At 61.9% G+C, this 55,501-nt stretch carries 58 protein-coding genes and 1 tRNA gene (1 of these 59 running past the window's edge); 38 read left to right on the top strand and 21 right to left on the bottom strand.

Features of this window, described 5'->3' with window-relative positions; genetic code table 11:
- Positions 1-155 precede the first annotated feature (155 nt).
- A complete protein-coding gene (locus NKI16_RS04120; protein ID WP_023674842.1) occupies positions 156-422 on the top strand; it encodes a hypothetical protein in 267 nt (88 codons plus the stop codon).
- Positions 423-485: 63 nt separating this feature from the next.
- Here the strand turns inward: NKI16_RS04120 and NKI16_RS04125 are convergent, their stop codons facing one another.
- The 4 genes from NKI16_RS04125 to NKI16_RS04140 form a co-directional block, all read right to left on the bottom strand.
- A complete protein-coding gene (locus NKI16_RS04125) occupies positions 486-1,040 on the bottom strand; it encodes a hypothetical protein (RefSeq protein ID WP_023674843.1) in 555 nt (184 codons plus the stop codon).
- A gap of 87 nt (positions 1,041-1,127) precedes the next feature.
- Positions 1,128-2,222 (bottom strand): YcjF family protein, encoded by a 1,095-nt coding sequence (locus NKI16_RS04130; RefSeq protein ID WP_023674844.1) that lies wholly within the window; start codon positions 2,220-2,222, stop codon positions 1,128-1,130.
- The gene (locus NKI16_RS04135; RefSeq protein WP_023674845.1) at positions 2,219-3,697 is read right to left on the bottom strand and encodes a YcjX family GTP-binding protein; all 1,479 of its coding nucleotides are present in this window, start codon (positions 3,695-3,697) and stop codon (positions 2,219-2,221) included. Before NKI16_RS04135 ends, NKI16_RS04130 begins: the two co-directional genes overlap by 4 nt.
- Positions 3,698-3,760: 63 nt before the next feature.
- A complete protein-coding gene (locus tag NKI16_RS04140; RefSeq protein WP_023674846.1) occupies positions 3,761-4,264 on the bottom strand; it encodes a SixA phosphatase family protein in 504 nt (167 codons plus the stop codon).
- A 260-nt stretch (positions 4,265-4,524) separates the two neighbouring features.
- On the opposite strand from NKI16_RS04140, the gene dksA reads away from it, so the two are divergent.
- Entirely contained in the window at positions 4,525-4,941 is a 417-nt protein-coding gene (dksA, locus tag NKI16_RS04145; RefSeq protein WP_023674847.1) for an RNA polymerase-binding protein DksA, read from the top strand.
- A gap of 83 nt (positions 4,942-5,024) precedes the next feature.
- Here the strand turns inward: dksA and NKI16_RS04150 are convergent, their stop codons facing one another.
- On the bottom strand, positions 5,025-5,777 hold the full coding sequence (locus tag NKI16_RS04150) for a flagellar biosynthetic protein FliO (RefSeq protein ID WP_031211276.1): 753 nt from the start codon (positions 5,775-5,777) through the stop codon (positions 5,025-5,027).
- 203 nt (positions 5,778-5,980) lie between these two features.
- On the opposite strand from NKI16_RS04150, the gene cckA reads away from it, so the two are divergent.
- Positions 5,981-8,554, top strand: coding sequence for a cell cycle histidine kinase CckA (cckA, locus tag NKI16_RS04155; RefSeq protein WP_352782855.1), 2,574 nt, complete (start codon positions 5,981-5,983; stop codon positions 8,552-8,554).
- Positions 8,555-8,636: 82 nt separating this feature from the next.
- Entirely contained in the window at positions 8,637-9,347 is a 711-nt protein-coding gene (locus NKI16_RS04160; protein ID WP_352922275.1) for a purine-nucleoside phosphorylase, read from the top strand.
- A gap of 46 nt (positions 9,348-9,393) precedes the next feature.
- Here NKI16_RS04160 and NKI16_RS04165 read toward each other — a convergent pair whose 3' ends face one another.
- Entirely contained in the window at positions 9,394-9,789 is a 396-nt protein-coding gene (locus NKI16_RS04165) for a hypothetical protein (protein ID WP_023674851.1), read from the bottom strand.
- Positions 9,790-10,090: 301 nt separating this feature from the next.
- Here NKI16_RS04165 and urtA point away from each other — a divergent pair, with 301 nt between their 5' ends.
- The 6 genes from urtA (at position 10,091) to NKI16_RS04195 (ending at position 16,280) form a co-directional block, all read left to right on the top strand.
- Entirely contained in the window at positions 10,091-11,401 is a 1,311-nt protein-coding gene (gene urtA / locus NKI16_RS04170) for an urea ABC transporter substrate-binding protein (protein ID WP_023674852.1), read from the top strand.
- Positions 11,402-11,501: 100 nt separating this feature from the next.
- Entirely contained in the window at positions 11,502-13,118 is a 1,617-nt protein-coding gene (gene urtB / locus NKI16_RS04175) for an urea ABC transporter permease subunit UrtB (protein ID WP_352622616.1), read from the top strand.
- Positions 13,115-14,347, top strand: a complete 1,233-nt coding sequence (gene urtC, locus NKI16_RS04180; protein ID WP_352622614.1) for an urea ABC transporter permease subunit UrtC — start codon at positions 13,115-13,117, stop codon at positions 14,345-14,347. The genes urtB and urtC overlap by 4 nt, the downstream gene beginning before the upstream one ends.
- Before the next feature lie 7 nt (positions 14,348-14,354).
- A complete protein-coding gene (gene urtD / locus NKI16_RS04185; protein WP_023674855.1) occupies positions 14,355-15,101 on the top strand; it encodes an urea ABC transporter ATP-binding protein UrtD in 747 nt (248 codons plus the stop codon).
- A 70-nt stretch (positions 15,102-15,171) separates the two neighbouring features.
- Positions 15,172-15,867 carry an urea ABC transporter ATP-binding subunit UrtE gene (gene urtE / locus NKI16_RS04190; protein WP_126041867.1) on the top strand — a complete coding sequence of 232 codons (696 nt, stop codon included), beginning with the start codon at positions 15,172-15,174 and terminating at the stop codon, positions 15,865-15,867.
- Between the two features lie 212 nt (positions 15,868-16,079).
- Positions 16,080-16,280, top strand: coding sequence for a hypothetical protein (locus NKI16_RS04195; RefSeq protein WP_023674857.1), 201 nt, complete (start codon positions 16,080-16,082; stop codon positions 16,278-16,280).
- A 46-nt stretch (positions 16,281-16,326) separates the two neighbouring features.
- Here the strand turns inward: NKI16_RS04195 and NKI16_RS04200 are convergent, their stop codons facing one another.
- The 9 genes from NKI16_RS04200 to NKI16_RS04240 all read right to left on the bottom strand — a co-directional run bounded on the left by NKI16_RS04200 (position 16,327) and on the right by NKI16_RS04240 (position 23,991).
- Positions 16,327-17,133 (bottom strand): DUF72 domain-containing protein, encoded by an 807-nt coding sequence (locus tag NKI16_RS04200; RefSeq protein WP_352575000.1) that lies wholly within the window; start codon positions 17,131-17,133, stop codon positions 16,327-16,329.
- Positions 17,134-17,161: 28 nt separating this feature from the next.
- The gene (locus NKI16_RS04205) at positions 17,162-17,632 is read right to left on the bottom strand and encodes a GNAT family N-acetyltransferase (RefSeq protein ID WP_352568740.1); all 471 of its coding nucleotides are present in this window, start codon (positions 17,630-17,632) and stop codon (positions 17,162-17,164) included.
- Positions 17,629-18,039 (bottom strand): DUF302 domain-containing protein, encoded by a 411-nt coding sequence (locus NKI16_RS04210; RefSeq protein ID WP_352782848.1) that lies wholly within the window; start codon positions 18,037-18,039, stop codon positions 17,629-17,631. Before NKI16_RS04210 ends, NKI16_RS04205 begins: the two co-directional genes overlap by 4 nt.
- Positions 18,039-20,960 carry an excinuclease ABC subunit UvrA gene (gene uvrA / locus NKI16_RS04215; RefSeq protein WP_352622609.1) on the bottom strand — a complete coding sequence of 974 codons (2,922 nt, stop codon included), beginning with the start codon at positions 20,958-20,960 and terminating at the stop codon, positions 18,039-18,041. The genes NKI16_RS04210 and uvrA overlap by 1 nt, the downstream gene beginning before the upstream one ends.
- Before the next feature lie 696 nt (positions 20,961-21,656).
- A complete protein-coding gene (locus NKI16_RS04220) occupies positions 21,657-22,055 on the bottom strand; it encodes a hypothetical protein (protein ID WP_352622607.1) in 399 nt (132 codons plus the stop codon).
- Entirely contained in the window at positions 22,052-22,657 is a 606-nt protein-coding gene (locus NKI16_RS04225) for an ATP-dependent Clp protease proteolytic subunit (protein WP_023674863.1), read from the bottom strand. The genes NKI16_RS04220 and NKI16_RS04225 overlap by 4 nt, the downstream gene beginning before the upstream one ends.
- A gap of 26 nt (positions 22,658-22,683) precedes the next feature.
- On the bottom strand, positions 22,684-23,208 hold the full coding sequence (locus NKI16_RS04230) for an SRPBCC family protein (protein ID WP_023674864.1): 525 nt from the start codon (positions 23,206-23,208) through the stop codon (positions 22,684-22,686).
- Positions 23,205-23,519: an ArsR/SmtB family transcription factor gene (locus tag NKI16_RS04235; RefSeq protein WP_023674865.1), complete on the bottom strand. Its 315-nt coding sequence runs from the start codon at positions 23,517-23,519 to the stop codon at positions 23,205-23,207. Before NKI16_RS04235 ends, NKI16_RS04230 begins: the two co-directional genes overlap by 4 nt.
- A gap of 82 nt (positions 23,520-23,601) precedes the next feature.
- On the bottom strand, positions 23,602-23,991 hold the full coding sequence (locus NKI16_RS04240) for a cupin domain-containing protein (RefSeq protein ID WP_023674866.1): 390 nt from the start codon (positions 23,989-23,991) through the stop codon (positions 23,602-23,604).
- A gap of 208 nt (positions 23,992-24,199) precedes the next feature.
- Here NKI16_RS04240 and NKI16_RS04245 point away from each other — a divergent pair, with 208 nt between their 5' ends.
- Together NKI16_RS04245 and NKI16_RS04250 are read left to right on the top strand one after the other, a co-directional pair.
- On the top strand, positions 24,200-24,712 hold the full coding sequence (locus NKI16_RS04245) for a single-stranded DNA-binding protein (protein ID WP_023674867.1): 513 nt from the start codon (positions 24,200-24,202) through the stop codon (positions 24,710-24,712).
- A gap of 123 nt (positions 24,713-24,835) precedes the next feature.
- On the top strand, positions 24,836-25,261 hold the full coding sequence (locus tag NKI16_RS04250; RefSeq protein WP_023674868.1) for an OsmC family protein: 426 nt from the start codon (positions 24,836-24,838) through the stop codon (positions 25,259-25,261).
- An 8-nt stretch (positions 25,262-25,269) separates the two neighbouring features.
- On the opposite strand, the gene NKI16_RS04255 is transcribed toward NKI16_RS04250, so the two are convergent.
- Both NKI16_RS04255 and NKI16_RS04260 read right to left on the bottom strand, forming a co-directional pair.
- Positions 25,270-25,899 carry a MarC family protein gene (locus tag NKI16_RS04255; protein WP_023674869.1) on the bottom strand — a complete coding sequence of 210 codons (630 nt, stop codon included), beginning with the start codon at positions 25,897-25,899 and terminating at the stop codon, positions 25,270-25,272.
- A 74-nt stretch (positions 25,900-25,973) separates the two neighbouring features.
- Positions 25,974-26,504, bottom strand: a complete 531-nt coding sequence (locus NKI16_RS04260; protein WP_023674870.1) for a hypothetical protein — start codon at positions 26,502-26,504, stop codon at positions 25,974-25,976.
- An 86-nt stretch (positions 26,505-26,590) separates the two neighbouring features.
- On the opposite strand from NKI16_RS04260, the gene NKI16_RS04265 reads away from it, so the two are divergent.
- Together NKI16_RS04265 and gyrA are read left to right on the top strand one after the other, a co-directional pair.
- The gene (locus NKI16_RS04265; protein WP_023674871.1) at positions 26,591-27,418 is read left to right on the top strand and encodes a helix-turn-helix transcriptional regulator; all 828 of its coding nucleotides are present in this window, start codon (positions 26,591-26,593) and stop codon (positions 27,416-27,418) included.
- Positions 27,419-27,565: 147 nt separating this feature from the next.
- On the top strand, positions 27,566-30,376 hold the full coding sequence (gene gyrA, locus NKI16_RS04270) for a DNA gyrase subunit A (protein WP_023674872.1): 2,811 nt from the start codon (positions 27,566-27,568) through the stop codon (positions 30,374-30,376).
- A 55-nt stretch (positions 30,377-30,431) separates the two neighbouring features.
- On the opposite strand, the gene NKI16_RS04275 is transcribed toward gyrA, so the two are convergent.
- Positions 30,432-30,584, bottom strand: coding sequence for a hypothetical protein (locus NKI16_RS04275; RefSeq protein ID WP_023674873.1), 153 nt, complete (start codon positions 30,582-30,584; stop codon positions 30,432-30,434).
- A gap of 195 nt (positions 30,585-30,779) precedes the next feature.
- Between NKI16_RS04275 and coaD the strand changes: the two genes are divergently transcribed.
- The 8 genes from coaD to NKI16_RS04315 all read left to right on the top strand — a co-directional run bounded on the left by coaD (position 30,780) and on the right by NKI16_RS04315 (position 36,980).
- Entirely contained in the window at positions 30,780-31,280 is a 501-nt protein-coding gene (coaD, locus tag NKI16_RS04280; RefSeq protein WP_023674874.1) for a pantetheine-phosphate adenylyltransferase, read from the top strand.
- Between the two features lie 75 nt (positions 31,281-31,355).
- Positions 31,356-31,946: a peptidylprolyl isomerase gene (locus NKI16_RS04285; protein ID WP_023674875.1), complete on the top strand. Its 591-nt coding sequence runs from the start codon at positions 31,356-31,358 to the stop codon at positions 31,944-31,946.
- Between the two features lie 29 nt (positions 31,947-31,975).
- A complete protein-coding gene (locus tag NKI16_RS04290; RefSeq protein ID WP_023674876.1) occupies positions 31,976-32,488 on the top strand; it encodes a peptidylprolyl isomerase in 513 nt (170 codons plus the stop codon).
- Positions 32,485-32,883 carry a hypothetical protein gene (locus NKI16_RS04295; protein ID WP_023674877.1) on the top strand — a complete coding sequence of 133 codons (399 nt, stop codon included), beginning with the start codon at positions 32,485-32,487 and terminating at the stop codon, positions 32,881-32,883. Before NKI16_RS04290 ends, NKI16_RS04295 begins: the two co-directional genes overlap by 4 nt.
- Before the next feature lie 12 nt (positions 32,884-32,895).
- The gene (gene queA / locus NKI16_RS04300) at positions 32,896-33,981 is read left to right on the top strand and encodes a tRNA preQ1(34) S-adenosylmethionine ribosyltransferase-isomerase QueA (protein WP_023674878.1); all 1,086 of its coding nucleotides are present in this window, start codon (positions 32,896-32,898) and stop codon (positions 33,979-33,981) included.
- Positions 33,971-34,240, top strand: a complete 270-nt coding sequence (locus NKI16_RS04305) for a hypothetical protein (protein WP_023674879.1) — start codon at positions 33,971-33,973, stop codon at positions 34,238-34,240. The genes queA and NKI16_RS04305 overlap by 11 nt, the downstream gene beginning before the upstream one ends.
- An 8-nt stretch (positions 34,241-34,248) precedes the next feature.
- The gene (tgt, locus tag NKI16_RS04310; protein ID WP_352922268.1) at positions 34,249-35,379 is read left to right on the top strand and encodes a tRNA guanosine(34) transglycosylase Tgt; all 1,131 of its coding nucleotides are present in this window, start codon (positions 34,249-34,251) and stop codon (positions 35,377-35,379) included.
- Between the two features lie 221 nt (positions 35,380-35,600).
- Entirely contained in the window at positions 35,601-36,980 is a 1,380-nt protein-coding gene (locus tag NKI16_RS04315) for a glycosyltransferase family protein (RefSeq protein ID WP_156937286.1), read from the top strand.
- A gap of 9 nt (positions 36,981-36,989) precedes the next feature.
- Here the strand turns inward: NKI16_RS04315 and NKI16_RS04320 are convergent, their stop codons facing one another.
- Entirely contained in the window at positions 36,990-37,409 is a 420-nt protein-coding gene (locus NKI16_RS04320; protein ID WP_023674882.1) for a DUF4864 domain-containing protein, read from the bottom strand.
- A gap of 241 nt (positions 37,410-37,650) precedes the next feature.
- Here NKI16_RS04320 and NKI16_RS04325 point away from each other — a divergent pair, with 241 nt between their 5' ends.
- From NKI16_RS04325 to glpK, 15 genes are all read left to right on the top strand, one after another.
- The gene (locus NKI16_RS04325) at positions 37,651-37,887 is read left to right on the top strand and encodes an Lrp/AsnC ligand binding domain-containing protein (RefSeq protein ID WP_023674883.1); all 237 of its coding nucleotides are present in this window, start codon (positions 37,651-37,653) and stop codon (positions 37,885-37,887) included.
- Positions 37,888-38,059: 172 nt separating this feature from the next.
- Entirely contained in the window at positions 38,060-39,472 is a 1,413-nt protein-coding gene (locus tag NKI16_RS04330) for a circularly permuted type 2 ATP-grasp protein (RefSeq protein WP_023674884.1), read from the top strand.
- Positions 39,473-39,650: 178 nt separating this feature from the next.
- Positions 39,651-40,592 carry an alpha-E domain-containing protein gene (locus NKI16_RS04335; RefSeq protein ID WP_023674885.1) on the top strand — a complete coding sequence of 314 codons (942 nt, stop codon included), beginning with the start codon at positions 39,651-39,653 and terminating at the stop codon, positions 40,590-40,592.
- 61 nt (positions 40,593-40,653) lie between these two features.
- Entirely contained in the window at positions 40,654-41,448 is a 795-nt protein-coding gene (locus tag NKI16_RS04340; protein ID WP_023674886.1) for a transglutaminase family protein, read from the top strand.
- 31 nt (positions 41,449-41,479) lie between these two features.
- Positions 41,480-42,211, top strand: coding sequence for a proteasome-type protease (locus NKI16_RS04345; RefSeq protein WP_023674887.1), 732 nt, complete (start codon positions 41,480-41,482; stop codon positions 42,209-42,211).
- A 61-nt stretch (positions 42,212-42,272) separates the two neighbouring features.
- Positions 42,273-43,685, top strand: coding sequence for a pyridoxal phosphate-dependent decarboxylase family protein (locus NKI16_RS04350; RefSeq protein WP_023674888.1), 1,413 nt, complete (start codon positions 42,273-42,275; stop codon positions 43,683-43,685).
- A gap of 129 nt (positions 43,686-43,814) precedes the next feature.
- Positions 43,815-44,582, top strand: coding sequence for a DeoR/GlpR family DNA-binding transcription regulator (locus NKI16_RS04355; protein WP_023674889.1), 768 nt, complete (start codon positions 43,815-43,817; stop codon positions 44,580-44,582).
- A 125-nt stretch (positions 44,583-44,707) separates the two neighbouring features.
- Positions 44,708-46,234, top strand: a complete 1,527-nt coding sequence (glpD, locus tag NKI16_RS04360; RefSeq protein ID WP_023674890.1) for a glycerol-3-phosphate dehydrogenase — start codon at positions 44,708-44,710, stop codon at positions 46,232-46,234.
- Positions 46,235-46,273: 39 nt separating this feature from the next.
- Positions 46,274-47,353, top strand: coding sequence for an ABC transporter ATP-binding protein (locus NKI16_RS04365; protein WP_023674891.1), 1,080 nt, complete (start codon positions 46,274-46,276; stop codon positions 47,351-47,353).
- Between the two features lie 9 nt (positions 47,354-47,362).
- Positions 47,363-48,430, top strand: a complete 1,068-nt coding sequence (locus NKI16_RS04370) for an ABC transporter ATP-binding protein (RefSeq protein ID WP_352782842.1) — start codon at positions 47,363-47,365, stop codon at positions 48,428-48,430.
- 1 nt (position 48,431) lies between these two features.
- A complete protein-coding gene (locus NKI16_RS04375; RefSeq protein WP_023674893.1) occupies positions 48,432-49,298 on the top strand; it encodes a carbohydrate ABC transporter permease in 867 nt (288 codons plus the stop codon).
- Between the two features lies 1 nt (position 49,299).
- Entirely contained in the window at positions 49,300-50,214 is a 915-nt protein-coding gene (locus NKI16_RS04380) for a carbohydrate ABC transporter permease (protein WP_352523506.1), read from the top strand.
- 173 nt (positions 50,215-50,387) lie between these two features.
- Entirely contained in the window at positions 50,388-50,654 is a 267-nt protein-coding gene (locus NKI16_RS04385) for a DUF2160 domain-containing protein (RefSeq protein ID WP_031211283.1), read from the top strand.
- 78 nt (positions 50,655-50,732) lie between these two features.
- A complete protein-coding gene (locus tag NKI16_RS04390; protein ID WP_352471681.1) occupies positions 50,733-52,460 on the top strand; it encodes an ABC transporter substrate-binding protein in 1,728 nt (575 codons plus the stop codon).
- A 146-nt stretch (positions 52,461-52,606) separates the two neighbouring features.
- Positions 52,607-54,100, top strand: coding sequence for a glycerol kinase GlpK (gene glpK, locus NKI16_RS04395; protein ID WP_352622597.1), 1,494 nt, complete (start codon positions 52,607-52,609; stop codon positions 54,098-54,100).
- An 86-nt stretch (positions 54,101-54,186) separates the two neighbouring features.
- Here glpK and NKI16_RS04400 read toward each other — a convergent pair whose 3' ends face one another.
- Positions 54,187-54,663: a BA14K family protein gene (locus NKI16_RS04400; RefSeq protein ID WP_352593562.1), complete on the bottom strand. Its 477-nt coding sequence runs from the start codon at positions 54,661-54,663 to the stop codon at positions 54,187-54,189.
- A 307-nt stretch (positions 54,664-54,970) separates the two neighbouring features.
- Here NKI16_RS04400 and NKI16_RS04405 point away from each other — a divergent pair.
- Positions 54,971-55,046, top strand: a tRNA-Lys gene (locus NKI16_RS04405).
- An 88-nt stretch (positions 55,047-55,134) separates the two neighbouring features.
- Here the strand turns inward: NKI16_RS04405 and NKI16_RS04410 are convergent.
- Positions 55,135-55,501 carry the 3' portion of a hypothetical protein gene (locus NKI16_RS04410; RefSeq protein ID WP_352455726.1) on the bottom strand. 29 nt of this gene lie beyond the right edge of the window, so 367 of the gene's 396 nt are visible here — the last part of the coding sequence; its start codon lies beyond the right edge, outside the window; its stop codon occupies positions 55,135-55,137.

Genomic DNA, 55,501 nt, shown 5'->3' on the forward strand with positions numbered 1-55,501 from the left:
CGCGTTGTGAAGGCGATATTGCAGGCGCACTGAACAGGATAATGGGCTCCCGGGCGTTGCTTGTTCCAGCAATCCGGCGCTAAGGACGCCCGGCTTCGGCTAGTGAAGGGCGAGCGACGATCAAGTCGCGGCCCTTTTTTGAGGAGATGACTGACATGAAGACGTTTTTGCTGCTTGCCGTTGGCATCGCGGCACTTGCCGGTTCTGCCTGTTCGAAGGCGCCGGAGTGCACGACCGAGATGCTGACCAAGAAGGCCCAGGACATGACTGCGGCACTTCAGGCTGCGATTACCAAGGATCCGGCCAAGGCAGCCGACCTCGGGGCCAAGGTCCAGGCGGTCACAACCAAATATCAGGGCGGCACGACAGCGGCTGAGGCCTGCAAGGCCTATGACGAAGTGATTGCCGTGATCAAGGGCTGAGCGCCCATTTGCATGTTAAAGAAGGCGGCGCCGTTTGGTTGCCGCCTTTTCTCACGCTGAAAGTCAGTTCGGCGTTATGGAGCCGACCTCGACTGCATCGATCCGCTTCAACTTCATGCCGATGACCGGGACCAGCTGCTGGTCGACGCGCACGGCAACGGTCACCGTCATTGAATTGTCGTCGGGGACAAGCGCCTGCATAACGCCGCGCAACTGATTGCGATTGATGGTGAAAACCACCTTGTGCGCATCGACGACATTGCCGCCGATAATGTCGAGGCCGGAGCCGGCGGCCCCGCCCATAAAGCTGCCCTTGTAGCCCTGCCGGCCCTTGTGTTCGATCGTTGCCGACATCTGCTGGGTGAACATGCCTACCCGGCAGCCGCCGTCGAGCGACATGCCGACCTTGCCGTCAGGCGTCGAGCCGATGAAGCTGCAGGTGAATTTCGTGCCCTTGTATTTGCCGGCAACGATTTCCCCGGGGCCGACCCATTTGCCTTCGACCGATCGAAAGAACTGCTTGTCCGGTTCCGCCGCCGAGGTCTTTCCGGCAATGCCGACGGTTGCGACAAGCGCGAGCGCCACGGGCAGCCCGCTGGACAGAATAACGCTTTTCATCGACGACACCCGGCAACAAAGAGACTGGTTTGGACGCTTCCGACCATGGACAAGATTGGTTAATGCTTTGTCACCCCAAGGCAATAGTCACGTTCCGGAAGCGGATGTTTCTTTTTCTTTCTTTGCTGCAAAGGAGGTCAGCGCGGAGAGGAAATCGCCCAATCCGGGCCGCCTGACCGCGTAAAAGGGCAGGGGCCTTGCGGTTTCCATCGCTGCAATGCCGATGCGCGCAGTCATCATGCCGTTGACGACGCCTTCGCCGAGCTTGGCCGAGAGCCGGGCGGCAAGGCCGTGGCCGACGATCTGCTGGACGAAACTGTCGCCGACGGCGATCGACCCGGTGACCGCGAGATGGGCCAGAACGCTGCGCGCCAGGCGAAAAAAGCCAAGCGTGCCGGGGCGGCCGCCATAAAGCTCCGACAGCCGGCGAATCAACCGGCCGGCTTCGAACACGACATAGGCAACGTCGACCAGCGCGCGGGGGCTGACCGCGGTCACCAGGGAGACGCGCTTCGCCGCTTCGAGGATCATCACCCTGGCGCGGGCATCGAGCGGGCCGAGTATCTCGGTCTCGGCCAGCCGCACCAGATTGCCGCCGTCAATGATCTCGCCGCGCAATTCGGCCAGCGAGCGCCTGCCAGCCGCGGTTTCAGGCTTGGCCGAGACAAAGACCGACAACTCGTCGACCACGGCGCGGGCGGCCTTCGGATCGTCACGGGCAATCGCATCGAGCGCCCGCTTCTGCAACTTTTCGACCTCGGCAAGGCGGGCAATCGCCATGAATTCGCGCACGAGGATGATCAGAAGCGCCAGGATGGCGATCGCGGCCATAGCGGCAGCCAGCCAGCCCAGCCACTCGGCGCGCTCGAACAGGTCGCGAATCAGCTGGTCGGTCCAGAGGCCGACGGCGAGCGAAACCAGAACGCCCAGCGCGCCGAAGAACAGGCTGCCAAGCGGCGAACGTTTTCGCGGCGCAATCGCCGGCGGCGGTTCGGCAGCGACGATATCAGGCTCGTCGAAGACGTCGATCTCCGCCGGTGTGACCACGGCAAGATCCGCCTTCACGGTACGCGGCTTTCGCGCCGGCGCGGCCTCGGACGCAGCATGGTGAGCCGTCGAATCTTCCTTCTGCTGGGGCTCCGGCTCTATGCGAAAGGCCGCCGGTCTGCGGGGCGCACTCATGCGAGATGATCTCCGATCAGGAACTGCAGCGCGCGGTCGAGCCTGATATGCGGCAGCGACAGCGTCACACCCTCGGCGGTGCGCTCGAGTTTCGGCGGGCGAAAGCGCACGAAGCGGATCGCGGGGTCGTCATTGTTTTGCGGGCGGGTCGATTCGGAAACGTCGAACACCGCATCAACTTTCTCCGGCAAGTCACCGGGAAATATGGCTGTTTCGGTCTTTCCGTCAAAGGTTTCGCCATCGATTTTTTCGCCGCGCAATGGCGTGCCGATAATGACCGGCAAAGTCTCGCGGCCCTGCTTGACCGTGCCTTCCCGGGTCGCGCGCATGGCAGCCATGGCGACGACGTCGACGTCGGCGCCGGTGAAATTCGCCCGCGCCACGGCTCGGTCGGCTAGCCGCCGCACGATCGCCTGCAGCCGGTCGTGGCTTTCGTGGTGCAGATGGTCGGCCTTGGTCGCGGCCACCAATATGCGGTCGATACGCCTCGAAAACACGTCGGTCAGGAAGTTGCCCCGGCCGGGCCGGAAACAGGACAGGATTTCGGTGACCGCGCGCTCCAGATCGGCCATCGCACCGGGGCCGGCATTCAATGCCTGCAATGCGTCGATGAGCACGATCTGGCGGTCGAGACGCGTGATGTGTTCGCGAAAGAACGGTTTGACGACATGCGTCTTGTAAGCCTCGTAGCGCCGCTCCATCATAGCCTGCAGCGATCCCGAGCGGGCGCGCCGGCCGCCCAGATTCGGCAGCGGCGCGAAGGTGAGAGCGGGCGAGCCTTCAAGATCGCCGGGCATCAGGAAGCGGCCGGGCGGCAAGGTCGAAAGCGCCCGCTCGTCGAGTTTGCAGGCCTTGAGATAGGCCGCGAAGCTCTCAGCGAGACGGCGCGCCGTCATCTCGTCGGCCTCGGCGTTGGGGTCGACCGGATTGGAGAGCGCCCGCCATTCCCGCGAAAGGTCGACACGCACCGGCAACACGGCCATCTCGAAGGCCTCACGCGAAAAATCGGCGTAGGACTTGCCGAGCAGCGGCAGGTCGAGCAGCCATTCGCCGGGATAATCGACGATGTCGACCGACAATTTGCCGGCGGAAAACATGCGGCTCCAGCCAGAGGCCGATTCGTATTCGATGGTGAGCCTCAGTTCGGAAATCGCACGCGTCGAATCCGGCCAGATGCGGTCGTCGACAAGAGCTGCGATGTGATCCTCGTACAGGAAGCGTGGTACCGCGTCGTCCGGCTGCTCTTCGAGAAAAGCCCGGGCGATGCGCCCAGATTTTTGTGCCTCAAACAGCGGCAAGCGTCCGCCATGGACCAGATTGTGCACAAGGGCCGAGATGAACACCGTCTTGCCGGCGCGGGACAGCCCGGTCACGCCAAGACGCAGCGACGGAGCGAAAAGCCCGGCAGCGCGGCCTGACAACGTATCCAAGGCAATCTTCGCCTCGTCGGTGAAAGTCGTCAGCGATGATGCCAAAATCTGTTCTCGCGGGCCGGTCAGGATCCGATATAGGCTTTGATGGGCGGCTTTGAAATGGCCTCAGATATCGGCAGGCGTCAGGAAGGCTTCGAGATAGCCGGCGCCCGGCGCAGCCTCGGCAAGACTGCCGTAGAACCGGACCACCGCAAGTGCGGAGGTCGGGAAGCCGTGGTTCAGCATGGCCCGCGCGGTCTCGTCGCCGTCGCCTGAGAGCGCCATGGCGAGATCCTCGATCATCGGATTGTGGCCGATGACGAGCAGGGCCTCCAGCCCGCCATTCTGCCGGATGGCAGTGAGGTACGCGGCGGCATCGTCGCTGTAGAGGGTGTCACAGAACAGCACCCGGCCCGTGTCCGTATGGCCAGCCAAGCTTTCCAGCGTCTGGCGGGCGCGCTTGGCGCTTGAGCAAAGGGTGCGGGCCGGTGCGTATTTGCGGGAACGCATCAGGGCGCCCATCGCTTCGGCATCGGCGAAGCCGGATGGATCGAGCGGGCGGTCGAAGTCAGCCACGCCAGGCAGCGCCCAGCCGGCCTTCGCATGCCTCAGCAGGTAAAGTCTGGTCACCGGATCCCCGTTGTGCCGGGCACCGAACCCGTCAGCACGCCGCAGGATTTGCCATCAGAAGAGCTCCGTGCGCAATGGCAAGCGCCCCTCAAGCATAGCGAATCATGTACGGATTCGGTCGTATTCTTCGCAAAAAGGGCATCGCCGATGGTGGTTTGTCCGAGACTAACAATTGCGTGAAACTGTCGTCGATTGACCTTGTGCAGCTTTCGGTCCGCGAATATATAGGCGCCAAATTTGGGGTTTGTTGGGTGAGTCGAATGAACGACATCGTTACCGCCGATTACGTACCCTCCGAAGACGAGCCGTTCATGAACGAGCGGCAGAAATCCTACTTTCGCATGAAGCTCGTCACCTGGAAGAACGACATCTTGCGCGAAGCGCGCGAAACTCTCGAAATCCTGCAGCAGGAAAACGCCAACCACCCCGACCTCGCCGATCGCGCCTCCTCGGAAACCGACCGCGCCATCGAACTTCGCGCCCGCGATCGCCAGCGAAAACTCATCTCCAAGATCGATTCGGCCCTCCAGCGCCTTGACGAAGGCACTTACGGTTATTGCGAGGAGACGGGCGAGCCGATCGCGCTGAAGCGGCTCGACGCGCGCCCGATCGCCACCTTGTCGATCGAGGCACAGGAGCGCCATGAGCGGCGCGAGAAGGTCTACCGCGACGACTGAGTCGCCGGGAAAAACAGCGGCATCGGTAAAGCGTTCAAAATGGCCGGTTTTCCGGCCATTTTCATTGGCCGTTCGCTATCGGCCTATCTTTTCTGATTGGACAACTCGCCGAGGAGCTTCGTCATCTCGTCGTCGAGAGAGGGCGACGCCTTCGCCACCGGCTTGCTCGGCGTTTGGCTGAAGCGTGGCTCGTCGAGGGAAACCTCCAGCTCCTTCATCAGCGCATCGTCAATCGACTCGTGCTGTGCCGGCGGCTCGTATCTTGCCGGGGAGTCCTGTCTTGCCGGCGGCTGCGCATGCCGCGAGGCATTGGCGTTGACGGATCCATAACTTGGCAACGGCGTGACGTTCGATGCCGGTTTCGGCGCCGGCGCCGGCATTGTTGCCGGCATCGTCGCCGTCTGGCGGGCTCGGACAGGGGTCGCGGTTACGCCTGCCGGCTGCGGTGGCGCTTGCCTCGCCGGCGCGGCTGTGATCGAAGCCGACCTTGCTGCCGGCTGGTGGCCGTTGTCTCCGGTCAATGCCGGGCGCCGCAGCGCCGAGAGCCTGATGTCGCGCTCGACGACGACGTCGGTCGGACCACCGATCAAGAGCAGGTGCTCGATATCGTCGCGGCGCACCAGCACCAGCCGCCGGTGACTGTCGACCGCTGTGGCATCCATGACAGCCAGCCGCGTCTTGCGGTTCCTGCCGCCGGCGACGAATGTCCCGAACGTCAGGCTGCGGACCAGCCTGATGATAAGAAGAATGATGAGCAGAAGGACAAGTACTGCAAACGTCCATAGGATTGCTGCGGCATAACCAGGACCCGCCACGCCATCCAGCCATTGCAGCATTGGTTCCCCCAAAATCAGCTTTCGAAGAGAGGCGACACTAGACTGTTGCGGCAGGCCACCGCAAGTTGCCTTTCACGCTTCGTGAACAGCTTGAAACGCCGGGAGCCGAACGGCGTCATTTTTAACGGACATCTGCAGCCGGGCCTTTTCCCAACCCTGAGAATATGATTCAACCGACACCGGAATTCACGAGCAGGGGGCACATGGCCAAGGAAGCGCGCGGCGATTTCTATCCGGTACCTATCGTCGACCAGAACACGCGGCCGGGAGCGGTCACCCGGCTCATCGTCTTCATCGTCGTCCTGACTGGGGCAGCGATCGTCTTCGGCCTTTTCCGCGAGCGCCTTGGCGATCCATTCCTGCTCGGCATGCTTGGCGTGCTGGCGATGATCGGCGTCGGCTTTCTATTCGCCACTGCGATCGGCTTCGTGCACATCACGCCGCGCTCGACAAGCGACGAACTGTCGAAAGCTTTCGTCGATTCGATGTCGCAAGGTCTCCTGGTCACCGACACCAAAGGCCGTATCATCTACGCCAACCGGACCTATGCCGATATGACGGGTGCCGAGTCGGCCGCCGACCTCAAGACCGTCGAAGGTTTGCTTTCAGACGTTCCCGAGGCCTCGGTGACCATATACCGGCTGGCGTCCGGCCTGCGTGATGGCCAGCCTGGCGACGGCGAGTTTCGGCTCGCGCAGTCCATTCGGCCAGGCGCCGAACCGGGCGCTCGCTGGTACCGCGTTCGGGCCCGCGCCTTCAGCGTTCCCGGCCAGCGGCTGCCCATGCTTGCCTGGCAGCTTGCCGACATCTCGCAGGAACGGGCCGAGCAGGAGCGGTTCTTTCTCGACCTGCAAAAGGCGATCGATCACCTCGACCATGCGCCGGCCGGTTTCTTTTCGGCCGACCAGGAAGGCCGCGTCACCTATATCAACGCGACCCTTGCGGAGTGGCTGGGCATCGACCTGGCCAGCTTCACTCCCGGCGCCATCACGCTGCCGGAGATCGTCGCCGGCGACGGCATGGCGCTGGTCCGTTCGGTCAAGGCCGACGCTGGTACCACGCGCAATGCCGTTATCGACCTCGATCTGACGACGATGACCGGCGAGGCGCTGCCGGTGCGCTTCATGCATCGTGTCTCGGCCAGCCGAGAGGGGCTCAACGGCCCGACTCGCACCATCGTGCTCAACCGGACGCAAGGCGAGGACGCTTCGGCCGACCTCCGCGCATCGGAAATACGCTTCACGCGGTTCTTCAACTCGACGCCGATGGCGATAGCCGGCGTCGACCATGCCGGCCGCATCCTGCGCACCAATGCGCCGTTCCTGTCGCTGTTTTCCTCGGTCGTCGACCGCGATGCGGTCGATCGGCGTGTGCGGCTGGATACGGTGATCCACGAGCGCGACCGGCCGGCTTTCGCCGCGGCCTTTGAAAAGGCACGCCAGCAACAGGCTGACATCGAGCCGATCGATACGGTGCTGCCCGGCAATGAGGAGCGCCACATACGCTTCTACGTCAACGCGGTCGCAGACGGTACCGGTGGCGAGGGCGCCGAGGAATCGGCCATCGTCTATGCCGTGGAGACCACTGAGCAAAAGGCCCTCGAGGGCCAGATGGCGCAGAGCCAGAAGATGCAGGCGGTCGGCCAACTCGCCGGCGGCATCGCGCATGATTTCAACAATGTGCTGACCGCCATCATCATGGCCTCGGACCTGCTTTTGACCAACCACCGGCCGTCCGATCCGTCGTTCCCGGACATCATGAACATCAAGCAGAATGCCAACCGGGCGGCCTCGCTGGTGCGGCAGTTGCTGGCCTTCTCGCGCAAGCAGACGCTGCGGCCGGAGGTGCTCAACCTGACCGACGTGCTCGCAGATCTAAGGATGCTGCTTGCCCGGCTGGTCGGCAACGACATCAAGCTCAAAATCGACCATGGCCGCGACCTGTGGCCGGTCAGGGTCGATATCGGGCAATTCGAGCAAGTGGTGGTCAATCTGGCGGTCAATGCACGCGATGCGATGCCGGCCGGCGGCGAGCTCACCGTACGCACCCGCAACGTCAGCGCCGGAGAGTGCAAGACCTTTTCCTACCGCGAACTTACTCCGGCCGACTATGTCGAGGTCGAGGTCGAGGACAGCGGCAGCGGCATCGCGCCTGATGTGCTGAAAAAGATCTTCGAGCCCTTCTTCACGACAAAGGAGGTTGGCAAGGGAACCGGCCTCGGCCTGTCCATGGTCTATGGCATCATCAAGCAAACAGGCGGCTTCATCTTCTGCGATTCCGAAGTCGGCAAGGGATCCGTGTTCCGCATCTTCCTGCCGCGGCACATTGCGGAGGCAAGGAAGGCGGGCGAGGCTGGAGAAGTGCCGGCCGCCCCTGCCAAGATCGCCGACTCAGCCAAGGATCTGTCGGGCTCGGCCACGGTGCTGCTGGTCGAGGACGAGGACGCCGTGCGCATGGGCGGCATGCGGGCGCTGAAATCGCGCGGCTACACCGTCCACGAGGCGTCGTCGGGCGTCGAGGCGCTTGAAGTCTACGAAGCGCTCGGCGGCAAGGTCGACGTCGTGGTGTCGGACGTGGTGATGCCGGAAATGGATGGCCCGACGCTGCTTGGCGAATTGCGCAAACGGCAGCCCGACATCAAGTTTATCTTCGTGTCCGGCTATGCCGAAGACGCGTTCGCCAAGAACTTGCCGGCCGACGCGCATTTCGGCTTCTTGCCGAAGCCGTTTTCGCTCAAGCAATTGGCCACGATCGTAAAGGACATGCTGGAATCCTGACCCTTCCAACGCTCCGCTTGCGCAATGTCGTGAGACTGCCATGATTGCAGGCGAAACGGGCGACGGGTTTTGGAAGCATGCCGTGACGCCACACAACGAGGCTAGCAAAGGCGACTACGCAAGCACGGTGCTGCTGCCGGGCGACCCGCAGCGCGCTGAATGGATGGCGGAGACCTTTCTGGAAGCGTCGCGCTGCGTCAACCGCCGCCGCGGCGCGCTCGGCTTTACCGGGTTGTTTCGCGGCAAGCCTGTCAGCGTCCAGTCCACCGGCATCGGCGTCCCGTCATTCCTGGTCTACGTGCACGAGCTGCTGGATTTCTACGGTGCGAAAACGTTGATCCGCACCGGCACCTGCGGCGGCCTGACCGCCGAGATGGCGCTGCGCAGCCTGGTGATCGCACAATCGGTGCGCGGCGAAAATGCGGAGAGCGGCCAGGTTTTTGGTCTCTATTGTGCCGATGCCGGCCCCGATCCTGCATTGTTGGCCCAGGCGTTGGCCCGGGCTTCGGAACTCGGGATCGACCATCGGGCCGGGCTGACGATCTGCAGCGACATTTTTTATCATCCGCTGGGGCGCGAACGCTTTGCCGAAGCACAGGCACAGGGGGCGCTCGCCGTGGATATGGAAACCAGCGCACTCTACCGCATTGCGGCCGATTTGGGCGCCCGGGCGCTGTCGATCCTGACCGTCGTCGACAATGTGGCAACCGGCGAGCAGACCGACTATTCCGAACGCCAGGGCCTTTTCACCGATATGACCCGGCTGGCGCTCGACATGGCGGCGGAGAGCTAGGCGGCTTCTACTTCGGAGTACGGAACCTCGCCAGGTTCCGTACTTTTCAACGCTTCGTGCAGGTCGAGGCGGTAAAGGCGCCGTCTGGCTGCTTCATGATGATATCGAAGGACGGGGTGGTTCCGCTTTCCAGCGTCGCCTGCGTAAGCGAGATCGAGTTGCCGCCACTGGTGTAGCCGCCCAGCGGACCCAGCCAGGTGATCACGCCGTCTGCATCCATCTGGTAATTGTAGCTTTGCGGCGCGATGCCGAAGCTCACCGGACCGCTATAGACGTTTCCCTTGATGGTGATGTCGCCGAGGCTGAGGAACATGCCAAGCAGATAGACTTCGCAATGATAGGAGCCGTCCGGCAGCTTGCCGTCGCTGAAGCCGGCGCGCGCTACGGTCGTCGCCGCCAGCAGAAGCATGGCGGTGAAAATGCAAGAAGCTCTGAAGGCCATGGAGTCCCCCGTTAAGGGTTCGAACTTGCCTCATTTCGCTGCGGCGCTGCAATCCTCGCCAGCGCTCATATGATGCTGCTCAAAATTCGGGCATTGGCCTATATGTGAGTAAAACTTAGGCTGATACGAGTGATCTTTTCTCATTTCAAACCTGGCAGGGGAGGTTCATCTCCTGCGGCTAATACATTAACCGACTGACAGGGCTGGGAAATCTCAAACACTCCGATCTTTCGCCGGTGATTGGCACAGCCGTTGCATGGTCCTGTTCCGATGCAGTTAACCAGCTTGGGAGTTTAAAAGTATGAGGGGCAGTTTCTCGACAATAACAAAAATGTTTTCGGCCGGCGTGGTCACCGCCGGCCTGCTGATGAGCATTCCCGCCAGGGCGGCCGACGACACCATCAAGGTCGGCATCCTCCATTCGCTGTCGGGAACCATGGCGATCTCGGAGACGACGCTGAAGGACGCCATGCTGATGCTCATCGAAGAGCAGAATGCCAAGGGCGGCCTGCTCGGCAAGAAGCTCGAGGCGGTGGTCGTCGATCCGGCTTCCAACTGGCCGCTGTTCGCAGAAAAAGCGCGCGAGCTGATCTCGAAGGACAAGGTCGCCGCGGTGTTCGGCTGCTGGACCTCGGTGTCGCGCAAATCGGTGCTGCCGGTGTTCAGCGAGCTCGACAACATCCTGTTCTACCCCGTCCAGTACGAAGGCGAGGAAAGCGAGCGCAACGTGTTCTACACCGGTGCGGCGCCGAACCAGCAGGCCATTCCGGCCGTCGATTATCTGATGAGCGAGGATGGCGGTTCGGTGAAGCGCTGGGTGCTCGAAGGCACCGACTACGTCTACCCGCGCACCACCAACAAGATCCTCGAAGCCTACCTGAAGGCGAAAGGCGTTGCCGCCGAAGACATCATGGTCAACTACACGCCGTTCGGCTTCTCCGACTGGCAGACCGAAGTCTCGGCGATCAAGAAATTCGGTTCGGCCGGCAAGAAGACCGCCGTCGTCTCGACCGTCAACGGTGACGCCAATGTGCCGTTCTACAAGGAACTCGGCAACCAGGGCATCAAGGCCGAGGACATTCCGGTCATGGCCTTCTCGGTTGGTGAGGAAGAGCTTGCCGGTCTCGACACCGCGCCGCTGGTCGGCCATCTCGCCGCCTGGAATTATTTTGAGAGCGTCGACACGCCCGAGAACGCGAAGTTCATCGCCGACTGGCACAAATTCATCAAGAACGACAAGCGCACCACCAACGACCCGATGGAAGCCCATTATATCGGCTTCAACATGTGGGTGAAGGCGGTCGAGAAGGCCGGCACCACCGATCCGGACAAGGTCATCGACGCCATGGTCGGCGTCTCGGTGCCGAACCTGACCGGCGGTTATTCGACGATGATGCCGAACCATCACATCACCAAGCCGGTGCTGATCGGCGAAATCCAGGCCGACGGCCAGTTCGAAACCGTCTCGCAGACGCCGGGCCTGGTGATGGGCGACGAGTGGTCCGACTATCTGCCTGACTCCAAGGACCTGATCTCCGATTGGCGCGCGCCTCTGTCCTGCGGCAACTTCAACGTTGCCACCGGCAAATGCGGCGGCAAGGGAACCAACTGATCCTCCCGGTCTGTCCTCCCAGACCCGCAAGCCTCCGGGCAGGCTCCTCCTCCAGCCTGCCCGGAGGCGACATTCAATCTTCAAGAGCCACCAGAAACCAATGATCCTGATCCGCGCGATTGGCCTGATGCTGCTCCTTCTCCAGGGGACGCTGCTGCCGTCGAACGCCAGCGAAGCAGATCTGCGCGTGGTCATCGCCAAATTCGCCACCGCCGCCAATTTTCCGGCGATAGAAGCCGTGGTGCGGGAGCTTGCGGCTTCCGGCGATCCGGCCGTAGAACGGCCGCTTGCCGCGCTTGCGGAGGGCAGCCTTTACGTGCGCAAGGCCGATTCACTGGTCTTTGTCGGTAAGGAGAGCGGCGACGGCATCGAGCTGCTCGATGCGCTTACCGGCGAAAGATCGGGCGAAGCTGCCAAGGCCGACATCACCAAGATCAAGGTCAACAACACGCTGCGCCGCGTCATTCGCGATGCATTGGGCACGCTGACGCTTGGCTCAAAGGATCCGGCCGTGCGCATTGCCGCCGCCGACACCATGTTCAAAACGCCCGACGCGGCAAACATCGAGCCGCTCGACACCGCCATCGCCAATGAGAGCGTGGCAAGCGTCAAGGCGCTGCTAGAACAGGCCCGCGCCGCGTCGGTTCTCGTTTCCGACAGGCCGGAGGCCGACAAACTGGCGGCAATCGCGCTCATCGGTGCGCGCAGCGACCGCGATGCGGTGTCGCTGCTCACGTCGGTCGAGGCCAGTTCCGAAGGTGCGGTGAAAGACGCGGCGACGGCTGCGATCGCCAACATCAATTCGACGCTGGCGCTGTGGGATGCCGGCCAGAATATCTGGTACGGCATATCGCTTGGATCGGTGCTGCTGCTGGCGGCGATTGGCCTTGCCATCACTTTCGGCGTCATGGGCGTCATCAACATGGCGCATGGCGAGATGGTCATGCTCGGCGCCTACACGACCTTCGTCGTGCAGGAGGTTATCCGTAATTCCTTTCCCGGTCTGTTCGACTGGTCGCTGGTCATCGCCCTGCCGCTAGCCTTCCTGGTGGCGGCGCTCGTCGGCCTTGTCATCGAGCGCGGGCTGATCCGCTTCCTCTATGGACGGCCGCTGGAGACGCTGCTGGCGACATGGGGTGTGTCGCTGATCCTGCAGCAGGCCGTACGCACCATCTTCGGGCCGACCAACCAGGAGGTCGGCAACCCGTCCTGGATGTCCGGCTCGTTCAATATCGGCCAGCTTGCCGTGACCTGGAACCGGCTCTGGATCCTGGTATTCGCGCTCGGCGTGTTCGCGGTGCTGCTCTACGTGATGAAACGCACGCCTTGGGGGCTGCAGATGCGTGCCGTCACCGCCAATCGCCGCATGGCCGCCTCGATGGGCATCAGGACGCCTTGGGTCGATGCGCTAACGTTTGCACTCGGCTCCGGCATTGCCGGCATCGCCGGTGTCGCGCTCAGCCAGATCGACAACGTCTCGCCCAATCTCGGCCGCGGCTACATCATCGACAGCTTCATGGTCGTCGTTTTCGGCGGTGTCGGCAATCTTTGGGGCACGCTGGTCGGCGCTTTCTCGCTCGGCATCGTCAACAAGTTCCTCGAACCTTATGCCGGAGCAGTGCTCGGCAAGATCGTCGTTCTGGTGCTGATCATCCTGTTCATCCAGAAACGCCCGCGCGGCTTGTTTGCGCTCAAGGGCAGGTCGGTGGAAGCATGATCACGGGACGCTTCTTTGCCGCCGGCGCCGACCGCCGTGTCGCCATCACCATCTTCATCCTGCTGGCGGTCGCCATCATTGTGCCGCTGCTCAATCTTGCGGTCTCGCCGACAAGTGCGTTTTACGTGCCGTCCTATATCGTTGCGCTCACCGGCAAATACCTCTGCTACGCGCTGCTCGCCTTGGCGCTCGATCTCGTCTGGGGCTATTGCGGCATCCTCTCGCTCGGCCACGGCGCCTTCTTCGCGCTCGGCGGTTATGCGATGGGCATGTATCTGATGCGCCAGATCGGCTCGCGAGGCGTCTACGGCAATCCGCTGCTGCCGGATTTCATGGTGTTCCTTAACTACAAGGAATTGCCATGGTTCTGGTATGGTTTCGACCATTTCTGGTTTGCCGCGATCATGGTGCTTGCGGTGCCCGGCCTGCTCGCCTTCGTCTTCGGCTGGTTTGCCTTCCGCAGCCGCGTCACCGGCGTCTACCTGTCGATCATCACCCAGGCGATGACCTATGCGCTGCTGCTTGCGTTTTTCCGCAACGACATGGGTTTCGGCGGCAACAACGGCCTGACCGATTTCAAGGACATTCTAGGGTTCAACGTGCAGGCCGACATGACGCGGTCGGCGCTGTTCGCGGCCAGCGCCGTCATGCTGGCGTTTGCCGTCTTCGTCACCTGGGCAATCGTCGGTTCCAAGTACGGCAAGCTTTTGATGGCGGTGCGCGACGCCGAAAGCCGCACACGCTTCCTCGGCTGGCGGGCGGAGAACGTCAAACTGTTCGCATTCACCCTGTCGGCGGTGATGGCCGGCATCGCCGGTGCGCTTTACGTGCCGCAGGTCGGCATCATCAACCCTGGCGAATTCGAGCCGTCCAATTCGATCGAGGTGGTGGTGTGGGCGGCCGTCGGCGGGCGCGGCACCATCGTCGGGCCGATCATCGGCGCGCTTCTGGTCAATGCCGGTAAATCCTGGTTCACCGGCGTGCTGCCTGAATTCTGGCTGTTTGCGCTGGGCGGACTGTTTGTCGCCGTCACGCTGTTCCTGCCCAAGGGCATCATCGGCATGTGGGATTCCTGGCGCGGCAACGCCAAGGCGCTGCGGGCGGCCTCGGTTGCCGAGGAAGTCGGCATCGATCCCGATGCGCCGGTGCCGCCGAAAACCGACCGCTCGGCGGCGAGAAGGCCGGGCGACTGGTCGGCCTCCGGCGCCGAACCGCAGCCGGCGGAGTGATGGCCTGATGTCGAAGAGCAACACCATCCTCTATCTCGACGGCGTGTCGGTTTCCTTCGACGGGTTTCGCGCCATCAACAACCTTTCGCTGGTGCTCGACAAGGGCGAGATGCGGGCGATCATCGGCCCCAACGGCGCCGGAAAGACGACGATGATGGACATCGTCACCGGCAAGACGCGGCCCGACGCGGGTGAAGTTTTCTTCAACGGTGAGGTCGACCTGACCAAACACGACGAGGCCGAAATCGCCATGATGGGCATCGGCCGTAAATTCCAGAAGCCGACCGTCTTCGAAAGCCACACGATCGAGGACAATCTGATGCTGGCGCTGAAAGGCCCGCGCTCGATCTTCCCGGCACTGTTCCATCGTCGCTCGGCCGCGGACGTGCGGCAGATCGACGACATCCTCGGCATCATTCGGCTTGGCGACAAGCGTGACGAACTCGCCGCCAATCTGAGCCACGGCCAAAAGCAATGGCTCGAGATCGGCATGCTTCTGGCGCAGGATCCGAAGCTGCTGCTGGTCGACGAACCGGTTGCCGGCATGACCGACGCCGAGACCGAGGAAACCGCGCGGCTGCTCAGGGACATCGCGCGCGACCATTCTGTCATCGTCGTCGAGCACGACATGCATTTCGTGCGCGAGCTCGGCGTCAAGGTCACCTGCCTGCACGAAGGCTCGGTGCTTTCCGAGGGCAGTCTCGACTTCGTTTCGGCCGACGAGCGCGTCGTCGAAGTCTATCTGGGGAGATGAACATGGTCTGGCGCGTTCCGTTCCATCATTTCGACCTTTCGTTCTTCACGCGTTGGAGAAAACGCTGACCATGCTCGAAGTCTCCAATGCCACGCTGCACTACGGGGCTGCCCAGGCGCTGCGCGGCGTCTCGCTGAAGGCCGGCGCCGGCAAGATCACCTGCGTGCTCGGCCGCAACGGCGTCGGCAAGACCAGTTTGATGAGATCGATCGTCGGCCATCACCGGCTGACGAGCGGAAGCGTTGCCTTCGAGGGGAAGGCGCTCGACCGGAGCGCGGCGTATGATCGCGCCCGGTCGGGCATCGCATTCGTGCCGCAGGGCAGGGAGATATTTCCGCTGCTTACGGTGCGGGAAAACCTCGAATCGGGTTTTGCGCCGTTGAAGCGCGCCGATCGCAACATTCCCGGTCACGTCTTCGAATTGTTTCCGGTGCTGAAGCAGATGCTCGCGCGCCGCGGCGGCGATCTTTCCGGCGGCCAGCAGCAGCAGCTTGCCATCGGCAGGGCGCTGGTGATGCGGCCGAAGCTGCTGGTGCTCGACGAGCCGACCGAAGGCATCCAGCCGTCGATCATCAAGGACATCGGCCGCGCCATCCGCTATCTGCGCGACCAGGCCGGTATCGCCGTGCTTCTGGTCGAACAATATCTCGACTTCTGCCGGGAATTGGCCGACGAGGTCAACATCATGGACCGCGGTCAGATCGTCCATACCGGCCCCGCCGAGGATCTCGACCGGGCGGACGTCCGCAAATTCCTGACTGTCTGAATTCTTATTGATTCCGTTACTTTGCAACTCTGGCGCGCTGCAGATTGCGTGCTAGATTTTGCTTGGCCTTGGTGAGTCGGCCGCTTTCCGTACCAGTTTCAACTTGGCAGATCAGGGGAAGGCGCGGCCCGCGTCGGCACGCTTGCGCGCAAGCCCTTCCAGCGATCTGTTGTCGTCCAACATTTCGGGTGCTTGGGAGCCAGGGCCAGTCAATGGAGCGCTATGTCGAGGACTACCAGAAACGACGGCTCACGGAGCGCGTCGATATCCTGACAGCCATCAACATTCTGAAATCGCAGGGGTATGACCACGACGAACTCATCGCGGAGATCACCAAGGTCTTCTATGTCGATCTCGATGCTTTCAACGAGATTGTCAGGGTTGATCGGCGTCCGGACGAGCGCGCCGCATAGCCGGTAATTGAGGACCCGGCCAGGCAGACCACCGACAGCGGGGGCGTCAGCCTGCGACCCGCTTCATCAGCGCGATGGCGCCGAATGGAGCGCGGACCTTGCCCTCGGTGATGAAGTAGACGAACACGTCGCGTGGCTTGACCGGCGCGTCGGTTGAAGGAGCGACACGCGGCAGGTCGGCCGGCACCTTGCCTTCCGCCCAGGTTTTTGCGCGCGCCGCCCATTCATCGAGCGCCTTTGGCGTGTAGCAATCGGGATTGTCGTCGCTGCCGGTCTGCAGCCGCGCATAGATGAAATCGCCGGTGACGTCGGCAATCCCCGGATATTTGGCGTGGTCGGCATAGACGATGGCGGCCTTGTGCTTTCGCGCCAAGGCGGCGAACTCCGGCACGACGAAGCTGTCGTTGCGCACCTCGACCGCATGGCGCAGCGCAACGCCGTCCTGCTTTTCCGGCAACAGCTTGAGGAAGGCCTCGAAATCGTCCGGGTCGAATTTCTTGGTCGGCGCGAACTGCCACAGGATCGGCCCGAGCTTGTCGCCAAGTGCCGCGACGCCCGACCCGAGGAAGCGCATGATCGATTCCCCGGCCTCGCCGAGCACGCGGCGGTTGGTGACGAAGCGGTTGCCCTTCAGCGAATAGACGAAACCATCCGGCGCCTCGTTGGCCCATTTGACGAAGGTCGGCTCCTTGAAGCTCGAATAATAGGTGCCGTTGACCTCGATAGTGGGCACCTGCCGGCTGGCATAATGCAGTTGCTTGGCCTTCGACAATTTGTCCGGGTAGAAGGACGTGTCCCACGGCTCGAAGGTCCAGCCGCCCATGCCGGCGCGGATTGTTCCTGATTGAGTCATGGTCGTCCTCCCGGTTTGCAGAAAAGGATCACGCGATGGCGGTCGTCTCGACGGCTTTCGCCATGTCGACGATCGTCCATCCTGGCCGATATGGATTGGGCCGGCGACCCGTTTCGCGAAAGCCGTAGGCCTTATACAACGAAACGTTCCGTTCCATTCTGGCATTGGTGTAGAGTCGGATTTCAGGCAAGCTCCACAAGCGCGTCTGTTGCTCGGCCCAGTCGAGCAGCCCGATGCCGAAACCCTTGCCCTGAAAGGCGGGCGCAACGGCGACGCTGAAGATCATTGTATGGTCCGCATGTCGTTCGAGAACGATCAAGCCGGCCGGCTGTCCGTCCTGCTCCGAAAGCCAGACCTCGCCGCGTTCTATGCGCGGCGCATAGTCCTCGGTGACGGGGATCGGCGGCGCTCCGAACAGGGCAGTGTAGGGCGCGTAGGCGTCGGTGGTGAGCGAGATCACCGTGGGGAGATCATCGGCCCGAGCGGCTCTCATGATCAAAACTGGCCCGCGCCGGCAGCGGCCGCAATCACCTTGTCCATGCTGGCCGCTATCGCGGCGACGGCATTGCGACTGGCGTCGCCCAAGCCGTGGCGCTCAGCGAGCCAGTGCGCGTCATTGTAGGAGAGCCAGACCTTGCCTTGCTTATCCTCCCAAGCCAGTGCCTTGACCGGCAGATCGATGCCGGCAAGCTGCCGGTCCTGCATCAGCGGCGTGCCGCCTTTCGGGTTGCCAAAAATCAGAAGCTGGGTCGGACGCAGAGAAGCTTCGACACTGCGCGCACCGGCGGCGTGGTCAATGCGGGCGAAGACCAGCAATCCTGCACGTTCCACAGTCCCGACCAGGCGATCGATCGTCTCGGCCACGCCGAAGCGGCTTTGGACCGTGATGAGACCGTTCTTTGCCATCACTCCGCCGCTTCGCGCTTGCCTCCGGGGCGCCGCTCCAGCAATTCCCTCAGGAACTGCCCGGTATAGCTGCGTTTTTCGCCAACGATGTCCTCAGGCGTGCCGGACGCTACCAGCTCGCCGCCGCCGTCACCACCTTCGGGGCCAAGATCGAGCACCCAGTCAGCGGTCTTGATCACCTCTAGATTGTGCTCGATGACAACGACCGTGTTGCCCTGGTCGACCAGCTCGTGCAGCACTTCAAGCAGCTTGGCGACGTCGTGGAAATGCAGGCCGGTGGTTGGCTCATCGAGAATGTAGAGCGTCTTGCCGGTCGCCTTGCGCGACAGTTCCTTGGCAAGCTTGATGCGCTGCGCCTCGCCGCCTGACAAAGTCGTTGCCTGCTGGCCAACATGGATGTAGCCGAGGCCGACCCGTTTCAGCGTCTCCAGCTTGTCGCGCACACCGGGCACGGCGGCGAAGAAATCGACGCCTTCCTCGACCGTCATGTCGAGAACGTCGGCGATTGATTTGCCCTTGAACAGGACGTCGAGCGTCTCGCGGTTGTAGCGCTTGCCGTGGCAGACGTCGCAGGTGACGTAGACGTCGGGCAGGAAGTGCATCTCGATTTTGATGACGCCGTCGCCCTGGCAGGCCTCGCAGCGGCCGCCCTTGACGTTGAACGAGAAGCGGCCCGGCTGGTAGCCGCGTGCCTTGGCCTCCGGCAGGCCGGCGAACCAGTCGCGGATCGGCGTGAAGGCGCCGGTATAGGTTGCAGGGTTGGAGCGCGGGGTGCGCCCGATCGGCGACTGGTCGATATCTATGACCTTGTCGAGGAATTCCAGCCCCTCGATTCGGTCATGCTCGGCCGGATGCTCGCGCGAGCCCATGATGCGGCGCGACGCCGCCTTGAACAGGGTCTCGATCAGGAAGGTCGACTTGCCGCCGCCGGATACGCCGGTGACGGCGGTAAACGTGCCGAGCGGGATTTCGGCGGTGACGTTCTTCAGGTTGTTGCCGCGCGCGCCGACGACCTTCAGCCGGCGGTTCTTCTTGGCCTCACGCCGCACAGCCGGCGTCGCCACTTCGAGCTCGCCCGACAGATATTTACCGGTGATCGAAGCGGGCGTCGCCATGATCTGCTGCGGCGTGCCCTGGGCGATGATGTGGCCGCCATGAATGCCGGCTGCCGGGCCGATATCGACGACATAGTCGGCGTGCAGGATGGCGTCCTCGTCATGCTCGACGACGATGACCGTATTGCCGATGTCGCGCAGATGCTTCAGCGTGTCGAGCAGGCGGGCATTGTCGCGCTGGTGCAGACCGATCGACGGCTCGTCCAGCACGTAAAGTACGCCGGTCAGGCCGGAGCCGATCTGCGAGGCAAGACGGATGCGCTGGCTCTCACCGCCTGAAAGCGTGCCGGAGTTGCGCGACAGCGTCAGATAGTCGAGACCGACATCGTTGAGGAAGCGCAGCCGCTCGCGGATTTCCTTGAGCACGCGCACCGCAATCTCGTTCTGCTTGTCGTTGAGCGAAGCGGGCAGATCGGTGAACCACTGGTCGGCCTTGCGGATGGACAGCTCGGTGACCTCGCCAATGTGCTTGCCGGCGATCTTGACCGCGAGCGCCTCGGGCTTCAGCCGATAGCCGCGGCAGGCCGGGCAGGGCGTGGCCGACATGAAGCGCTCGATCTCCTCGCGCATCCAGGCGGATTCCGTTTCCTTCCAGCGGCGCTCGAGGTTGGGGATGACGCCCTCGAAGGTTTTCGTCGTCTTGTAGGAGCGCAGGCCGTCATCGTAATGGAAGGTGATTTCGCGCTCGCCGGTGCCGTGCAGGACGGCTTGCTTTGCCTCCTCGCTCAAATCCTTGAACTTGTCGCCGAGCTTGAAGCCATAGGCAACGCCCAGCGCTTCCAGCGTCTGCGCATAGTAGGGCGAGCTCGACTTCGCCCAAGGGCTGACGGCGCCGGCGCGCAGCGAGACATTCTCGTCGGGCACGACCAGGCTGGCATCAATGGCGCGTTGGCTGCCGAGCCCGTCGCATGTCGGGCAGGCGCCGAACGGATTGTTGAAGGAGAATAGCCTGGGCTCGATCTCGGGAATGGTGAAGCCGGATACCGGGCAGGCGAACTTTTCCGAGAACAGCATGCGTTCATGCGTCTCGTTCTTCGATTTGTTGACCGAATCCTCGCCGGTCTGGCTGGCGTCGAGCGGCTTGTCGGCAAATTCCGCCACCGCCAGCCCGTCGGCCAGCTTCAGCGCGGTCTCGATGGAATCGGCGAGCCGCGTCGCCAAATCGCCGCGCACGACGATGCGGTCGACGACAACGTCGATGTCATGCTTGTACTTCTTGTCCAGCGCCGGCACGTCGGCGATCTCGTAGAAGACGCCGTCGACCTTGACGCGCTGAAAACCTTTCTTCTGCAGCTCAAGCAGTTCCTTGCGGTACTCGCCTTTGCGGCCGCGCACCATCGGCGCCAGGATGAACAGCCGAGTTCCTTCCTCGATCGCAAGCACCCGGTCGACCATCTGCGAAACCGTCTGGCTCTCGATCGGCAGGCCGGTGGCCGGCGAATAGGGGATGCCGACGCGGGCGAACAAAAGCCGCATATAATCGTAGATCTCGGTGACGGTGCCGACCGTCGAGCGCGGGTTCTTCGAGGTGGTCTTCTGCTCGATGGAGATGGCCGGCGACAGGCCGTCGATCTGGTCGACGTCCGGCTTCTGCATCATTTCGAGGAATTGCCGCGCATAGGCCGAAAGGCTCTCGACATAGCGGCGCTGGCCCTCGGCATAGATGGTGTCGAAGGCAAGCGACGACTTGCCGGACCCCGACAGGCCGGTCATGACGATCAGGCTGTCACGCGGCAGATCGAGATCGACATTCTTCAGATTGTGTTCGCGTGCCCCGCGAATGGAGAGATATTTATGGTCGGCCATCGCCGGTCGCCGCCTCAGAATCTGGAATTCGTGGGATGGGCGGGTTTTCCCGACCACCCCCTATGTAGGCAATTTCGCCGCCTTTTCGAGAGACGCCACAACTCTCGACCAAAGCGTTTAACCGCCTTTCGCGCGAACGGGCAAGCGGAAAGAACAAAGGCCGAACACGCTCCTGACAAAAGCTGCCCGTGGGGCCGGCTTCCCAAAACGTCTCGCGATCACATTTTTCGGTAATCGGCTATTCAAGGTTGACGTCCCTGCACCGTGGGGGCAGACTCCAGACGTCAACGAAGCCGGCCGTCTTTCGATGGCCTCGCGGCCTGGGGCTAGCCTGCGAGACGCCGCGGGTTATGCGATGAGCGCTTCGACGACGACAGTCGCAACGAACAGAAGGAGAGCAGAGGCATGACTCCACCGGATTGTTCCTTGAGGCTCCACGTGTCGCTGGAGCCGCGGCAGGTATAAGTGGCCAGGGTCAGGCGTTTTCGCTGCCCGCCAAACGGACCTGCTGATCCCCATAAAATCAGAGACTGCTAGTCGGATCGTCGGCTGAACGCCGCGAAGCATCCGAAATAAAAAGCCGGCAGTACACTCCCGGCAATTTGGATTTCAGATCCAAGAAGCCCCGTCAGTTGCAAAAGCAATGGCGGGGCTGTTCGTTTGAAGCGCAATATTTGTGGTTCACACTAGGCGAACTTAGCGGCTGGAGGGCCTGATCCCGCCGGTAGCGACATCGATGGTGATGCTGCCGGAAATCCGAACGTCGGTATCGCCAATCTTGAAGGTGCCGTTGCCGCTGCCTGGAGCCACGTCGTCAGGCTCAGGCTGCGGCGCTGGCTCGGCGATGCGATAATCGCTGGTCACACCGGGCAGGGCGCCCTTTTGCGAAGACGTCGAATTATCTTGGGCAAGTGCCATACCCACCAGCATGTTCGTGCCGGCTACGGTAGCGATGGCAAGGCATAACAGGCTGGATGAGCGGCTGGCGGTCATCGCCGGACTATAGTGCCGCGATAGCGGCAAGACCAGACCGATGGCGCTGAAATTGCGGGCGCTCAATCGCCTCAGTCCCGTCCGCCGGCCCGGCTCGATCATGCGGCCTGCTTGCGAGTGTCGAAAACATGGTCGACGAGGCCCCAATCCTTGGCCTCCTGCGCGGTCATGAAAAAGTCGCGGTCGAGCGTGCGTTCCACTTCTTCGTAGGTGCGGCCGCAATGGCGGGCGTAAAGATCGGTCATGCGCCGCTTGGTGCGAAGGATGCCCTCGGCATGGCGCTGGATATCGGAGGCTTGGCCCTGGAAACCGCCGAGAGGCTGATGCAGCACGATGCTGGTGTTGGGTAGCGCGATGCGCCGCCCCGGTGTGCCGGCCATCAAAAGGAACGAGGCCATCGAGGCGGCGAAGCCCATACAAACCGTGGAGACCGGGCAGCTGATATACTGCATCGTATCGTAGATCGCGAAACCGCTGGTCACCACGCCGCCCGGCGAGTTGATATAAAGCGAGACCTCCTTGTCGGGATTGTCGGATTCCAACGACAGAAGCTGGGCGCAGACCAGCGCCGAGGTGCCGTCGTCGATCGCCCCGTTGATGAAGATAATGCGCTCGCGCAGCAGCCGCGAAAATATGTCGAAGGCACGTTCGCCGCGGCTCGACTGCTCGATCACCATCGGCACCAGATTGGCAAGGCCGCTCATCGGTTGTCTCCGTTGACTGTTGTCGTTCAGGCCGCGCGCAGGAAGAGGCGCGGGGTGTTTGCGGCGATCTGCTTGTGCCTGGGAGTGCGCGCTTCAAAGGAAAGCCGGCAACCGGCGCCTGGCATCGCGATCTCCGGCACTGCTGCCCGAGCAAAACCATCATGGACGATGCGCAGATGCGTGCCGCCGGAAACGGTGCGGTCGAGCGTAAAGGTGACGATGCTGTCCACTGGGCTGTCGTTCATTGCGCTGTCCAGGGGACTGCCGGGCGGCACCTGCGTATCGCCGGGCGCCGGCCGCTCCCGCCAGGAATAGCGCAGCAGCCGTCCGGGATCCGCGTCGAGGATTTCGCACTCGATCGGCGCATTCGGCGCTTTAAAGGCAAAGCGGTTGCCGATTTCGGGCTTGATGTCGTTCGGCATCATCCAGGCCGCGAGCAGGTCCGGCACCGTCAGCGCCCGCCACACCTTTTCCGGCGGCTCGGGCAGCTCGCACTCGAACTCGATCTTGTCTGCGGCCATTTCGGCGCGTTCTTTGCCTCGGCTGGTCATTGGTCCATGTCCTTCAAAACCGTCTTGAGCCTTTCGATGCGCTCTGGCCAGAACGCACGGTAGCGTTCGATCCAGCCGAGCAGTGGCGCAAGCCCCTTCGGATCGATGCGGTAATAGGCGTTGCGACCGGCCCGGCGCTCGACCACGAGGCCGGCGCCGCGCAGCACTGCGAGATGTTGCGATACCGCCGGCTGCGATACCGGTATGCCAGTGCGCAGTTCCGACACCGTCATCTCGCCGTCGGCGAGCCGCTCATAGACGGCGCGACGCGTTGGATCCGCTAGTGCCCGAAAAATGTCTGCTTCGATCATGCCGAAAGCATAAGTCAATACTTATCGGTTTGGCAAGCCGTGTTTTTTAAGACAGGCGGTGTTTTTTAAGACAGGCGAGGTTTTACAAACTCGCTGGAAGCCAGCGTCTCACCATGTCGGGGGATCCGTTGAACGTCGCCTCGAAAACTGGTGACGCGAGCACAGCATGAATATGAAGCAATTCGGAGCCGACGTTTCGGAAGCCATGTTGCCTGTGCGCGGCAACAACAAGCGACTGTCCGGCAGTCAAGACGAGATGCTCTTCGTCGATCCACATCTCGGCCCTGCCAGCGATGACGGTAAGCACTTCCTCGACCGGGTGCCAATGTGTCGGGGCGCCAACCGCGGGTTCGACCCATTGTTCGAATATGCAAAGTTGAGTTGCGCCGTTGCAGGCCGAGACATGCATGCGGGTCTTTACTCCCGTCCGCCATTCTTCTTGCGGCTGATCGTCATGCGCAACCATCTTCATGCGTTCGCCTCGATCCCATGGTCTGTGGAAATTCGACGCCAAGACACTACTTCTTACTGACAACTATTGACAGTGCAGGGCCTCTCCTATAGAACGAAAAGAGAACAAAAACCTTGTGGGAAAAGGCAGCGACGGCAGGCAGGGATTGTCCATAGCCTGTAAGGTGCGGCGACAAAAATTCGGTTTCGGATGAGCGCGGAGAAGTATCATGGCGGGTAGCGTCAACAAGGTCATTCTGGTGGGCAACCTCGGGGCGGACCCTGAAATCCGCCGCTTGAATTCGGGTGACCCGGTCGTCAACATCCGCATCGCGACGTCGGAAAGCTGGCGCGACAAGACATCCGGAGAGCGCAAGGAAAAGACCGAGTGGCACAATGTCGTGATCTTCAACGACCAGATCGCCAAGGTGGCCGAGCAGTATCTGAAGAAGGGCATGAAGGTCTATGTCGAGGGCCAGCTGCAGACGCGCAAATGGCAGGACCAGACCGGCAATGACCGCTATACGACCGAAGTCGTGTTGCAGAAATTCCGCGGCGAGCTGCAGATGCTCGATGCGCGGGGCGAGGGCGGCGGCCAGGTCGGCAACTATGCCGGTGGTGGTGCGAGCCGCGGTTCCGATTTCGGCCAGTCCGGCCCGGGCGAAAGTTTCAATCGCGGTGGCGCCAACAAGGGCGGCGGCGGTGGTTCGTCGCGCGAGCTGGACGACGAAATCCCGTTCTGATTTCCCGGGGCGGACTGCCCTTGCGGCGAAAAGCGCCGGCACCTTGGCCACGAAATGGCGTCCCGAAAATCTGTCTTGGATTTTCGGGACGTTGTGCGTTTGAGCGGTGAAAGGACGTATCAGGTGAAGGCAAGGGTCAAATGGGTCGAGGAGCGCACTTTCGTTGGCGAGTCCGCCAATGGGCACAAGCTGGTGCTAGGCACTGCGTTCGGGCCGGAGGGCAAGACGCCGGGGCCGAGCCCAATGGAACTGGTGCTGATCGGCACTGGCGGCTGCTCGGCCTATGACGTGGTCCATATCCTCGAAAAGGGGCGCGAGGCGGTCGAAGATTGCGTGGTCGAACTCGATGCCGACCGTGCAGAAGCCGATCCCAGGGTGTTCACCCGCATTCACATGCATTTTGTCGTCAAGGGCCGGGCGCTATCACACGACAAGGTGAAGCGGGCGATCGGGCTTTCGATCGAGAAATACTGCTCGGCCTCGGCAATGATGGCCAAGACTGCCGAGATTACCCACGACTTCGAAGTCATTGAAACGACAGCGAAGTAGGGCTGTTCCTACGTCGCCATCAGCGCCTTGATGCCGTCGGCGACGAACTGCACGGCGAGCGCCGCCAGGATGACGCCGAGCAGCCTTGTCAGGATCGAACGGCCGGTTTGGCCGAGGATACGGTCGATGCGCTCTGACAGCACGAACACCAGGTAGGTGATGACGAGGCAGATGGCGATGATGCCGACAAGGGCTGTCTGCGCGCCCAAACCCTGAAACGAGCTTGAGAGCAGGACGGTCGCCGAAATCGCGCCGGGACCGGCAATAAGCGGGATCGCCAGCGGAAAGGCGGCGATGTTGTGGATCATGTCCCTGGTGATGGCGACGTCGCCGATCTTCTCCTTGCGGTCCTGCCGGCGCTCGAACACCATTTCGAAGGCGATGAAGAACAGCAGAAAGCCGCCGGCGACGCGGAAGGCCGGCAGAGTGATGCCGAAGACTGACAGGATCGACGCGCCGGCGATTGCGAACAACGCCATTACCAGGAAGGCGATGACCGAGGCGCGCACGGAGACCTGGTTGCGCTCCTCGCGGTTCATGCCGCGGGTCACGGCGAGGAAGAGCGGCGCCAGGCCGGGCGGATCGATCGTCACCAGTATGGTGACGAAGGCGTTGAACAGGCTGTCGAAGCTCGGCATGCTGACCCTCCCCGCCGGCAAAGCCGGATAACGGGATTGGTAGAGCAAAGCGGAGCCAGTGGAAACCGTGCGGATCAGGGGCTGACGGCCCGGCGCGCCAGAAACTCGACTTCGAGACGCCAGGTGGCGCCGTCGTCCTGTGAGCGTTCGCCCAGCCAGCGGAACGAATTTTCGGTGATGCGCGAAAAGCTCCAGCGCACAGCAGATCCGGTGCCGTCTGCGCCTTGCTGGATGATGGTGTCGCCCTCGGCACGGCCGAGCTGGCGGCTGTAGTACTGATTGCGCGGATCGCTCCAGAAGATGTGCCAGGCGTCAACGCCGGGATCGTAGACGCGCAACGTTGTGCCATAGAAGGTCCATTTGCCGAGCGAGGGCGAGGGGCCGGCGTCACGGGCAGGTAGGATCCATACGTCCTGGATCGCGCGGCCTTCGAGCGCCCAGCCGAAATGCACTTCGCCGCGCCCGGTCAGCACCTGACCGTCCTCGAGATGGCGCGTGGCGTCGAACGTCCAGGCGCCGACGAAGCGGCCATAAAGATTCAGTTTCTCGGCAAGGGCCGGTACGGGCCCATCGCTGTGCAGGGCCTTGGCAAAGGAATTGGACATGGCTTCGCTCTCATCTTGTCAGGAGACCGGCAAGCATAGAGGCCGACAGGGGTTCTGTGCTTGGGAAAAGTTGCTATGTTTCGGCGATGACGACGAGCGCGCACAGGCTGGCGTCGGGCCGAGGCTGGCAGGTGTCGGATGTCATCTGCACCGCCAGCGCCGCCGACAGGCCATTCGAGGAGGAGCATCGGGATTTCTGCGTTGCCGCCGTAACCAACGGCACCTTCCGCTATCGTGCGCGCGAGGGCACGGCGATGCTGGCGCCGGGCGCGCTCCTGCTCGGCAATCCCGGCACATGCTACGAATGCGGCCACGAGCATGGCGCCGGCGACCGTTGCCTCTCCTTCCATTTCGGACCGGCCTATATGGAGCGGATCGTCGCCGACGTGCCGGGCGCGAAGACGCTCGATTTCGGCACGCCGCGCCTGCCGCCCTTGCCGGCGCTGGTGCCGCTGCTTGCCGAAGCGGAGGCGGCGCGCGAGATGGCCGACGCCGGCGCGTTCGAGGAACTCGCCCTGCGCATTGCCGGTGCCGCGGTAACAGCGGCTTGCAGCGCTACGGATCGGGGACGGACGCCGAGCCGCCGTGACCAGAAGCGTGTCGCCGAAGCGGTGCGGCGCATCGAAGTCGATGCCGACCGGCCGATCTCGCTTGCCGAACTCGCCGACGAGACCGCCACCAGCCCTTACCATTTCCTGCGCACCTTCCGGCACGTTGCCGGTATGACGCCCTACCAATTCCTGCTGAGAGCGCGGCTGCACAGGGCAGCCGTGCGGCTGCGGACGTCGGATCAGACGATTTCGGCGATTGCCTTTTCGGCGGGATTCAACGATCTATCAACCTTCAATCGCCGTTTCCGGCGGCTGATGGGCGAGGCGCCGGGTACTTATCGCGCCCGCCGGCGACGCCCGTGAAAGGGTGCACGGCCATATCGTCGCAATTGGTTTATCCTTTTGAATTTGCCGCTAAAAACCACACTGGAAAACTGCCGCGATTGTTGGAGTTTCAGGCTGGCTTCCTATATAAGCACCAAGTGATTCCTGATTAGATTGTGATCCGATTTGACCGACCAAAAGACACCGCGCGGCGCCGACGGCGGCCCCACCGGCATCGAGCCGATATCCATCATCGAGGAGATGCAGCGCTCCTATCTCGATTACGCCATGAGCGTGATCGTCAGCCGCGCACTGCCGGACGTGCGCGATGGCCTCAAGCCGGTGCATCGCCGCATTCTCTACGCCGCCTATGAGAGCGGCTATCACTGGAACCGCAAATATGTGAAATCGGCACGCCCGGTCGCCGACGTGATGGGTAAATACCATCCGCATGGCGACGCCTCGATCTACGACGCTTTGGTGCGCATGGCGCAGGATTGGTCGCTGCGCGTGCCGCTGATCGACGGGCAGGGCAATTTCGGCTCGATCGACGGCGATCCGCCGGCGGCGATGCGCTACACGGAATCGCGGCTGACCAAGGTCGCGCATGAGTTGCTGGAAGACATCGACAAGGACACAGTCGATTTCCAGGACACTTACGATGCGTCCGGCAGCGAACCGAAAGTCCTGCCGGCGCGCTTCCCGAACCTATTGGTCAACGGCTCCGGCGGTATCGCCGTCGGCATGGCCACCAACATCCCGCCGCACAATCTGGGCGAGGTCTGCAACGGCGCCATTGCCCTCATCGATAATCCGGCGATCGACCTTCCGGCGCTGATGGAGATCATTCCGGGACCGGATTTCCCGACGGGCGGCATCGTGCTTGGCCGTTCCGGCATCTACAGCGCCTATTCGACCGGCCGCGGCTCCATCGTCATGCGCGGCCGCGTCAACGTCGAGGCGCGCGGCAACGATCGTGAATCGATCGTCATCACCGAGGTTCCCTATCAGGTGAACAAGGCGTCGATGATCGAGAAGATGGCCGAGCTGGTGCGCGACAAGCGCATCGAGGGCATTTCCGACATTCGCGACGAGAGCGACCGCCAGGGTTATCGCGTCGTCATCGAACTGAAGCGCGACGCCGTCGCCGATGTCATTCTCAACCAGCTTTACCGCTTCACCCCGCTGCAGACGTCCTTCGGTGCCAACATGGTGGCACTGAACGGCGGCAAGCCGGAATTGCTGACTCTGACCGACATGCTGAAGGCGTTCGTCGCCTTCCGTGAGGAGGTGATCAGCCGGCGCACAAAATTCCTGCTGCGCAAGGCGCGCGACCGCGCCCATGTGCTGGTCGGCCTTGCCATCGCTGTTGCCAACATCGATGAAGTCATCAAGCTGATCCGCAGCGCTCCGGACCCGCAGACGGCGCGCGAGCAGTTGATGGAGCGGCGCTGGCCTTCGGGCGACGTGGAATCGCTGATTCTTCTGATCGACGACCCGCGCCATCGCATCAACGAGGATGGCACCTACAATCTCTCCGAGGAGCAGGCGCGCGCCATCCTCGAATTGCGCCTGCAGCGCCTGACCGCGCTCGGCCGCGACGAGATCGCCGACGAGCTGAACACGATCGGCGACGAGATCAAGGACTACCTGGACATCCTCTCGTCCCGCGCCCGCGTCCAGCAGATCGTCAAGGACGAGCTCATCGCCGTGCGCGACGAGTTCGGCACGCCGCGCCGTACCGAGCTCGCCGAGGGCGGGGCGGACATGGAAGACGAGGACCTGATCCAGCGCGAGGACATGGTCGTCACGGTCAGCCATTCCGGCTACATCAAGCGCGTGCCGCTATCGCTCTACCGGGCGCAGCGCCGCGGCGGCAAGGGCCGCTCCGGCATGTCGACCAAGGAAGAGGATTTCGTCACCCGGCTGTTCGTCGCCAACACGCACACGCCGGTGCTGTTCTTCTCCTCGCGCGGCATCGTCTACAAGGAAAAGGTCTGGCGCCTGCCGATCGGCAACCCGCAATCGCGCGGCAAGGCGCTGATCAATATGCTGCCGCTCGAACAGGGCGAGCGCATCACCACGATCATGCCGCTGCCGGAGGATGAGACGAGTTGGGGCGAGCTCGACGTCATGTTTGCCACCACGCGCGGCACCGTGCGTCGCAACAAGCTGTCGGACTTCGTCCAGGTCAACCGCAACGGCAAGATCGCCATGAAGCTGGACGAGGAGGGCGACGAGATCCTCGGCGTCGAGACCTGCACCGACAATGATGACGTGCTTTTGACGGCAAGTTCCGGCCAGTGCATCCGCTTTCCGGTCAGCGACGTACGCGTCTTCCAGAGCCGCAATTCGGTCGGCGTGCGCGGCATTGCGATGGCCGATGGCGACCGGGTGATCTCGATGGCGGTGATCGAGCATGTCGATGCGCCGCCGGCGGAACGTGCCGCCTACCTCAAGCGGGTGGTGGCCGAACGCCGGCTCGCTGCTGACATCGCGGCCGGCGAGGAGGAAGAAATCCAGCTCACCAATGAAGAGGTCGGCGAAGAGGCGGAGCTTTCCGACGACCGCTATGAGTTCCTCAAGGCGCACGAGCAGTTCGTGTTGACGGTGACGGAATATGGCTACGGCAAGCGTTCATCGTCCTACGATTTCCGCCTGACTGGCCGTGGTGGCAAGGGTATTCGCGCCACCGACGTCTCGAAAACGGCCGAAATCGGCCGCCTGGTGGCGACCTTCCCGGTCGGCAATGACGATCAGATCATGCTGGTTTCGGATGGCGGCACCGTCATCCGCGTCCCGGTCAACGGCATTCGTTTCGCCAGCCGCGCCACCAAGGGCGTTACTATCTTCAATACCGCAGAGGGCGAGAAGGTCGTTTCGGTGGAGCGGATTTCAGAACCGCAAGCCGACGAGGAGATCGAAGAGAGTGTCGATGCTGAAGGTGGCGCTTCCACCGATGCCGAAGGTGGTGAGCCTGATACTACCGTCGAGTGAGTTTGCCACGACGGCGCCAGCCCTATGGGCCGGCGTGTGAAGACACCCCAGCAATCTAGAAGTGGCGATAAGGCTTGCGGTTGCCGAAGCGTTCGAACCGCTTGGTATTGGCCTTGGCGCGGACGCGCTGTGCTTCCTGATGCAACCCGAATACGGTAGCGATCAGCATGGCGACGGTCATTGCGGTGGCGAGGATGTAGATCAGCATGTGCATGTTCTCCTGCGCCTAACAACGATTCGATGGGTGTTTGGTTTCATCTTCTGCAGCGGCAACTTAGTGAACACTGCGTGAAGCTGTTGTGAGCGGCACATTCATCTGTCGTTCACGTCGGCCAAAAGGTTCACGGGGCGGGCTGGCGATCGGATTTGCCTTTAGGGGAGAGGCTCGCTAGAAGCACCTGCCATGACCGAACGCATCGCCCTTTATGCCGGCTCTTTCGACCCGCTGACCAACGGCCATCTCGACGTGCTGAAGGCGTCGCTGGCCGTGGCGGATACAATCTATGCGGCGATCGGCATCCATCCCGGCAAGAAGCCGTTGTTTTCCTTCGAGGAACGGGTTGGCCTGATCGAAACGGCCGCGAAGGCGGAATTCGGCAGCGACGGTGCGCGTATCAAAGTAGTCGCCTTCGACGGGTTGGTGATCGATGCGGCCAGGAAGCATGGCGCCTCGATCATCATCCGCGGCCTGCGCGACGGCACCGATCTTGACTATGAGATGCAGATGGCCGGCATGAACGAGACCATGGCGCCGGAGCTGCAGACCGTGTTCCTGCCCGCCAGCCCTTCAGTGCGCACCATTACCGCCACACTTGTGCGCCAGATAGCTTCGATGGGAGGCGACATCCGCCCCTTCGTGCCGGCGGCCGTGGCCGGCGCGCTCACCGCCAAATTCGCGAAATAAATGCATGTCACCCAAAAGTGGAACCCGGCTTTGGGTAACGACATGCATGAACGAAGATATTCGGAGAAAGATCCCATGCAGCTGAAAAAGCTTGCCTTCTTGCTTGCCGTGCTTGCCGGTCTTGTGACCGCATCCGTGTCGGCCTTTGCCGCCGATCCGGAAAACTCCATGATCGTAACGCTGAAGGACGGCGACGTGACCATCGCGCTGAGGCCCGACCTTGCGCCGAAGCACGTCGCGCAGATCAAAAAGCTGGTGCGCCAGGGCGCCTACGACAACGTCGCCTTTCACCGCGTCATCGACGGCTTCATGGCGCAGACCGGCGACGTCAAGTTCGGCAACATGAAGAGCGGCTTCAATGCCGACGCTGTCGGCACCGGCGGCTCCGATCTTCCTGACCTGCCGGCCGAATTCTCCAGCACCGAGCACTACCAGCGCGGCGTGGTCGGCATGGCCCGCTCCGACGATCCGAATTCCGCCAATTCGCAATTCTTCATCATGTTCGCGCCGGCACCGCCGCTCGATGGCCAGTACACCATCGTTGGCAATGTCGTCAGCGGCATGGAGCTGGTGGACCACATCAAGAAAGGCGACGAGGCGCAGAACGGGACGGTGACCGACCCCGATCGCATGATCAAGGTGCGCATCGCCGCGGACGGCAAGTAACCCCAATTGTTCAAAAGGATATTTCTGACATGGCCGAAATCAAGGACCGCGAGAACGCGCTTATCATGGACACGACCAAGGGCAAGGTCGTCATCGAATTGTTTCCAGATCTGGCGCCCGGCCATGTCGGCCGTATCAAGGAACTGGTACGCGAAGGCGCCTATGACGGCGTGGTCTTCCACCGCGTCATCGACGGCTTCATGGCGCAGACCGGCGACGTGAAGTTCGGCAATTCCAACAAGCCGTCTTTCGCGCCATCGCGCGCCGGCACTGGCGGTTCCGACAAGCCCGATCTGAAGGCCGAGTTCTCCAACGCCAACCACGGCCGCGGCACCTGCTCGATGGCGCGCTCGCAGAACCCGAACTCGGCCAATTCGCAGTTCTTCATCTGCTTCGACGATGCCGCCTTCCTCAACCGCCAGTACACGGTATGGGGCCAGGTCATCGAAGGCATGGACAACGTCGACAAGATCAAGCGCGGCGAACCGGTGCAGGATCCTGACAAGATCGTGTCGCTCAAGGTCGCGGCCGACGTGAAATGACCGGCCGGGCTGTCGCGGCCATCGCATTTGTGCTCGTCGCGGCGGCCACCCCGGCGCTGGCGACGGAATCGATCGTCTGCAGCGCCGACGGCGGCGCGGCATCGATTGATGTTTTGATGGGACACACGGCCGTCATTGCGGTCGCGCGTGTGTGGCTGGATGCCGGCGGCAAGACATGGACCACGGACGGACAGGCAGGCTCAACGAAAGTCATCGTTGGACAGGCATTCGAAGACGACGAGCGCATGCTGATCGATCTCACTGATGAGGGCCTCAGCTCGATCGTCGCCAGATTGCGGCTGGTCAAGGCCAGCGAGCAGTCCAGCTTCGCAATGGGCGGTACGCTGAGCATAGACAGTGTCGGCGCCTGGGCGGTGACCTGCCCGGAACCTTGAGGCGGGGATTTCTTGCGCGTCGATCTTTTCGACTTCGATCTGCCGGAGGAGCGCGTCGCGCTTCGCCCAGCCGAGCCGCGCGACAGTGCCAGGATGCTGGTGGTCAGGCCGGGTGAGGGGCTCGAAGACCGGACGGTGCGCGACCTGCCGGCCCTGCTCAAGGCCGGTGATGTGCTGGTCTTCAACGACACCAAGGTCATTCCGGCGCAGCTGAAAGGCATCAGGCGGCGCGGCGAAGCAGCAGCGCAGGTCGAAGCCACGCTGCATATGCGGATGGCGCCCGACCGGTGGCTCGCCTTCATGCGTCCGGGCAAGCGCATCGCCGCCGGCGATCGCATCCATTTCGGTCATGACGCCAATTCCTGCTTTCTCGGCCAGCTCGACGCGACAGTTGTCGAGAAGGGAGAAGGTGGCGAGGTGCTGCTCGGCTTCGACCTGTCAGGTCCGTTCCTCGACGAGGCGCTGCATGCCGTCGGCCACATCCCGCTGCCGCCCTACATCGCTTCCAAGCGTGACGACGACGAACGCGACCGCAGCGATTACCAGACCATTTATGCCAAGGAGGAGGGCGCCGTGGCCGCGCCGACGGCAGGGCTGCATTTCACGCCGGAGCTGTTTGCGACGCTCGACGCCAAGGGCATAGAGCGCCGTTTCGTCACGCTGCATGTCGGCGCCGGCACGTTCCTGCCGGTGAAGGCGGACGACACCGCCGACCACAAGATGCACGCCGAAACCGGTTCGGTCAGCCCGGAAACCGCCGCGGCGCTGAATGCGGCGAAAGCAAAAGGAGGGCGCATTATCGCCGTCGGCACGACATCGCTGCGCTTGTTGGAGAGCGCGGCTGGCGAGGACGGCAGGCTGGCAGCATGGTCAGGCCCGACCGACATCTTCATCACGCCCGGCTATCGCTTCAAGACCGCAGACATGCTGATGACCAATTTCCATCTGCCGCGTTCGACGCTGTTCATGCTGGTTTCGGCCTTCTGCGGTTTGCAGACGATGCGCGCGGCCTATGCGCATGCGATCGAGAACCGCTACAGGTTTTATTCCTATGGAGACGCAAGTCTTCTGTTCAGGGAGGATACCGATGGACGATGACCTGGAAACCTTCGGCCGCGAAGCCTTGATCGCCGAGGTCAGGAAACTGCGCGCCGGAATCCGCCAACACCGCGACGCCACCGGCCATGATCTGTGCTGGCATCATCCCGACCTCTGGTCGCTTTTGCCCGAAAAGACCGAGCCGGCGATTGCCGTGCCGCCGTGGCCGAAATTCATGCGCGGCTGCATCCGCTACCGGCAATCACTCGACAAGCAGGCCCCGGACGCGCCGGTATTCGACAAGGAGTTCGATGGCTAGGGAATTCAATGACTGACGCATTCACCTTCAAGGTGCTGGCGACCGACGGCAGGGCGCGGCGTGGTGCAATCACCATGCCGCGCGGGGAAATCCGCACGCCTGCCTTCATGCCGGTCGGTACCGGCGGCACGGTGAAGGCCATGTATATGGATCAGGTGCGCGGCGTCGGCTCGGACATTATCCTCGGCAACACCTACCACCTGATGCTGAGACCCGGCGCCGAGCGCGTGGCGCGGCTCGGCGGCCTGCATGAATTCGCCCGCTGGCAGCATCCAATCCTGACCGACAGCGGCGGCTTCCAGGTGATGTCGCTGTCGAAGCTGCGGAAACTGACCGAGAACGGCGTTACCTTCCGTTCGCATATCGACGGCGGCGCCTACGAGATGTCGCCGGAGCGTTCGATACAGATCCAGGGGCTGCTCGATTCCGACATCCAGATGCAGCTCGACGAATGCACGGCGCTGCCGGCCAAGCAGAACGAGATCGAGCGTGCCATGGAGTTGTCGTTGCGCTGGGCCGAGCGTTGCAAGACGGCATTCGGCGAGCAGCCCGGCAAGGCGATGTTCGGCATTGTGCAAGGCGGCGACGTGCCGGATCTGCGGCTGCGCTCGGCGCAGGCGCTGAAGGCAATGGAGCTGAAGGGCTATGCGATCGGCGGGCTGGCTGTCGGCGAGCCGCAAGCGGTGATGCTGGAGATGCTCGACATCACTTGCCCGGAGCTGCCGGCTGACCGGCCGCGCTACCTGATGGGCGTCGGCACCCCGGACGACATCTTGAAGTCGGTTGCGCGCGGCATCGACATGTTCGACTGCGTGATGCCGATGCGGGCAGGGCGCCACGGCCTTGCATACACACGGCGCGGCAAGGTCAATCTGCGCAACGCCCGCCATGCCGACGATCCGCGTCCGCTCGACGAGGAAAGCGACTGCCCGGCCGCACGCGACTATTCGCGGGCCTATTTGCACCATCTGGTGCGCTCGCAAGAGGCGCTTGGGGCGATGCTCCTGACCTGGAACAATCTGTCCTATTACCAGCAGCTGATGCGCGACATTCGTGAAGCGATCGAGGCTGGCAGGTTCGCCGAACAAGCCGAGATCATCACGCAGCAATGGGCAAACGGTGACCTCGCCGTCCGATAGGCATGCTCGCCAGGAATCCGGCTCCAGGGAGGAGTTGCCCCTGCCATGAACTGTTTTGAAACGACTGCCTAATAAGCATTGCCGGACGACATCAGGCGAGGATCAAGAACCTGTTCGTTTCGGGGCAAGTTTCAGTTCCTGGCACGACGGTGCGGACGAACGGCATCGCCGAGCTTTCGCCTTCGACCCCCATCGCGGTTCAGCGATGGACGGCTGGGTCGTTGCTTGCCATTCTGGCGATCGCAGTGACCGGCCTGGTCTTGCGCTTACTTGGCGCGCGCGGCGACCTTTGGCTGGACGAGATCTGGAGCTTTGCGCTGATCGAGCCGCTGACCTCGATCGACCAGATATTCTGGCGCGTCAATCACGACAACAATCATTTCCTCAACTCGGTCTATCTCTATCTCATTGGCCCCGATGTTTCGCCGCTGATCCAGCGAGGTCTGTCGATAGCATTAGGTGTTGCCACGATCGGTGCGGCGGCAACGAGCGCCTTATCGCGCGGACGACAGGCGATGATTGCCACAAGCCTGTTGTTTGCCGTGAGCTACCCAATGATCCATTACGGCTCGGAGGCGCGCGGCTATGCCGGCCTTGTGCTGTTCACGCTGCTGTCGGTCGTTTTTCTGGAGCGCCGGCTCGACAGTAGACGGTGGTCTGGCGTGGCCCTGGCAGCGGCGATCCTTTTCGGCTTCCTGTGCCACCTCACCATGATCGGAATGGTGGCGGTCCTCGCAATATGGACCGCCTGGCTCGCCTGGCAGCGTACGGCGAAGGTCGGCCGTGTCGTTGCGGACCTGGCGTCGATCTTCCTGCCGGGCTTGCTTGCCGTGTTGCCGCTGGCTGTCGGCGTGTTTGTCGGCGGCAGGCTGTTCGGCTTCAGTGTCGGTGGTGTTTCGCCGTTCTCGATTGCCGCCTTCGCGCAGGGCTATGGCGGGATGATCCGCTCTCTGTTCGCGCTGCCACCCTGGTTCGGCGACGGGCCCTATATCGTTGCCGCCTGCGGTCTTGTCGGCCTCTCCGCCGGTGTCTGGCGCGGTCGAAGAGCCAGCCTTTATGCCATCGGGATTATCGGACTGCCTTTGCTCATGGCGGAGGCGCATCTGCCCAACCTTGAGTTCCCGCGCTATTTCATCATCAGCGGAACATTGCTGCTGCTCTGGGCCGGCGAGATGATTGGCCGCGGCCTGGATGCTCGCGGGACTGCCAGGCTGCTTGCGATGGGAGCGCTGGTGATCGTGGTGGGTGGAAGCATTTCGTCGCTGCTTCAGTTCTATCAATATGGACGCGGCTCCTACGCCGCTATCGTCGATGAAATGACCAGGAACGGCGCAACCACCTATGCCAGCGACGGCAATTTCCGCACCCCCATTGTCGTCGACTATTTTGCGGCGCGAATGGATCGTCGGGCATTGCTGGTTCCAGACGACGGGATGTGCACCGAACGGCCCGCCTGGCTGGTCCTCGAGGGGGACGTGGACAAACAAGCCGAACATGTCGAACCGACGGCCGCATGCGCTCTGGCCTATGAACGGGCCGATGCGTCGAGGCATTGGGGGTTTTCAGGCCTGAGCTGGACGCTCTACCGGCGACAGGATTGAAACACCCCTTTAGGTGCTGAGCGACGTGGACGCACGCAGGCTGCAGCCGGTGATCCGAAAGCTGCCGTCAGGCTGTAGTTCTAGCGTGTAGACCGCCTCGTAGTCCTTGCCATCCGGGCCGACGATCAGCACTTGCTGGATGATCGAGGTCGGGCTCGTCTCGCGAACCTTGCCGAAGGAGTAGGTCTGCGGCTGGCGCACCGGCGGATAGCCGTTGGTCACCATGTTCATGAAGGTATCGACGGTCGGAAAGATGCGCTTCACATTCGGTGCGGCAAAGCTGTAGGCCGTCATTCCGTCATTGGCGATGAAGGCCCTCAACTGCCCATCGATGACCGTCTGCGCCGCTTTGACTTCGGCGTCGCCAGCAAAGGCCTGGGATGCGAAAATGAATGGAACGACTGCGAATGCGAAAAACGCGCGGCGCATGGCCTGTCTCCGTTGTCCCTGAGAAATCGCTGCCTGAAGGTACATGATACCATACGCTTTGCAGTGCTTCAGGGTTTCAGCCGAGCGCAAACATTCGGCGTGGCAGTCCGTGTCCAGACCGAGACGCATTGTCGAGGCGAGAACAGCCTGAGCGATTGCCGATGCTTGAAAGGCGAACGGCAGTCTGCCACAAGGGCCGCTCGATTATACCTAGAGCGTGCGATGTGAGCAGGACCAGGCAATGAAGGCATTTTTCGTGCAGATAAAGTGCGATCTGGGCAAGGCCTACGACGTTGCCAGCGCCCTGGCCGATGCCGAGATTGCTTCGGAAATCTACTCGACAGCCGGAAACTACGACCTGCTCGCCAAATTCTATGTCGACGACGAGGAAGACATCGGCCACTTCGTCAACGAGAAAGTGCAGATTCTTCCCGGTATCAAGGACACGTTCACGGTCGTCACCTTTCGCGCGTTTTGATCCGCATCCGGCATCTGCCCGGACACCAGGCAAAGCCTGATCAAGGCCCTATTGGTGCTGCCTTAATTTTAGGCAAGTGCGATATACTGATCGCCGGCGCCCAACAAATCACCGATTGCGCTTGATTTTCTCCAGCGAGGCCAGTGAAATGGCGCCACAGGGGAGTATGCGATTGGCAGCGTTCGATGAAATGCTTCCGGAAGTTTCCGGGCTGAGAAAACCGTATTCGGCTTACGATCGCTGGCTGAAGGAACAGGACCCGGCCAGACTTACCGAGAAGATGCAGGACGCCGAACGCGTCTTTCGCAAGACAGGCATCACTTTCGCCGTCTACGGCGAGCAGGAAGCATCGGAGCGGCTGATACCCTTCGATATCGTTCCGCGCATCATTTCGGGCAATGAATGGCGACGGCTGACGCAAGGCATCGAGCAGCGCGTCCAGGCGCTGAACGCCTTTCTCGACGACATCTACCATCGCCAGGAGATCTTGCGCGCCGGCCGGGTGCCGAAGGAGTTGATCGCCAAGAATGAGGCGTTCCTGCCCGAGATGATCGGGGTGCGGCCGCCGGCCGGCGTCTATACCCACATCATCGGCGTCGACATCGTACGCATCAGCGAGAACGAGTTCTACGTGCTGGAGGACAACGCGCGCACGCCGTCCGGCGTCTCCTACATGCTGGAGAACCGCGAGACGATGATGCAGCTCTTTCCCGAGCTGTTCCAGCAGATCAAGGTGCGGCCGGTTGAGAATTACCCGCAGCTCTTGCGCCAGTCGCTGGCGGCAGTGCGGCCGCAAAGCACCAAGGGCGCGCCGACCATTGCCGTGCTGACGCCGGGCAGCTTCAACTCGGCGTATTTCGAACATGCTTTCCTTGCCGACCAGATGGGCGTGCAGCTTGTCGAAGGGCAGGATCTGCGCGTCGTCGATGGCCATGTCGCGATGCGCACCACCGAGGGCTACAAGCAGATCGACGTGCTTTACCGTCGTGTCGACGACTCGTTCCTCGATCCGCTGACCTTCCGCCCCGACTCGGCACTTGGCGTGCCGGGCATTATGGACGTCTACCGCGCCGGCAACATCACGATCGCCAATGCGCCGGGAACCGGCATCGCCGACGACAAGGCGATTTATTCCTACATGCCCGAAATCGTCGAATTCTATACCGGCCGCAAGGCGATGCTCGGCAACATCCCGACCTGGCGCTGCTCGGAGCCGGACAGCCTGAAATACGTGCTCGAGCACATCGATGAATTGGTTATCAAGGAAGTCCACGGCTCCGGCGGTTACGGCATGCTGGTCGGTCCGGCGGCGACCAAGAAGGAATGCGAAGAGTTTTCCAAAAAGCTCGCGGCAAAACCGTCGAACTACATCGCCCAGCCGACGCTGGCGCTGTCGACCTGCCCGATCCTGACGGACAAGGGGCTGGCGCCGCGCCATGTCGATCTGCGCCCCTATGTGCTGGTTTCCGACCGTATCCAGATCGTGCCCGGCGGGCTGACCCGAGTAGCGCTCAAGGAAGGCTCGCTGGTCGTCAATTCCTCGCAAGGCGGGGGCACGAAGGATACGTGGGTGTTAGATGATTAGAGTGGAAGTAGTGAATAGTGAATGGTGAATAGTGAATAGTGAATAGTGAATAGATAAGGATATGGGTCGTTGATGTTGGTGAAATGCCCTGAAGTGAAGCGCGCGGAATCGTGCCCTGGAATCTGGATAGTCACCATTCACCATTCACCTTTCACTATTCACCACAGGACCGCCTGACATGCTTCTCGGCCGCACCGCCAACGGGCTCTACTGGATGAACCGCTACATCGAGCGGGCGGAAAACATGGCGCGATTGGTGGATGCCGGCCTGCGCATGGCGCTGACTCGTACTCAGAACGCTTCGGAGGAGTGGAATTCGGTGCTGCTCAGCGCCGGTTCGGACGCCAGCTTCACGCAGAAATATTCCGACTACACCGCCGCCAATGTCGCCGACTATCTGCTGCGCGACACATCGAACCCGTCGAGCACGATGTCGTCTATCGAAACGGCCCGTAACAATGCCCGCATGGTGCGTACCGCACTGACGCGTGAAACCTGGGAAAGCATCAACGAAGCCTGGATGTCGCTGAAGCGGATGCTGGCCAAGCCGATCGACGAGCGCGACCTGCCCAACGCGCTCGACGCAATCAAGCGCGAGACGGCGCTGATCCGCGGCTCGTTCTACGGCACGATGCTGCGCAACGAGATTTTCGATTTTTCGCAGCTCGGCACTTATGTCGAACGCGCCGACAACACCGCGCGCATCCTGGATGTGAAATACTACGTTCTGTTGCCGTCGATCTCCTGGGTCGGCTCGACGCTCGACAACTACCAGTGGGAATCGATCCTGCGCTCGGTGTCGGCGCACCGTTCCTATCGCTGGGTCTATGATGCCGACTACAAGCCGAGCAACATCGCCGATTATCTGATCCTCAACGTCCGCATGCCGCGCTCACTGACCTTTTGCTACCGCTTCCTGACGGAGCATCTCAAATTCCTGGGTGACGACTATGGGGAGCGCCACGCCTGTCATGCGACGGCTGCCAAGACCCAGGCCATGCTGACGGCCGGGTCGATCAAGGATATTTTCGACGCCGGCCTGCACGAATTCCTAGCCAATTTCATCCGCGACAACACCAGGCTCGGCGACGAGATCGCGCAGGATTACAGGTTCTATTGAGCATGATCCAAAAAGGCGGAGATCGGTTTTCGGAAAAGCTCATGCTCCAGGGACGAGAGCGATGCGGCTGAAGATCACCCACCGAACCGAATACCGCTACGATGCGCCGGTGCAGTATCTGTTGCAGCGTTTGCGGCTGCTCCCGGTGAACGGGCGCACTCAGACGGTACTGTCCTGGGCGCTGAAGATCGAAGGCGCACGCGAGGAAGTGCGCTTCACCGACCATTTCGGCAATGATACCCGGCTGTTGAGCGTCGAGGGCGAGCGCGACTTCATCACCGTCGAAGCAGCCGGCGAAGTGGTGACGCGCGACACCGCTGGCGTCTGCGGACCGCACCAGGGTTTCGCGCCGCTCTGGCTGTTCGGCCAGGAAACGCCGCTGACGACGATCGGCAGCGGCATTCGCGAGCTTGCTGCCTCGGTCGGCAAGGGTACCGACATCGAAAGGCTGCACCGGTTGATGGCGGTGATCGGCGAGCGCGTCGCTTATACGCCGGACACCACCAACGTGACGACGCCGGCCGAAGAGGCCCTGGCGCTCAAGACCGGCGTTTGCCAGGACCACAGCCACATCTTCGTTGCCGCGGCGCGTGCCATGGATTTTCCGGCCCGCTATATCAGCGGCTACCTGATGATGGATGCGGCCATCGAGCAGGTGGCAAGCCACGCCTGGGCCGAGGCGCATGTCTCGGGCCTCGGCTGGGTCGCCTTCGATGTCGCCAACGGCATTTCTCCGGACGAGCGTTATGTGAAGGTGGCGACCGGCCGCGATTATCGCGACGCCATGCCGGTATCTGGAATTCGGCTGGGACAGGCGGAAGAACAGCTTGCGGTCACCGTCACCGTGGAGCAGTAATCCCCGGCAAGATTGTTGCCAAAGAGATTCGATGACCTATTGCGTCGGCCTGAAGATCGATCGCGGGCTCGTGTTCATGTCGGACACGCGCACCAACGCCGGCATGGATTCGATCTCGACCTTCAGGAAGATGCATGTCTGGGAAGAGCCGGGCGAGCGCGTCATCGTTTTGATGTCGGCCGGCAATCTGGCGACGACGCAGGCCGTGGTCAGCCTGCTCGACGAACGCACCAAGGCAGTGGCGGAGCGCCGTGCCACGTTGCTCGAAACGCCCTCCATGTACCAGACAGTCCGGTTGGTCGGAGACACCGTCAAGGAGGTCATCGCCAGTTCGTCGCCGGCTGGCGAAAAGGCGGACTCCTACTTCAACGCCTCCTTCATCCTTGGCGGTCAGATCAAGGGCAGCCCGCCGCGCCTGTTCATGATCTATCCGGAAGGCAATTTCATCGAATCCACCGACGACACGCCGTTCTTCCAGATCGGTGAGACCAAATACGGCAAGCCGATCATTATCCGCGCTTATGAAAGGACGATGAGTTTCGCCGAGACGGTGAAGTTGCTGCTGGTGTCGTTCGACTCGACGCTGAAGTCGAACCTGTCGGTCGGCCTGCCACTCGACCTGCTGTTCTATGAAAAGGACACTTTCAAGGTCGGCCTCAAAAAGCGAATAAACCAGGACGATCAATATTATCGTACGATCTCGGATAGCTGGTCGAACGCGCTGAAGACCGCCTTTGCCAGTCTGCCTGATTTTCCCGAATGAAAACCTTCGTTTTTCGTGCTCTTTGACCGCGGCTCGATGAGGCGCCACGGAGGCGAAGAAGATGAATAGCAACGAATTCCGCGAGTGGTCGCTGCGAGCGGCTGAATGGGGCGTCGACTACAGAAACAGCCTTCGCGAAAGACCGGTGCGGCCGCTTGTCGAGCCGGGCGAAATCTTCAAAAGCATCGATGCCGCGCCGCCGGAAGACGGCGAAACGATGCAGGCAATCTTCGCCGATTTCGAACAAAAGATATTGCCGGGCATGACGCACTGGCAGCATCCGCGTTTCTTCGCCTATTTCCCGGCCAATGCGGCGCCGGTCTCCGTCGTGGCCGAGTATCTGGTTTCCGCGATGGCCGCGCAATGCATGCTCTGGCAGACCTCGCCGGCGGCAACCGAGCTCGAGACGCGGGTCGTCGATTGGATGCGGCAGGCGCTTGGTTTGCCGGAGGGATTTTCCGGCGTCATGCAGGATTCGGCTTCATCGGCGACGCTTGCCGCCGTGCTGACCATGCGCGAGCGCGCGCTCGACTGGCAAGGCAACAAGAACGGCTTGCAAGGGCAGCCGGTCGTGCGGATCTATTCTTCCGACCAAGTCCATACTTCTATCGACCGGGCGATCTGGGTGTCGGGCATCGGCGAGGCGAACCTCGTGCGCATTCCGGTCGCCGGACGCTTCCGCGCCATGCAGACGACGGCTCTGGAAGCCGCGATCGTTACCGACCGCGAAAACGGCATGCTGCCGGCGGGCATCATCGCCAGCGTCGGCGGCACAAGTACCGGCGGCACCGACAACGTGGCGGCTGTTGCCGAGGTGGCGAAGCGGCACGGGCTCTACCTGCATGTCGATGCCGCATGGGCCGGCTCCGCCATGATCTGCCCCGAGTTCCGGCATTTCTGGACCGGCGCCGAAAATGCCGATTCCATCGTCTTCAACCCGCATAAATGGTTGGGGGCACAGTTCGATTGCTCGATGCAGTTCATCCGCCAGCCGAAAGACCTGGTCCGCACGCTGGCGATCAAGCCCGAATTCCTGAAAACGCATGGCCGCGACGGGGTCATCAACTACTCCGAATGGTCGGTGCCGCTCGGACGGAGGTTCCGCGCGCTGAAACTTTGGTTCCTGCTGCGTGCGCATGGCTTGGAAAATCTGCGGAACATGATCCGCAACCATGTCGCCTGGAGCGAGAGCCTCGCCGCGCGGCTGGCTCGGGAACCGGATTTCGAGATCGTCACGGAACCGATGCTGTCGCTATTCTCATTCCGCCATCTCGCGGCTGCGGGAATCGGCCTTGACGAGCACAATTTGCGGCTGGTCAACGCGATCAACGATGACGGCCGCATTTACCTGACGCAGACCCGGGTGGACGGGCAGGTGGCGATCCGCTTTCAGGTCGGGCAGTTCGAAACGACTGCGGCGGACGTCGATACTGCTTTCGAGGTCATCACTGAGATCGCGCGGGGGCTGAGTTGATACCCTCGTCGAGATTGCGCCGGAGCTTTTCTCTCTGCAGTCGCCCGATTTTCATTAGCCGGGCCCATACCTGTTCATGGCTTTCGTTTTCAGCTATAGACGAGAGAAACGAAAATGAGAGGTTGCTAGATGTATCTGTCGCCGCGTCATTCCGAAATCATCCAGATGGCCAAGGACCATGGCCGCGTACTGGTCGAGGAGCTGGCGACGCATTTCAACGTGACGCCGCAGACGATCCGCAAGGATCTCAACGATCTCTGCGACCAGCGGCTTTTGTCCCGCATCCATGGCGGGGCATTGTTCCCCTCCGGCATCGAGAACATGGAATATGAGGCTCGGCGCAAGATCGCCGCCGAGGAGAAGGAGGCGATCGGCCGCGCAGCAGCCCGGCTGATCCCCGACAACGCGTCTCTGTTCATCAATATCGGGACAACGACGGAAGCTGTCAGCAAGTCGCTGCTCGATCACAGCGGCCTGATGGTCATCACCAATAACATCAATGTTGCCAACAGGATGCGCATATATCCTTCGATCGAGGTCGTGATCGCCGGCGGTGTCGTGCGCGGTTCCGACGGCGGTGTGGTCGGCGAGGCAGCGGTCGATTTCATCAGGCAGTTCAAGGTCGATTTTGCGGTGATCGGCGCCTCGGCCATCGACCATGACGGCGCACTGCTCGACTTCGATTTTCGCGAGGTGAAGGTGGCTCAGGCGATCATCGCCAACGCCCGACATGTGATCCTGGTGTCGGACCAGACCAAATTCGAGCGCACCGCGCCCGTCCGCATCGGCCATCTGTCGCAGGTCAACACCTTTATCACCGATCGTTGCGACATCCCGTCGGTGCGTAAGATCTGCCAGGAGGCAGAAGTTCAGCTGATCGAAACGTCGCTCTCCTAGAGATGCCGTAGCGGCATCTTCCGCCCATCATATTTCGTTTGACATTCGTTATCATTTCGAAATAATCCCTCTACGGTTTCGCAAGAACCCAAAAATGCTGCAATGCGAAATCGAGGGAGGATTCTTTGAGCGCATCACCGATTCATGACATTTTCGTCATCGGTGGCGGCATCAATGGCTGCGGCATCGCCCGCGATGCCGTTGGACGTGGCTTTTCGGTTTTTCTTGCCGAGATGAACGATCTGGCCAGCGGGACCTCTTCCGGCTCGACCAAACTGATCCACGGCGGCTTGCGCTATCTCGAATTCTACGAATTCCGTCTGGTGCGCGAAGCGCTGATGGAACGCGAGGTCCTGTGGAGGAACGCGCCGCACATCATCTGGCCGATGCGCTTCGTGCTGCCATACGCCAAGGGACTGCGTCCGGCCTGGCTGATCCGGCTCGGGCTTTTCCTCTACGACCATATTGGCGGGCGCAAATTGCTGCCGCCGACGAAAACGCTGGACATGGCCAAGGATCCGGCCGGCAAGCCGCTGAAGCCGCTGTTTCGAAAGGCGTTCGAATATTCGGACGGTTGGGTCAACGATGCCCGGCTGGTTGTGTTGAACGCCCGCGACGCTGCCGAGCGCGGCGCAACCATTCGAACCCGAACAAAGGTCGTCAGCGCACGCCGCGAAGGCAATCTCTGGACGGTCAGGCTTGAAAATGTGCGGACCGGCGATACCGAGGAGGTCAAGGCGCGGCTGCTGGTCAATGCCGCCGGCCCGTGGGTCGATCAGGTGCTGTCGGCCACCGTCGGCTTGAACGACGTGCACAATGTCCGCCTCGTACAAGGCAGCCATATCGTCGTGGGCAAGAAATTCGACGACCCACGCGCCTATTTCTTTCAGAACAAGGACGGGCGCATCATTTTCGCCATCCCTTACGAGGACGAATTCACGCTCATCGGCACGACCGATCGTGACTATCCCGGCGATCCGCACAACGTCAGGATCAATGACGCCGAGATCGACTATCTCTGCGCTGCGGCAAGCGAATATTTCGCGCAGCCGGTCAAGCCGTCGGATATCGTCTGGACCTATTCCGCGGTGCGACCGCTCTACGACGATGGCGCCTCAAAGGCGCAGGAAGCCACCCGAGACTATGTGCTGAAGGCCGATGGAGGCGAGGGTGCCGCCCCGATCGTCAACGCCTTTGGCGGCAAGATCACGACCTACCGCCGATTGTCGGAATCGATGCTCGAGAAGATCGAGGGTTTTCTCGGCAAGCGCGGCAAACCATGGACGGCAAACGCGCCGCTGCCCGGCGGTGACTTTCCCGTCACCGGCTTCGATGCCGAGGTGGCGAAACTGAAAACGGCGTACCCGTTCCTCGACGCCCGGCTGGCCCGCCGGTTGACCCGGCTTTACGGCACCCGCGCAAGGAAGCTGCTGGGCCTCGCCAAGTCGAACGTCGATCTTGGCCGTAACTTCGGCGCCGATCTCTACGAAGCCGAGGTGCGCTACCTCGTCGAAAACGAATGGGCGATGACTGCCGAGGATGTATTGTGGCGCCGGACCAAGCGCGGCCTGCGTCTCAGCCGTGAGCAGGCGGCAGTGCTCGACGAGTTCATGCGCGGAATAAGCCGGCAGCACGTAGCGGCTGCCGAATAGGAACGGCCGACTGATGCAGAAAGCCTGGGAGGAGGCATCATGCTTGAACTGAGAAACGTGACGAAGACGGTGGGTGCGGCGGAACATATCCGCGACGTCTCGCTGACGCTTCAGCACGGCTCGCTCAACGTCCTGCTCGGGCCGACGCTCTCCGGCAAGACCAGCCTGATGCGGCTGATGGCGGGCCTCGACGTGCCGACCTCGGGCTCGGTCTGGTTCGATGGCAAGGATGTCACCGGCATGCCGGTGCAAAAGCGCAACGTCGCCATGGTCTACCAGCAATTCATCAATTATCCGGCGATGACGGTCTACGAAAACATCGCCTCACCGCTGCGGGTGGCCGGCACGGATCAGGCAACGATCGACAGGGAGGTGCGCAATGCCGCCGCCCTTCTCAAACTAACGCCCTATCTCGACCGGACGCCTCTCAGTCTGTCGGGCGGCCAGCAGCAGCGCACCGCGCTGGCCCGCGCCATCGTCAAGAATGCCAGCCTCGTGCTGCTCGACGAGCCGCTCGCCAATCTCGACTATAAGCTGCGTGAAGAATTACGCGCGGAACTGCCGAAAGTCTTCGCGGCCGCCGGTACAATCTTTGTTTATGCCACGACCGAGCCGCACGAGGCCTTGCTGCTCGGCGGCAACACGGCAACGCTTTCCGAGGGCAGCATCACCCAGTTCGGGCCGACCATCGAAGTGTTCCGCAAACCGGTCGATCTGGTGACGGCGAGAACCTTCGCCGATCCGCCGCTCAACACCATCGTGCTTGCCAAGAAGGGCCTGGATTTCCTGCTCGAGGGCGGCGTGAAATTGCCGGTGCCGGCGGAACTCTTCGGCATCGCCGATGCGATCTATACGATCGGCTTCCAGCCGCATCATCTGTCCCTCGATCGGCCCAACGCCGCCGCAGTGCCGGTGCGCGCAAAGGTGACGATCACTGAGATCACCGGATCGGAAAGCTTCATCCATCTCGATTTTGCCGATGCGCGCTGGGTCATGCTGACCCACGGCATTCGCGACTTCGAGCCGGACGAGGAGGTCGAGGTGTTCATCGACCCGCGCCACATCATGGTCTTCGACGAGCACGGCCGCGCGATGGCCGCGCCGAAGCTGGCGGCTTAGGAGGAAGCGATGGCGCGCATCGATGTCAATCATATCCGCCACTCCTATCTGCAGAACCCGCGCACGGATGCCGATTTCGCGCTGAAGGAAGTGCACCACACGTTCGAGGATGGCGGCGCTTATGCGCTGCTCGGCCCATCCGGCTGCGGCAAGACCACGCTGCTCAACATCATTTCGGGATTGCTGCATCCCTCGCATGGCCAACTGCTGTTCAACGGCAGGGACGTGACCAATCTGTCGACCCAAGAGCGCAACATTGCGCAGGTCTTCCAGTTCCCGGTGATCTACGACACGATGACCGTCTACGACAATCTGGCATTCCCGCTGCGCAATCGCGGCGTGCCGGAGGCCGACGTCGACCGCAAGGTGCGCGAGACGCTGGAGATGACCGGGCTGGCCGATATGGCCAAACGAAAGGCGCGCGGACTGACCGCCGACCAGAAGCAGAAAATCTCGCTCGGACGCGGGCTGGTGCGCTCCGACGTCAATGCCATCCTGTTCGACGAGCCTTTGACCGTCATCGACCCGCATATGAAATGGGTGCTGCGCTCGCAGTTGAAGCAGCTTCACCGCCGCTTCGGCTACACCATGGTCTATGTCACGCACGACCAGACCGAGGCGTTGACCTTCGCCGACAGGGTGGTCGTCATGTATGACGGCGAAATCGTGCAGATCGGCACACCGGCGGAGCTGTTCGAGCGCCCGCGCCACACCTTTGTCGGCTATTTCATCGGCTCGCCCGGCATGAATGTCATGCCGGTGGCGATCGACGGCAAGACAGCGAAGCTGGGCTTGCAGCAGATCGAACTGCCGGGCGTGCCCAAGGCGGGCGGCGGCGCCATCGAGCTCGGCATCCGTCCCGAATATGTGCGCCTGGGCAGCCAGGGCATGGCCGTCCGGGTCAGCAAGGTCGAGGACGTCGGCCGCCACAAGGTGGTCCGTGCCAATCTCGAAGGACGCGAGATCGCCGCCGTCATCGGCGAGGACGAGACAGTTCCGGCTGATCCGAAGGTGCGGTTCGACCCGGCCGGCATCAACATCTATGCCGATTCCTGGCGCGTCGAGATGGGAGCCTGAAGTGGAAAAGACCTGGAACAACAGAGCCTGGTTCCTGGTGCTGCCGGTGCTGCTGCTGGTGGCGTTCTCGGCGGTCATACCGCTGATGACGGTCGTCAATTATTCGGTGCAGGACACTTTCGGCAATAACGTCTTCTTCTGGGCCGGCACGGAATGGTTCGAGGAACTGCTTTCCTCCAGCCGCTTCTGGCAGGCGATGATCCGCAACCTTGTCTTCTCCTTCATCATCCTGGCGATCGAAGTGCCGCTCGGCATCTTCATTGCGCTCAATATGCCGAAGAAGGGTTGGGGCGTGCCTGTTTGCCTTGTTTTGATGGCGTTGCCGCTGCTGATCCCGTGGAACGTCGTCGGCACCATCTGGCAGGTGTTCGGGCGCAACGACATTGGCCTGCTCGGCTATTACGTCAACGCGCTCGGCATCGACTATAATTATGTGCAAGACCCATATGACGCCTGGGTCACGGTCATCATCATGGACGTCTGGCATTGGACCAGCCTCGTCGTTCTGCTCTGCTATGCCGGCCTGGTCTCGATCCCGGATGCCTTTTATCAGGCGGCCAAGATCGACGGTGCCTCGCGCTGGGCGGTGTTCCGTTACATCCAGCTGCCGAAGATGAACCGCGTGCTGCTGATCGCCGTGCTGCTGCGCTTTATGGATAGCTTCATGATCTACACCGAACCGTTCGTGGTGACCGGCGGCGGACCCGGCAACTCGACGACCTTTCTTTCGATCGATCTCGTCAAGACGGCGCTCGGCCAGTTCGACCTCGGCCCGGCGGCGGCGATGTCGCTGGTCTACTTCCTTATCGTCCTGTTGTTGTCATGGGTGTTCTACACCGTGATGACCAATTACGACGCGGAGCGCTGAGATGAGCCGCGCTGACGAAAGAGCCGACAGAGTGAGCGAGACGACAGCTTCGGAAGGGCTTGCCAGCACGCTACGGCAGGACGAGATCGCACGGCTGATGCGCCGTCGCGGCGAGGAGTCGCGCTGGTGGTGGATCGTGCCGACGCTCTACATCATCGTTCTGCTTTTGCCGATCTACTGGCTCATCAATATGAGCTTCAAGACCAATGGCGAGATCGTCTCGTCGCTGACGCTCTACCCGCACGCACCGACATTGGCGAATTACCGCACCATCTTCACCGACGCGTCCTGGTACTCTGGCTACATCAACTCGATCACCTATGTGGTTATGAACATGGTGATTTCGGTGGCTGCGGCACTGCCTGCTGCCTATGCCTTTTCGCGCTATCGCTTCCTCGGCGACAAGCATCTGTTCTTCTGGCTGCTGACCAACCGTATGGCGCCGCCGGCGGTGTTCGCGCTGCCATTCTTCCAGCTTTATTCGGCCTTCGGCCTTATCGACACCCACATCGCCGTGGCTCTGGCGCATTGCCTGTTCAACGTGCCGCTGGCGGTGTGGATCCTCGAAGGCTTCATGTCGGGCGTACCCAAGGAGATCGACGAGACCGCCTATATTGACGGCTATTCGTTCCCACGCTTCTTCATCAAGATCTTCATGCCGCTGATTGCGAGCGGCATCGGCGTGGCGTGCTTCTTCTGCTTCATGTTCTCGTGGGTGGAGCTCTTGATCGCCCGTACGCTGACGACAACCGATGCCAAGCCGATCGCCGCGACCATGACCCGCACCGTTTCGGCCGCCGGCATGGATTGGGGGCTGCTCGCCGCAGCCGGCGTGCTGACGCTGATTCCCGGCGCGCTCGTCATCTGGTTTGTGCGCAACTACATCGCCAAGGGCTTTGCCCTGGGGAGGGTATGATGGAGCAGGTCGACAGAAGCCCATGGTGGTGGGCCGTGCTGCTTCTCGCCCTGGTCGTCGTGGCCTGGGTGGCACTTCAAATCGATTTCGTGGCAATAACGGTGGGCTTCAGCGATCCGGCCAATATCCGCCTGTGGGGATTTAACCTCTCGTCCAACCTCGATTTTTCGTGGATGGCCTGGACGTGGCCGACCGCGGCCTTCTTTGGAACCATCTTTCTGCTGCTTTGCGGCATGGCGGCGTGGGAATACGTCTCGCCGGGCGGCAATCCGCGCGTCGGCGTGCTGCGGTTCGAAACGACGCGTGGCGACCGCCTGTTCCTGTCGCTGCTTGGCAGCGCCTTTATCCATCTCGCTTGGCTGGGTCTAGTCGGACCCAATCTGTGGTGGGCTCTCGCTCTCTCCGTGGTCTACGCCGTCGGCGTGTTCCGCTACGTATAGAGGGGGAAACTGTTGGAACGGCGGCGTGCCGGCCGCCGATCCAGATCGCACTTTGAACTTTAACAGTGGAGGAAATACATGCGACGGCAATTCTTGACATCAACAACTGCGCTTGTCCTGTTGCTCGGGGCAAGCAATGCCTATGCCGGAATGGACGAGGCCAAGGCCTTCCTCGATAAGGAAATCGGGCCCCTTTCGACGCTTTCGCGCGCCGACCAGGAAGCCGAGATGCAATGGTTCATCGATGCCGCGAAACCTTTCGCCGGCATGGATATCAAGGTGGTTTCCGAAACCATCGCCACGCATCAGTATGAATCGCAGGTGCTGGCGCCGGCCTTTACGGCCATCACCGGCATCAAGGTTACGCATGACGTCATCCAGGAAGGCGACGTCGTCGAGAAGATCCAGACCCAGATGCAGACCGGCCAGAACCTCTATGACGGCTGGGTCAACGATTCCGATCTGATCGGCACGCACTGGCGCTACCAGCAGGTGCGCAACCTGACCGACTGGATGGCAGGCGACGGCAAGGATGTCACCAACCCGAATCTCGACCTGAAGGATTTCATCGGCACTTCGTTCACCACCGCGCCCGACAAGAAGCTCTACCAGCTTCCCGACCAGCAGTTCGCGAACCTCTACTGGTTCCGGTACGACTGGTTCAACGACGAGAAGAACAAGGCGGACTTCAAGGCCAAATACGGCTACGACCTCGGCGTGCCGGTCAATTGGTCGGCCTATGAGGACATCGCCGAGTTCTTCACCGGGCGTGAGATCGATGGCAAGAAGGTCTACGGCCATATGGATTATGGCAAGAAGGACCCGTCGCTCGGCTGGCGGTTCACCGACGCCTGGCTGTCGATGGCCGGCAATGGCGACAAGGGCATTCCGAACGGTCTGCCCGTCGACGAATGGGGCATCAAGGTCGACGAGAATTCGCGTCCGGTCGGTTCCTGCACGGCGCGCGGCGGCGACACCAATGGCCCGGCTTCCGTCTACGCCATCCAGAAGTACCTCGATTGGCTGAAGGCCTATGCACCGGCGGAAGCCCAAGGCATGACCTTCTCCGAATCGGGGCCGGTGCCGGCGCAGGGCGCGGTTGCCCAGCAGATCTTCTGGTATACCGCCTTCACCGCTAGCATGGTCGACGCCAGCGCCAAGGCGGTGCTGAACGACGACGGCACGCCGAAGTGGCGCATGGCGCCGTCGCCGCATGGCGTCTACTGGAAGGACGGCATGAAGCTTGGCTATCAGGACGTCGGTTCCTGGACGCTGATGAAGTCGACGCCGACCGACCGCGCCAAGGCCGCCTGGCTCTACGCGCAGTTCGTCACCTCGAAGACGGTCGACGTGAAGAAGAGCCATGTCGGTCTGACCTTCATCCGCGAGAGCACGATCCACGACAAGAGCTTCACCGAACGTGCGCCAAAGCTCGGCGGCTTGATCGAGTTCTACCGCTCGCCGGCGCGCGTCCAGTGGTCGCCGACCGGCACCAACGTGCCGGATTATCCGAAGCTGGCGCAGCTCTGGTGGCAGGCGATCGGCGATGCCTCGTCGGGTGCCAAGAGCGCGCAGGAAGCGATGGACTCGCTCTGCGCCGAGCAGGAAAAGGTGATGAGCCGCATCGAGAAGTCGGGCGTCCAGGGCGATATTGGCCCGAAGATGGCCGAAGAGCATGACCTCGCCTACTGGAATGCGGACGCGGTCAAGAAGGGCAATCTCGCTCCTCAGCTCAAGATCGAGAACGAGAAGGAAAAGCCGGTCACCATCAACTACGACGAGCTGGTGAAGAGCTGGCAGCAATAGGACCGTTTGATGCGGGCGTCCGCGCCCGCATCGCCATGCTCAGGGGAGGCGGCATGTTGCCGTCTCCCCTGTTTGCGTGAACGGCTCCGCGCCATCCGGGGTCGAGACATCGCAGCACCTTTGAACTCGCTTCGACGGGAGAGAGAATGACCGGATATATCCTTGCAATCGACCAAGGGACGACATCGAGCCGGGCGATCCTGTTCGACGACAAGATGATGGTCGTCGGCAGCGGGCAAAAGGAATTCACCCAATATTATCCGGCCTCCGGCTGGGTCGAGCACGATCCCGAGGAGATATGGGCAAGCGTCGTGGAAACGGTGAAGGCCGGGCTGAAGACAGCCGGCCGCAACGCAGCGGAAGTCGCCGCGATCGGCATCACCAACCAGCGCGAAACGGTCGTCATCTGGGACAAGGAGACCGGCAAGCCGATCCACAACGCGATTGTCTGGCAGGATCGTCGCACCGCGCCGCTATGCCAGAAACTGAAGAAGCTGGGGCTGGAGAAGAAATTCACGAAAAAGACCGGCCTGCTGCTCGATCCCTATTTCTCCGGCACCAAGATCGCCTGGATGCTGGACAAGGTGAAGGGCGCCAGAAAACGCGCCGAGAAGGGCGAACTGCTGGCCGGCACCATCGACAGTTTCCTGATTTGGCGCCTGACTGGCGGCAAGGTCCACGCCACTGACGCCACCAACGCCTCGCGCACACTGGTCTACAACATCGAACAAAACGCCTGGGACGACGAGCTGCTGGCCATTCTTGGCATACCTGCAAGAATGCTGCCGCAGGTGAAAGATTGTGCCGATGATTTTGGAATCACCGACAAAAGCCTGTTTGGTGCACAGATCAGAATCCTCGGTGTGGCCGGCGACCAGCATGCGGCGGCGATCGGCCAAGCCTGTTTCGAGCCAGGCATGATGAAATCCACCTACGGCACCGGTTGCTTCGCGCTGCTCAACACCGGCAGCGATCTGGTTCGTTCGAAGAACCGGCTTTTGACCACCATCGCCTACAGGCTGAACGGCAAGACCACCTACGCTCTGGAAGGCTCGATCTTTATCGCGGGCGCCGCCGTGCAATGGCTGCGCGACGGCATCAAGGTAATCGGCAAGGCCGAGCATAGCGGCAAATTGGCAGCGGAAGCCGATCCGACGCAGAACGTCTATCTGGTGCCTGCTTTCGTCGGGCTCGGCGCGCCCCATTGGGATGCCGAAGCGCGCGGCGCCATCTTCGGGCTGACCCGCAATTCGGGGCCGGCGGAATTTGCCCGCGCGGCACTGGAATCCGTTGCGTTCCAAACACGCGACCTGCTTGACGCCATGCGCAAGGACTGGAAGGCCGCCTCGGCCAAGACCGTGCTCAGGGTCGATGGCGGCATGGTGGCGTCGGACTGGACCATGCAGCGGCTGGCCGACATTCTCGATGCGCCGGTAGACCGGCCGACAATTCTCGAGACGACCGCGCTTGGTGCGGCATGGCTGGCCGGCTCGAAGGCGGGTGTCTGGCCGAAGGCGCGGGAATTCGCCAGGAGTTGGGCGCTCGAGCGCCGGTTCAAGCCGGACATGGATGCTTCGACACGTGCCGCCAAGCTGGCCGGTTGGCGCCACGCTGTGCGCAGGACGCTAAGTACGCAATAGGCAGGGATGCCCCGATGCCCCGGGATTCGCACTAATGAAAAACCCGCGCCGTTTCGGGCGCGGGCTTGCAGCCTCTAATCTGGGACTCAGTAAGGCGACCGGCACTGCCGGCGCGGACCGTAGTTGGGCTGGTAAGTGTTGTCAGAAGCGCGATAGCTCCGATAACGGTCATAGCACCACTGCACGTGGGCATCGCCACGATACACACGATTCTGGTTGACGATCGCGCCGGTAATCAGCGCTCCGGTAGCAAACGCAGCCAGCGGGAACCAGAAATCGCCGTGACGGCGATAGCCGCGACGATATTCGCGATAGCCGCGATGGCCGCGCCAATACATGCCGTCGTCACGCGCAAAACTGCGCCGGGAGAAATCGCGACGCGAGAAATCGCGATTGAAACTCCGGTGCCTCCGCCACGGCTCGTACTGGACGGTCTGGACATTCGAGGTGAGCCCCGGGGCCGGGGGCGCATAGCTGGGCTGAGCGTTGACTGGCACGATCTCCGCTGCAGCGAATGAGATCGAAAGAGTGGTCGCCAGCAGGCCCGACATGATCCTATTCATGGTCTTCTCCTTGAAACGCATGTCCCTTATCGCGGGAAACGGGCAGGCTGCGCAAATTGTTCCGCCAAAAATCCCAAGTTGCTGATCCGCAAAGGTTCTTCCGATTCGTTGCTTGCGCTTGTCCCGCAAAGCGCGAGCTTCGGTCTTGCGCGAGAACGAGGCCGTTCCGTCGACGCCGAAGCGCTCCGCAAGGCATGATGACACTGCAGGACAGTCCGGTTTGCGAGCCGTCTTTTTCCGGTTGACCGGCAGAGGCACTCTCCCTATGTTCCGCGCAATTTCGAGGGCGGCCTTTCTGAGCCCGCGGGAGCGCGTAGCTCAGCCGGTAGAGCAACTGACTTTTAATCAGTAGGTCATGGGTTCGAATCCCATCGCGCTCACCAAAATCAAGATTGCCCAACCCGGAGACATAGGTAACAGATTGTACCTAAGACATGGGTGACAACCTCGTGCCGAACGCATGCAGTGGCTTTAGCCGCCCGCTCCATCGTCCATCATCGTGCCGGTGAGCGCCTCATAGGCTCTGCTGCACAGCTGTGAATGCGGACAATCCTTCACGATAAGCACTGGCGCCACGGTGAGAACTGCTGCGGCAAGGATTTGCAGGCAAGGACCGACGGCGCTTACCTTTCTGCCGAACACGCCGGCCAGGAAAAAGTAGAGACCCTGGGCCATGCAGGCTGCGGTCAGAATGCCCCGAAGCGTGCTGGTCGCTCTTGCGAAGGGCGTTATGTAGCCATCAGGAAAACCCAGCATGCCGAGATCGGCGGACCATTGCAGCGCCAGCATGACGCTCAGCGCTGACCAGATGAGGGCCGTCGTGCGAGTGAACAGCGTC

The sequence above is a fragment of the Mesorhizobium sp. M0698 genome (genome assembly GCF_040320455.1).
Classification (GTDB): Bacteria; Pseudomonadota; Alphaproteobacteria; order Rhizobiales; family Rhizobiaceae; genus Mesorhizobium.

Bases quoted from the DNA above. Each gene is read 5' to 3' on its own strand.
- NKI16_RS04275 (WP_023674873.1), bottom strand. From the start codon at position 30,584: ATGCTGATCTACATCCTCGCCACCGCAATGACCGTCGCCATGCTGATC.
- NKI16_RS04345 (WP_023674887.1), top strand. From the start codon at position 41,480: ATGACCTATTGCGTCGGCCTGAAGATCGATCGCGGGCTCGTGTTCATG.
- NKI16_RS04320 (WP_023674882.1), bottom strand. From the start codon at position 37,409: ATGCGCCGCGCGTTTTTCGCATTCGCAGTCGTTCCATTCATTTTCGCA.
- urtE (WP_126041867.1), top strand. From the start codon at position 15,172: ATGCTCGAAGTCTCCAATGCCACGCTGCACTACGGGGCTGCCCAGGCG.
- NKI16_RS04130 (WP_023674844.1), bottom strand. From the start codon at position 2,222: ATGAGTGCGCCCCGCAGACCGGCGGCCTTTCGCATAGAGCCGGAGCCC.
- NKI16_RS04265 (WP_023674871.1), top strand. From the start codon at position 26,591: ATGACGACGAGCGCGCACAGGCTGGCGTCGGGCCGAGGCTGGCAGGTG.
- NKI16_RS04350 (WP_023674888.1), top strand. From the start codon at position 42,273: ATGAATAGCAACGAATTCCGCGAGTGGTCGCTGCGAGCGGCTGAATGG.
- NKI16_RS04195 (WP_023674857.1), top strand. From the start codon at position 16,080: ATGGAGCGCTATGTCGAGGACTACCAGAAACGACGGCTCACGGAGCGC.
- urtA (WP_023674852.1), top strand. From the start codon at position 10,091: ATGAGGGGCAGTTTCTCGACAATAACAAAAATGTTTTCGGCCGGCGTG.
- NKI16_RS04245 (WP_023674867.1), top strand. From the start codon at position 24,200: ATGGCGGGTAGCGTCAACAAGGTCATTCTGGTGGGCAACCTCGGGGCG.
- NKI16_RS04400 (WP_352593562.1), bottom strand. From the start codon at position 54,663: ATGAATAGGATCATGTCGGGCCTGCTGGCGACCACTCTTTCGATCTCA.
- NKI16_RS04125 (WP_023674843.1), bottom strand. From the start codon at position 1,040: ATGAAAAGCGTTATTCTGTCCAGCGGGCTGCCCGTGGCGCTCGCGCTT.
- tgt (WP_352922268.1), top strand. From the start codon at position 34,249: ATGACTGACGCATTCACCTTCAAGGTGCTGGCGACCGACGGCAGGGCG.
- NKI16_RS04365 (WP_023674891.1), top strand. From the start codon at position 46,274: ATGCTTGAACTGAGAAACGTGACGAAGACGGTGGGTGCGGCGGAACAT.
- NKI16_RS04385 (WP_031211283.1), top strand. From the start codon at position 50,388: ATGGCCTGGACGTGGCCGACCGCGGCCTTCTTTGGAACCATCTTTCTG.
- dksA (WP_023674847.1), top strand. From the start codon at position 4,525: ATGAACGACATCGTTACCGCCGATTACGTACCCTCCGAAGACGAGCCG.
- NKI16_RS04255 (WP_023674869.1), bottom strand. From the start codon at position 25,899: ATGCCGAGCTTCGACAGCCTGTTCAACGCCTTCGTCACCATACTGGTG.
- NKI16_RS04230 (WP_023674864.1), bottom strand. From the start codon at position 23,208: ATGACCAGCCGAGGCAAAGAACGCGCCGAAATGGCCGCAGACAAGATC.
- NKI16_RS04295 (WP_023674877.1), top strand. From the start codon at position 32,485: ATGACCGGCCGGGCTGTCGCGGCCATCGCATTTGTGCTCGTCGCGGCG.
- NKI16_RS04290 (WP_023674876.1), top strand. From the start codon at position 31,976: ATGGCCGAAATCAAGGACCGCGAGAACGCGCTTATCATGGACACGACC.
- NKI16_RS04220 (WP_352622607.1), bottom strand. From the start codon at position 22,055: ATGATCGAGCCGGGCCGGCGGACGGGACTGAGGCGATTGAGCGCCCGC.
- NKI16_RS04210 (WP_352782848.1), bottom strand. From the start codon at position 18,039: ATGGCAAAGAACGGTCTCATCACGGTCCAAAGCCGCTTCGGCGTGGCC.
- NKI16_RS04240 (WP_023674866.1), bottom strand. From the start codon at position 23,991: ATGAAGATGGTTGCGCATGACGATCAGCCGCAAGAAGAATGGCGGACG.
- NKI16_RS04165 (WP_023674851.1), bottom strand. From the start codon at position 9,789: ATGGCCTTCAGAGCTTCTTGCATTTTCACCGCCATGCTTCTGCTGGCG.
- NKI16_RS04305 (WP_023674879.1), top strand. From the start codon at position 33,971: ATGGACGATGACCTGGAAACCTTCGGCCGCGAAGCCTTGATCGCCGAG.
- glpK (WP_352622597.1), top strand. From the start codon at position 52,607: ATGACCGGATATATCCTTGCAATCGACCAAGGGACGACATCGAGCCGG.
- NKI16_RS04370 (WP_352782842.1), top strand. From the start codon at position 47,363: ATGGCGCGCATCGATGTCAATCATATCCGCCACTCCTATCTGCAGAAC.
- urtB (WP_352622616.1), top strand. From the start codon at position 11,502: ATGATCCTGATCCGCGCGATTGGCCTGATGCTGCTCCTTCTCCAGGGG.
- NKI16_RS04340 (WP_023674886.1), top strand. From the start codon at position 40,654: ATGCGGCTGAAGATCACCCACCGAACCGAATACCGCTACGATGCGCCG.
- NKI16_RS04225 (WP_023674863.1), bottom strand. From the start codon at position 22,657: ATGAGCGGCCTTGCCAATCTGGTGCCGATGGTGATCGAGCAGTCGAGC.
- NKI16_RS04355 (WP_023674889.1), top strand. From the start codon at position 43,815: ATGTATCTGTCGCCGCGTCATTCCGAAATCATCCAGATGGCCAAGGAC.
- urtD (WP_023674855.1), top strand. From the start codon at position 14,355: ATGTCGAAGAGCAACACCATCCTCTATCTCGACGGCGTGTCGGTTTCC.
- NKI16_RS04150 (WP_031211276.1), bottom strand. From the start codon at position 5,777: ATGCTGCAATGGCTGGATGGCGTGGCGGGTCCTGGTTATGCCGCAGCA.
- NKI16_RS04260 (WP_023674870.1), bottom strand. From the start codon at position 26,504: ATGTCCAATTCCTTTGCCAAGGCCCTGCACAGCGATGGGCCCGTACCG.
- NKI16_RS04390 (WP_352471681.1), top strand. From the start codon at position 50,733: ATGCGACGGCAATTCTTGACATCAACAACTGCGCTTGTCCTGTTGCTC.
- NKI16_RS04120 (WP_023674842.1), top strand. From the start codon at position 156: ATGAAGACGTTTTTGCTGCTTGCCGTTGGCATCGCGGCACTTGCCGGT.
- NKI16_RS04380 (WP_352523506.1), top strand. From the start codon at position 49,300: ATGAGCCGCGCTGACGAAAGAGCCGACAGAGTGAGCGAGACGACAGCT.
- NKI16_RS04335 (WP_023674885.1), top strand. From the start codon at position 39,651: ATGCTTCTCGGCCGCACCGCCAACGGGCTCTACTGGATGAACCGCTAC.
- urtC (WP_352622614.1), top strand. From the start codon at position 13,115: ATGATCACGGGACGCTTCTTTGCCGCCGGCGCCGACCGCCGTGTCGCC.
- NKI16_RS04235 (WP_023674865.1), bottom strand. From the start codon at position 23,519: ATGATCGAAGCAGACATTTTTCGGGCACTAGCGGATCCAACGCGTCGC.
- coaD (WP_023674874.1), top strand. From the start codon at position 30,780: ATGACCGAACGCATCGCCCTTTATGCCGGCTCTTTCGACCCGCTGACC.
- cckA (WP_352782855.1), top strand. From the start codon at position 5,981: ATGGCCAAGGAAGCGCGCGGCGATTTCTATCCGGTACCTATCGTCGAC.
- NKI16_RS04200 (WP_352575000.1), bottom strand. From the start codon at position 17,133: ATGACTCAATCAGGAACAATCCGCGCCGGCATGGGCGGCTGGACCTTC.
- NKI16_RS04285 (WP_023674875.1), top strand. From the start codon at position 31,356: ATGCAGCTGAAAAAGCTTGCCTTCTTGCTTGCCGTGCTTGCCGGTCTT.
- uvrA (WP_352622609.1), bottom strand. From the start codon at position 20,960: ATGGCCGACCATAAATATCTCTCCATTCGCGGGGCACGCGAACACAAT.
- NKI16_RS04325 (WP_023674883.1), top strand. From the start codon at position 37,651: ATGAAGGCATTTTTCGTGCAGATAAAGTGCGATCTGGGCAAGGCCTAC.